The organism is Oscillibacter sp. MSJ-31 (assembly GCF_018918025.1).
In the GTDB taxonomy this organism is placed as follows: Bacteria; Bacillota; Clostridia; order Oscillospirales; family Oscillospiraceae; genus Hominicoprocola.
Genome location: NZ_JAHLPT010000007.1, coordinates 56,320 through 105,541, shown reverse-complemented (window position 1 = coordinate 105,541; position 49,222 = coordinate 56,320). Strand labels below are relative to the sequence as shown.

Annotated in this window: 47 protein-coding genes and 1 tRNA gene (1 of these 48 cut by a window edge); 30 read left to right on the top strand and 18 right to left on the bottom strand. The window is 41.8% G+C overall.

What is annotated here, in order from left to right; translation table 11 throughout:
- Positions 1-54: 54 nt before the first annotated feature.
- The 3 genes from KQI17_RS07200 to KQI17_RS07190 are packed head-to-tail and all read left to right on the top strand — an operon-like array spanning position 55 to position 2,593.
- Positions 55-1,011 (top strand): viral replication protein, encoded by a 957-nt coding sequence (locus KQI17_RS07200; RefSeq protein ID WP_216495515.1) that lies wholly within the window; start codon positions 55-57, stop codon positions 1,009-1,011.
- Positions 995-2,323 carry an FtsK/SpoIIIE domain-containing protein gene (locus KQI17_RS07195; protein ID WP_216495514.1) on the top strand — a complete coding sequence of 443 codons (1,329 nt, stop codon included), beginning with the start codon at positions 995-997 and terminating at the stop codon, positions 2,321-2,323. The genes KQI17_RS07200 and KQI17_RS07195 overlap by 17 nt, the downstream gene beginning before the upstream one ends.
- A gap of 27 nt (positions 2,324-2,350) precedes the next feature.
- The gene (locus KQI17_RS07190) at positions 2,351-2,593 is read left to right on the top strand and encodes a helix-turn-helix domain-containing protein (protein ID WP_256445975.1); all 243 of its coding nucleotides are present in this window, start codon (positions 2,351-2,353) and stop codon (positions 2,591-2,593) included.
- A gap of 139 nt (positions 2,594-2,732) precedes the next feature.
- On the opposite strand, the gene KQI17_RS07185 is transcribed toward KQI17_RS07190, so the two are convergent.
- A tRNA-Gly gene (locus KQI17_RS07185) sits at positions 2,733-2,806 on the bottom strand.
- Positions 2,807-2,834: 28 nt separating this feature from the next.
- On the opposite strand from KQI17_RS07185, the gene KQI17_RS07180 reads away from it, so the two are divergent.
- Both KQI17_RS07180 and KQI17_RS07175 read left to right on the top strand, forming a co-directional pair.
- A complete protein-coding gene (locus KQI17_RS07180) occupies positions 2,835-3,065 on the top strand; it encodes a hypothetical protein (protein WP_216495512.1) in 231 nt (76 codons plus the stop codon).
- A gap of 79 nt (positions 3,066-3,144) precedes the next feature.
- A complete protein-coding gene (locus KQI17_RS07175; RefSeq protein WP_216495511.1) occupies positions 3,145-4,500 on the top strand; it encodes a tyrosine-type recombinase/integrase in 1,356 nt (451 codons plus the stop codon).
- Positions 4,501-4,545: 45 nt separating this feature from the next.
- Here the strand turns inward: KQI17_RS07175 and KQI17_RS07170 are convergent, their stop codons facing one another.
- Positions 4,546-5,229 (bottom strand): DUF4116 domain-containing protein, encoded by a 684-nt coding sequence (locus KQI17_RS07170; RefSeq protein WP_216495510.1) that lies wholly within the window; start codon positions 5,227-5,229, stop codon positions 4,546-4,548.
- A gap of 194 nt (positions 5,230-5,423) precedes the next feature.
- Here KQI17_RS07170 and KQI17_RS07165 point away from each other — a divergent pair, with 194 nt between their 5' ends.
- The 7 genes from KQI17_RS07165 (at position 5,424) to KQI17_RS07135 (ending at position 13,472) form a co-directional block, all read left to right on the top strand.
- Positions 5,424-6,647 (top strand): DUF3801 domain-containing protein, encoded by a 1,224-nt coding sequence (locus tag KQI17_RS07165; RefSeq protein WP_216495509.1) that lies wholly within the window; start codon positions 5,424-5,426, stop codon positions 6,645-6,647.
- A 120-nt stretch (positions 6,648-6,767) separates the two neighbouring features.
- Entirely contained in the window at positions 6,768-8,711 is a 1,944-nt protein-coding gene (locus KQI17_RS07160; RefSeq protein WP_253285723.1) for a VirD4-like conjugal transfer protein, CD1115 family, read from the top strand.
- Between the two features lie 158 nt (positions 8,712-8,869).
- On the top strand, positions 8,870-9,214 hold the full coding sequence (locus KQI17_RS07155; protein WP_216495508.1) for a hypothetical protein: 345 nt from the start codon (positions 8,870-8,872) through the stop codon (positions 9,212-9,214).
- A gap of 66 nt (positions 9,215-9,280) precedes the next feature.
- Positions 9,281-10,093 (top strand): hypothetical protein, encoded by an 813-nt coding sequence (locus KQI17_RS07150; RefSeq protein WP_216495507.1) that lies wholly within the window; start codon positions 9,281-9,283, stop codon positions 10,091-10,093.
- A 19-nt stretch (positions 10,094-10,112) separates the two neighbouring features.
- Positions 10,113-10,613, top strand: coding sequence for a PrgI family protein (locus KQI17_RS07145; RefSeq protein ID WP_216495506.1), 501 nt, complete (start codon positions 10,113-10,115; stop codon positions 10,611-10,613).
- A 16-nt stretch (positions 10,614-10,629) separates the two neighbouring features.
- Positions 10,630-13,191, top strand: coding sequence for a VirB4-like conjugal transfer ATPase, CD1110 family (locus KQI17_RS07140; RefSeq protein ID WP_216495505.1), 2,562 nt, complete (start codon positions 10,630-10,632; stop codon positions 13,189-13,191).
- A 2-nt stretch (positions 13,192-13,193) separates the two neighbouring features.
- Complete coding sequence (locus KQI17_RS07135; RefSeq protein WP_216495504.1) at positions 13,194-13,472, top strand: hypothetical protein; 279 nt, start codon at positions 13,194-13,196, stop codon at positions 13,470-13,472.
- An 81-nt stretch (positions 13,473-13,553) separates the two neighbouring features.
- Here KQI17_RS07135 and KQI17_RS07130 read toward each other — a convergent pair whose 3' ends face one another.
- Both KQI17_RS07130 and KQI17_RS07125 read right to left on the bottom strand, forming a co-directional pair.
- Complete coding sequence (locus KQI17_RS07130) at positions 13,554-14,792, bottom strand: hypothetical protein (RefSeq protein ID WP_216495503.1); 1,239 nt, start codon at positions 14,790-14,792, stop codon at positions 13,554-13,556.
- Between the two features lie 20 nt (positions 14,793-14,812).
- Positions 14,813-15,301, bottom strand: a complete 489-nt coding sequence (locus KQI17_RS07125) for a hypothetical protein (RefSeq protein WP_216495502.1) — start codon at positions 15,299-15,301, stop codon at positions 14,813-14,815.
- 176 nt (positions 15,302-15,477) lie between these two features.
- On the opposite strand from KQI17_RS07125, the gene KQI17_RS07120 reads away from it, so the two are divergent.
- From KQI17_RS07120 to KQI17_RS07105, 4 genes are all read left to right on the top strand, one after another.
- Positions 15,478-16,161 carry a signal peptidase I gene (locus KQI17_RS07120; protein ID WP_216495501.1) on the top strand — a complete coding sequence of 228 codons (684 nt, stop codon included), beginning with the start codon at positions 15,478-15,480 and terminating at the stop codon, positions 16,159-16,161.
- 62 nt (positions 16,162-16,223) lie between these two features.
- On the top strand, positions 16,224-19,982 hold the full coding sequence (locus KQI17_RS07115; protein ID WP_216495500.1) for an NlpC/P60 family protein: 3,759 nt from the start codon (positions 16,224-16,226) through the stop codon (positions 19,980-19,982).
- Positions 19,983-19,984: 2 nt separating this feature from the next.
- Positions 19,985-20,884 carry a hypothetical protein gene (locus KQI17_RS07110; protein ID WP_216495499.1) on the top strand — a complete coding sequence of 300 codons (900 nt, stop codon included), beginning with the start codon at positions 19,985-19,987 and terminating at the stop codon, positions 20,882-20,884.
- A 376-nt stretch (positions 20,885-21,260) separates the two neighbouring features.
- Positions 21,261-21,452, top strand: a complete 192-nt coding sequence (locus KQI17_RS07105) for a hypothetical protein (RefSeq protein WP_216495498.1) — start codon at positions 21,261-21,263, stop codon at positions 21,450-21,452.
- On the opposite strand, the gene KQI17_RS07100 is transcribed toward KQI17_RS07105, so the two are convergent.
- From KQI17_RS07100 to KQI17_RS07060, 9 genes are all read right to left on the bottom strand, one after another.
- Positions 21,447-22,124, bottom strand: coding sequence for a DUF4116 domain-containing protein (locus KQI17_RS07100; protein ID WP_216495497.1), 678 nt, complete (start codon positions 22,122-22,124; stop codon positions 21,447-21,449). The genes KQI17_RS07105 and KQI17_RS07100 overlap by 6 nt on opposite strands.
- An 86-nt stretch (positions 22,125-22,210) precedes the next feature.
- A complete protein-coding gene (locus tag KQI17_RS07095; RefSeq protein WP_216495496.1) occupies positions 22,211-23,956 on the bottom strand; it encodes an LPD1 domain-containing protein in 1,746 nt (581 codons plus the stop codon).
- A gap of 36 nt (positions 23,957-23,992) precedes the next feature.
- Positions 23,993-24,316 carry a DUF4116 domain-containing protein gene (locus KQI17_RS07090; protein ID WP_216495495.1) on the bottom strand — a complete coding sequence of 108 codons (324 nt, stop codon included), beginning with the start codon at positions 24,314-24,316 and terminating at the stop codon, positions 23,993-23,995.
- Between the two features lie 294 nt (positions 24,317-24,610).
- Positions 24,611-25,090: a DUF4116 domain-containing protein gene (locus tag KQI17_RS07085; RefSeq protein ID WP_216495494.1), complete on the bottom strand. Its 480-nt coding sequence runs from the start codon at positions 25,088-25,090 to the stop codon at positions 24,611-24,613.
- Positions 25,091-25,160: 70 nt separating this feature from the next.
- Entirely contained in the window at positions 25,161-25,892 is a 732-nt protein-coding gene (locus tag KQI17_RS07080; RefSeq protein WP_216495493.1) for a DUF4116 domain-containing protein, read from the bottom strand.
- Positions 25,889-26,527, bottom strand: coding sequence for a DUF4116 domain-containing protein (locus KQI17_RS07075; RefSeq protein WP_216495492.1), 639 nt, complete (start codon positions 26,525-26,527; stop codon positions 25,889-25,891). The genes KQI17_RS07080 and KQI17_RS07075 overlap by 4 nt, the downstream gene beginning before the upstream one ends.
- Positions 26,528-26,688: 161 nt before the next feature.
- Positions 26,689-27,999, bottom strand: a complete 1,311-nt coding sequence (locus tag KQI17_RS07070) for a DUF4116 domain-containing protein (RefSeq protein ID WP_216495491.1) — start codon at positions 27,997-27,999, stop codon at positions 26,689-26,691.
- Positions 28,000-28,124: 125 nt separating this feature from the next.
- The gene (locus tag KQI17_RS07065; protein ID WP_216495490.1) at positions 28,125-28,862 is read right to left on the bottom strand and encodes a M73 family metallopeptidase; all 738 of its coding nucleotides are present in this window, start codon (positions 28,860-28,862) and stop codon (positions 28,125-28,127) included.
- Positions 28,863-28,987: 125 nt separating this feature from the next.
- On the bottom strand, positions 28,988-29,230 hold the full coding sequence (locus KQI17_RS07060; RefSeq protein ID WP_216495489.1) for a hypothetical protein: 243 nt from the start codon (positions 29,228-29,230) through the stop codon (positions 28,988-28,990).
- A gap of 167 nt (positions 29,231-29,397) precedes the next feature.
- Between KQI17_RS07060 and KQI17_RS07055 the strand changes: the two genes are divergently transcribed.
- Positions 29,398-30,387, top strand: a complete 990-nt coding sequence (locus KQI17_RS07055; protein WP_216495488.1) for a hypothetical protein — start codon at positions 29,398-29,400, stop codon at positions 30,385-30,387.
- Positions 30,388-30,664: 277 nt separating this feature from the next.
- On the top strand, positions 30,665-32,266 hold the full coding sequence (locus tag KQI17_RS07050) for a hypothetical protein (protein WP_216495487.1): 1,602 nt from the start codon (positions 30,665-30,667) through the stop codon (positions 32,264-32,266).
- Positions 32,267-32,292: 26 nt separating this feature from the next.
- Here the strand turns inward: KQI17_RS07050 and KQI17_RS07045 are convergent, their stop codons facing one another.
- On the bottom strand, positions 32,293-33,054 hold the full coding sequence (locus KQI17_RS07045) for a hypothetical protein (protein ID WP_216495486.1): 762 nt from the start codon (positions 33,052-33,054) through the stop codon (positions 32,293-32,295).
- A complete protein-coding gene (locus KQI17_RS07040; protein ID WP_216495485.1) occupies positions 33,038-33,763 on the bottom strand; it encodes a site-specific DNA-methyltransferase in 726 nt (241 codons plus the stop codon). The genes KQI17_RS07045 and KQI17_RS07040 overlap by 17 nt, the downstream gene beginning before the upstream one ends.
- Positions 33,764-34,276: 513 nt before the next feature.
- Here KQI17_RS07040 and KQI17_RS07035 point away from each other — a divergent pair.
- The 3 genes from KQI17_RS07035 to KQI17_RS07025 all read left to right on the top strand — a co-directional run bounded on the left by KQI17_RS07035 (position 34,277) and on the right by KQI17_RS07025 (position 36,069).
- Positions 34,277-34,492, top strand: a complete 216-nt coding sequence (locus KQI17_RS07035; RefSeq protein WP_216495484.1) for a hypothetical protein — start codon at positions 34,277-34,279, stop codon at positions 34,490-34,492.
- A gap of 903 nt (positions 34,493-35,395) precedes the next feature.
- The gene (locus KQI17_RS07030; RefSeq protein WP_216495483.1) at positions 35,396-35,746 is read left to right on the top strand and encodes a hypothetical protein; all 351 of its coding nucleotides are present in this window, start codon (positions 35,396-35,398) and stop codon (positions 35,744-35,746) included.
- Between the two features lie 20 nt (positions 35,747-35,766).
- Positions 35,767-36,069 (top strand): hypothetical protein, encoded by a 303-nt coding sequence (locus tag KQI17_RS07025; protein ID WP_216495482.1) that lies wholly within the window; start codon positions 35,767-35,769, stop codon positions 36,067-36,069.
- Positions 36,070-36,111: 42 nt separating this feature from the next.
- Here the strand turns inward: KQI17_RS07025 and KQI17_RS07020 are convergent, their stop codons facing one another.
- Entirely contained in the window at positions 36,112-36,990 is an 879-nt protein-coding gene (locus KQI17_RS07020; RefSeq protein ID WP_216495481.1) for a DUF4116 domain-containing protein, read from the bottom strand.
- Between the two features lie 750 nt (positions 36,991-37,740).
- Between KQI17_RS07020 and KQI17_RS07015 the strand changes: the two genes are divergently transcribed.
- The 6 genes from KQI17_RS07015 to KQI17_RS06990 all read left to right on the top strand — a co-directional run bounded on the left by KQI17_RS07015 (position 37,741) and on the right by KQI17_RS06990 (position 46,173).
- Positions 37,741-38,631, top strand: coding sequence for a CPBP family intramembrane glutamic endopeptidase (locus tag KQI17_RS07015; RefSeq protein WP_216495480.1), 891 nt, complete (start codon positions 37,741-37,743; stop codon positions 38,629-38,631).
- Positions 38,632-38,714: 83 nt separating this feature from the next.
- On the top strand, positions 38,715-41,282 hold the full coding sequence (locus KQI17_RS07010; RefSeq protein ID WP_216495479.1) for a leucine-rich repeat domain-containing protein: 2,568 nt from the start codon (positions 38,715-38,717) through the stop codon (positions 41,280-41,282).
- A gap of 114 nt (positions 41,283-41,396) precedes the next feature.
- Entirely contained in the window at positions 41,397-41,933 is a 537-nt protein-coding gene (locus KQI17_RS07005; RefSeq protein ID WP_216495478.1) for a hypothetical protein, read from the top strand.
- A 104-nt stretch (positions 41,934-42,037) separates the two neighbouring features.
- On the top strand, positions 42,038-42,226 hold the full coding sequence (locus tag KQI17_RS07000) for a hypothetical protein (protein WP_216495477.1): 189 nt from the start codon (positions 42,038-42,040) through the stop codon (positions 42,224-42,226).
- 219 nt (positions 42,227-42,445) lie between these two features.
- Complete coding sequence (locus KQI17_RS06995; RefSeq protein ID WP_216495476.1) at positions 42,446-44,953, top strand: DNA cytosine methyltransferase; 2,508 nt, start codon at positions 42,446-42,448, stop codon at positions 44,951-44,953.
- Positions 44,950-46,173, top strand: coding sequence for a restriction endonuclease (locus KQI17_RS06990; RefSeq protein ID WP_216495475.1), 1,224 nt, complete (start codon positions 44,950-44,952; stop codon positions 46,171-46,173). The genes KQI17_RS06995 and KQI17_RS06990 overlap by 4 nt, the downstream gene beginning before the upstream one ends.
- Before the next feature lie 34 nt (positions 46,174-46,207).
- Here the strand turns inward: KQI17_RS06990 and KQI17_RS06985 are convergent, their stop codons facing one another.
- Both KQI17_RS06985 and KQI17_RS06980 read right to left on the bottom strand, forming a co-directional pair.
- Entirely contained in the window at positions 46,208-46,807 is a 600-nt protein-coding gene (locus KQI17_RS06985; protein ID WP_216495474.1) for a DUF4116 domain-containing protein, read from the bottom strand.
- Positions 46,808-46,813: 6 nt separating this feature from the next.
- On the bottom strand, positions 46,814-47,470 hold the full coding sequence (locus KQI17_RS06980) for a hypothetical protein (RefSeq protein WP_216495473.1): 657 nt from the start codon (positions 47,468-47,470) through the stop codon (positions 46,814-46,816).
- 619 nt (positions 47,471-48,089) lie between these two features.
- On the opposite strand from KQI17_RS06980, the gene KQI17_RS06975 reads away from it, so the two are divergent.
- The 3 genes from KQI17_RS06975 to KQI17_RS06965 all read left to right on the top strand — a co-directional run.
- On the top strand, positions 48,090-48,314 hold the full coding sequence (locus KQI17_RS06975) for a hypothetical protein (protein WP_216495472.1): 225 nt from the start codon (positions 48,090-48,092) through the stop codon (positions 48,312-48,314).
- Positions 48,315-48,714: 400 nt separating this feature from the next.
- The gene (locus tag KQI17_RS06970) at positions 48,715-49,029 is read left to right on the top strand and encodes a hypothetical protein (protein ID WP_216495471.1); all 315 of its coding nucleotides are present in this window, start codon (positions 48,715-48,717) and stop codon (positions 49,027-49,029) included.
- A gap of 5 nt (positions 49,030-49,034) precedes the next feature.
- Positions 49,035-49,222, top strand: partial view of a hypothetical protein gene (locus tag KQI17_RS06965; RefSeq protein WP_216495470.1) — the beginning only. Its footprint extends 196 nt past the window's final position; the window shows 188 of its 384 coding nt (coding positions 1-188); the start codon lies at positions 49,035-49,037; the stop codon falls past the right edge of the window.

Genomic DNA, 49,222 nt, shown 5'->3' with positions numbered 1-49,222 from the left:
TAAGTATTACCGTGGGGCAGCAAGGTAGCGGTAGCAAAGAAAGGAGACCATGACATGGCTGCACAAGACCCACAAAGCCGCAGATGGTCGTTGACCATCAACAATCCAAAAGACTGCGGTCTTGACCATGATACGATCATCGAAAGGCTGCATCTGTTTCATCCAAGGTATTTTTGCCTCGCAGACGAGATCGGTGAGAGCGGAACCTATCATACGCATATCTATCTGTTTTCCCATTCCCCGATTCGATTCAGCACCGTAAAGAACCGTTTTCCACCTGCTCACATTGAAAAGAGCATGAAAGGCTCCGTGGCAAATAGGGATTACATTACCAAAAGCGGGAAATGGGCTGACACGAAAAAGGCGGGAACTTCTGTGGAGGGGACTTTCTTTGAGTTTGGTGACATTCCCACAGAAGCCGAGGAGGACTCTCCCTCTATGTATGCCCTCATGGGCTGTGTGGAGCAGGGCATGACCAATGCCGAAATTATCCGGCAAAAGCCGTCCTATGCATTTCGAATCAAAGGCATTGACGAGATGCGGGACACCTTGCAGGCAGAGCGGTATATGCATGAAAACCGTGCTGTTCAGGTTTTTTACCTCTATGGTGACAGCGGAACCGGAAAGACGCGCAGCATTTTCGCATCCCATAAGCCGGAGGACATCTGCCGCATTACCGATTATGGCGGCAAGAACGGCACAAAATTCGATGCCTACCACGGACAGCCCGTGTTGGTGTTTGAAGAATTTCACAGTCAGATCCCAATTGCCGCCATGCTCAATTATTTGGACATTTACCCCTTGCAGCTCCCGGCCCGATACCACGACCGTACAGCCTGCTATACCACCGTCTACATCACTTCCAATATCTCTTTGGACGAACAGTATACGGAAGTTCAGCGCTCTGAGCTGGAGACGTGGCGGGCCTTCCTGAGGCGTATCGGCTGCGTGAAGGAGTTTCGCAAGGGGAAACCACCAAGGGAGGTGCCGCTCCATGACAAGAGAAGATAAAAAGAACATCGAGCGCCGCACCTATTGGCATGACATCTTCCGTCAGCTTCGCGGTATCCCTGATTTTCCGGTCAAGCTTTTCTTCCTTGCGCTTTACCTTGTTGGCGCTGGGTATGTTGCCACAAAGCAGGTTACATTGCGTGAACAGGTGAAGCACATCGAGTTAATTTCTCCCATTCTTAAGGCTGCAATGGAACACGCTGTAACAGCCTATTTGTTTGTTGGAGGTATGGCGTTGCTGGCGCTCCTGCTCTATCCATTTGGCAGACGGGCGGCAAAAGACCAGCTTCAATGTATCGGCCTCATAAACCACGCGGGGATGCCGCCCGATTTGCTCCGCAAGCGCCGCGATAAGGATAATCCTCGCGTCACGGTATGGGAGTTCCGCAATCAGAGCATCCCGCTGCAAGAGTGGGACAAGAAACGCCTTGCCATTGAAACCGCATTGGGAATCATCATTGTCAAGCTAACCTACGCCAAGGGCAAGAGCCGTGTGCTGGTGTATGCTGTTCCTGCCGGTGACGATTTGCCGGAAGTCCTGAAATGGAAAGACAGTTATCTTTCCCCTAAGAGCTTTGTGCTGGTGCTGGGGGAAAGCTATACCGGCCCTGTGACGGTCAACCTCGCGCACATTCCGCATATCCTCTTGGGCGGCTCCACGGGCAGCGGAAAAAGCGTCCTGCTGAAACTACTGCTTATGCAGGCGCTCCATAAGGGCGCAGAGGTCTACATTACCGATTTCAAGGGCGGCGTGGATTTTCCCAAGGTCTGGCACGAGAAATGCCGGATGTGCTTCACGGAGGAAAATTTGCGCTATACCCTCGATCAACTTGTAGCGGTGCTGGAACACCGCAAGAGCGCGTTCAAGGCGCTGGGCTGTCCAAACATCGACGCCTACAACGAAACCGCAGAGCAACCCATTCAGAGGCTTGTATTCGCCTGTGACGAGGTGGCGGAGATGTTGGACAAGACCGGAGCCGACAACGAGCGGAAGAAGCTACTGGCGCAAATTGAAAGCAGGCTGTCCACCATCGCGCGGCAGGGGCGGGCGTTTGGTATCCACCTTATTCTTGCCACGCAGAGACCGGATGCAACGATCATCCCCGGCCAGATACGCAACAACATGGATTTCCGTGTTTGCGGCAGGGCGGACAGCGTACTTTCGCAAATTATTCTCGACAACACCAGCGCCGCCGAACAGATACCCAAGGATGCGCGTGGCCGTTTCATCACCGGAGATGGCACGGTATTTCAAGGCTATCTGTTCGACGAGAATGCTATGTTCGAGGATGAGGGCAAAGGAATTCTATAGCGTTGGAGCGTTATTGAGGTGTTGCACATGGTAAATTCCTCGATAAAGTTGCCTCCCTCATCCGAATATGGCGCATTTCTGACGGTCAGCGATATGGCGGAGCTGCTCAAGGTTTCTCGCTTTGTGATCGACCGTATGCTGAAAACGGGGCGGCTTCCCGCCGCCAAGCTGGGTGGTCAATATCGTGTCCGCACGGAAGATTTTTTCAAATGGTGGGAGAACGAAGTCAAACAGGAGCAAAAAAATATTTTGAGGGACTGCTTGAGGTAACAGGCAGTCCCTTTCCCTTATACATGAATGTCACGCTATCCGCCTCCCATAGCGTGACATTTTCAAACTCGGCAAGCGAACAAAATCTATCAAAAAAGAAAAAATAGTTGCAAAATCAAATGATTTTGCAACTAATCATTGGAGCGGATGACGGGAATCGAACCCGCGTCGCCAGCTTGGGAAGCTGGGGCCCTGCCATTAGACGACATCCGCATATAAAATTCATAGAGTGACATTTAGCGTGACAATTTTGAAAATTCTATTTTCAAAAACTGCAAAACCATTGAAAACAAAGGGTTTCTTTGCAAATGCATCATTTGTTTGGGAAGAATACGAATTATTTTTTGACTACTTCCCAAAACTGCCCTATAACCTTGGAAAAACCCTTATATATCAGGCATTCCAGCCGTTTCCCTATTTATTCTTTGATGCCAAATCAAACCCGTTTTGGTCCTATCATGCCGAATTATAACATATACACACCATATACAACGCTTGACTAAAGATATGGCGTTATGCTATTCTTGTGTCAAAGGAAAGGGTGAAAAAATATGTCAGGAACGAAGCGTGAAAAAGGCACCGGGCAAATCACATTCCTGAAGAGCAGGAATAGTTGGCGTATTACCTGGCTTGGCGATGATTATACCATAAACGGTCATAGAAAGCAATACACAAAGACATTCAGAAAGAAAACCGATGCCGAGAAATACCTGAAGACCCTGAACGGCGAGAACCGAGAAATCGAACGAGAAAAGTTCATCTCGCAGGACTGGTATTTCAACGACTTTATTCCAATCTATCTTGAAGAGAAAAAGGAAGAGAAATTAAAGGTCCGTTCCTATGTCAGTTGCGAAACGAATATCAATAGACTGAAACCCTATATGGCGGGGGTCAGATTGCGGGACATCGACAATGAGTTTGTCAAGTCTGTAATCAGAGACATGGAAAAGAACGGCAGGGACGGTAAAGGGTATTCTACCCAGACCCTGAAGAAGAGCATCGATGCCATAAAGGCATTGCTTAGAGTTGCCGAAGCGAAGAAATTCATATCAAGAGCACCGCTGATTATTTTTAAACACGCAGAGAAAGAAGCATATACGCCAGACAAAGCGATAGACCCAAACAACTATTTGCGACCGGCAGAGATAACCGCCTATACCGCAGAATGTAAAAGAACCAGGGTCATCACAAATAAATATCTGCCTAATTTTGGCTGTGTATTTCCAGAGCATTATATCGGGTATCGCCTGTTGTTTCTTCTTCATACCGGTTTAAGACTCGGTGAGGCCTTGGCCCTCGAAGTCAAGGACTACGATGAGAACTCTAAAACTATCAGAATCGATAAAGACATCGTAGAGCATAAGAAAGAGAAGATAGTTCAGACCCCGAAGACAAAATCAAGCGTCAGAATACTTGTTCTGAATAAACAGGCATTAGACGATATTCGACATCTTTTGGATGAGCACCAGGAACAGACGCGGAAAATAGAAGAGCGAAGAGCGAAAGCACTGAAAGAGGCCGAAGATATTTATTCGGCTGCCGAACTTGGAGCAGCGAAAAAACGCATCAATCGAGAATATGATGCCTACATTGACGGGCATAAATATCTGTGTTCTTCTCAACGCTTCCCCTACGGCATCGCATCTGGAAACGGAACATTACAAGCACATAAGAAGATACTGAAAGCAATCGGTGTAAATAGGTCAGTATCTATCCACGGCCTGAGACATACCTATGCTACACAATACTATCTAAATCACTGTAATGACCCAGATTTCGACCTTGCTGAATTTTCAAGAATGCTGGGCCACGCATCAATACGAACTACAATGGAAATCTACACGCATCTCAATATGGAAGAGAAAAAGAACCAGACGAGAAATGAAAACGACCTAAAAGATTTTTGAATAATGGCAAAAAGAAAGACCAGGTAAAAATTTCCTGGTCTTTTCTCATTTCTCAAGGTCCTTATCATCCCTGGACTGTGTATTCAATTTGCTATTGTGTTCCTGAGAAGCCTTTTCTGCCTTACTAAGCACGGAAGAAAGAGAAGGCTTTTTCTCTTCTATCAGCTTTTTAGCAGAATCTATAAGCTGTTTCGTTTCCTCATCAATGTTAATAAAAGGATAAGTAATGTCTGAGTTAGCCTTATAGGCATCTATGATGAAATCATAATCGTGTTTCAAACGGTCGGAGGCATAACAGATATTATACTTATTACGCCATATCGCATCCAGCATAACATCCCTATTATCTTTCAGCCTGTCAGAAACATCAAAAATAGATGTGGCATCCTGGTTTATTGCTGCCAAGGCTACACCCAAATCGTCTTTCAGACGGTCAGAAGCGTATTTCAGGGCAGGGCCGTAGTCCATGACAGCCGCCAGAACTACATCCTTGTCATCTTTGAATCTGTCAGGAACATACCGAAGAGCCAGCCCATTTTTTTTGACCGCTCTAATTATAAAGTTCTTATCGTTCCTTAATTTGTCAGAGGCATATGCTAAGGCTTTGTCATCTTGCTTAACTGCTGCCATTACAACTTCTTTATCATCGCGGTATTCTTCTGGAATACCAGCAGGCTCAAGGCCATTTTTTATTTCTTCGATTAATTTTTGTTTTTCAGTGTTTTTCATATAAAACCCCCATAATTTATTTTTTTTGATATTACCAAAGACGATATAACTTTTAGATTTATTATATTTTATTCACCTTTCAGATTTATTATAACTTATCAAGTTTTTAAAAATGGTCTGTTTGGTGGATGACGGTTATATTTTTTTGGTTTTACAAGTATATTAAAGTAAAATAATTATCGGAGGTGTTTTATATGCCAGTTGATGTTGGCGGCGAGACAACTAACACATTAAAGCGAATGGCGGGTAAGGTCGGAAGAGGCGTAATGGAAGCGTCGAAGAGTATCATCGACGCACTTATTCAGCAGATGAGAGAGGCCCAGAGGGAAAAGGACGAAAAGAAGTATCGGGAAAAGTCGGGCCTTATGGAATTGGAAGAAATGAAAAAGAGGGACAAGAGACTATCGCAGTTCACTGTTCCTGATGAGGACATTGAGCATCTGAAAGTCCTTATGAAGCAGCAGGGCGTTAGATACTACATTTTCGACATTCAGAATGATGATGGAAAGATAGTATATTTCCCTGAGAGCCAGAGAGAATTAGTAAAACAAGCGATATCCATACAGTCAGCAGAACGCGGACTGATGAATGAGGTAAGCAGTCAGGCATTCCTACAGGCCCATAAAGGTGAAGAGTTCAGTGTTATCGGGAACCTGGACGAAGTAGATTTGGAACTTCTGCGGCATCATGCGAGAAAGACCGATGTTGTCTTTGCGACCGTAGGGCACGATGAGAAATACAAAATATTGACTGATACCAGGAATAGAGAAAAGCTGGAGCGTATTTTGAATGAGTATGTGGGCAAGGAAAGCGTGGTCAGCGAAATACGGGAACAGGTAAGGGCGAGGATAGATGAGCAGAAGAAAATACGGGCATCGATAGATGACCCAGACAGAGAGGTATATATTCTATCCGCATCCAATCCTACGGTATATCTTCATTTAAGCCCCGAAGAGTTTGAGTATTGTAAGGGCGGAAATCAGGTATGTTCGGTAGACAGGACAGAGTTCGAGTTCAGGGATATGGCCCTTACTAAATTGGAAGCCATTACGGAACCAGTCCTGATGACCAAGGAAGAATACGATGTCTTCCTGGAAAAGTTCAACGCAGCAAAAGTCAAGGAACCAATACCAGAGAACGAGACCGTCGAAGAGAAGACAACAAGAATAGAGAAAGACAGAGAGAAAGTCAATGCGTATCAGACCATCATCGACGAAAAGGTTAGATTGTTCCCCAAAGATATAAATATGGATAAGGTCCATTCCCCAGAGGCCCCATCCAAGCAGTATTCTACACGCGAGATGAATACGAGCAGGGTATCTACACTTGAGGGCATCATAAAGAGAGCAGAGAAGAAAGCAGAACAAGAGAACGCCAAATCGGCAGAGAAAAGCAAAAGCAGAGACTTTGAGAAATAATTATATAGCACCTGGAAAACTCCAGGTGCTATTTTTTATGATTTTTTCTAAGAAATCGTTATATTTTGCCCCTTAAATTAATATTTTATATAAATACTAATTATAGGAGGTAAATTTATAATGAAAAAAATGTCCGCAAAACCCGCGATGATTATGGGCTTCATAGCATATCTTTGTGGCCTGTTTTATGCTGGGCATATGTCGAAATTTAAGGATATGCTGCTTTTTGAGGCTATAGAGGCAACAAACAAGCATATCCAGACAAACCCATTGGACTTTGTATACTTTGATTCATTTCCGTTTCTCATTATTACAATAATATACGGATTGTGGATAGTCTATTATCTGACAGAATTCGACAAAAGAAAAATGGAAAGGCCCAGAGTAGAGCACGGTTCAGCAAAGTGGATGACCGACTTCGACGGGTACAGCAAGAAATTCTCTTCACCGTTTGGAAAGACACAAAGCGACGGAAAAGATAATATGATATTATCTCAAAATATCAAATTATCAATGGACACAAGAAAGACATTCCTGAACGATAATGTTATTATTATTGGTGGTTCGGGAACAGGAAAAACGAGATATTTTCTCAAGCCAAATCTCTTACAGGCCAACGCATCATATGTCATCACTGACCCTTCGGGCGAAATCTTGGCTTCTTGCGGGAAGTTCCTGGAGAAAGAGGGGTATGAGGTCAAAGTATTCAATACGGTAGAAATGGAAAACTCAATGTGTTATAACCCGTTCAACTATATAAGAGATGAGACGGGCGTTATCACGATGATAACCACGCTGCTGAAGAATACCACGCCCCCCAAGGCATCGCAAGGGGACCCATTCTGGGAAAAGTCAGAAACCGCATTATTACAGGCAATATGCTATTTTCTCTACTATGAGGTTCCGAAAGAAGACCAGAACTTCGGAAATGTAATGACGCTGTTGAGGGCAGCCGAGGTAAAAGAAGACAACGACGATTACAAGTCCCCGCTTGATATGGTCTTTGAGGAATTGAAAGAGAGAGACCCAGAGCATATAGCCGTAAGGTCTTATGCCATTTTCAAACAGGCAGCGGGAAAAACAGCAAAATCGATTCTTATATCAGCGTCGGTAAGGCTTCAGCACTTCAACCTTAAAGCAGTTCAAAGGCTGACCAATACAGATACTATCGATATGGCAACCATAGGCGATAAGAAAACAGTCCTGTTCTGTATTACCCCTATTGCCGACACATCATTCAACTATCTTGTTGCTATGCTCTATACTCAATTATTCGAGACGCTTTACTTCCACGCAGAGACGGAGTGTAAGGGGAAAAGGTTGCCGTGCCATACACGGTTCTTGCTGGATGAGTTCCCGAACATCGGAACTATACCTGATTTTGACCAGAAACTTGCTACTATGCGTAAGTATGAGATATCCGCGAGCATTATTTGTCAGTCCCCTTCACAGCTAAAGAAGATGTATAAGGACGAATACGAAACTCTGTTAGATAACTGTTCTTCGATGATATTCCTTGGTGGGCAGGGTCAGGAAGTTTTGAAGTTCATATCCGAGAAGTTAGGCAAAGAAACCATCGCAGCCGAGGGCACATCAAGGAGCAGAGGAAAGAACGGAAGCACTTCAAGAAGCAGAAATCTTATAGCGAGAGAGTTAATGGCCCCAAATGAAGTGGGAAAGATGGACAATCGAGATTGTATTGTATTCATTAAAGGTCTTGACCCCATCTTCGATAAGAAGTATGACTATCCGAAGCATCCGAATTACAAATATACCGGAGACGCAGACGACAATCTTCTCTTTGACATCCATTCAATTCATACCCCCGAATTACCCAATACAACATCCATAGCGAAGCAGAATGAGGAAGAGTTCAAGACGCTTGAAGCCGAAGTGGCAAATGCCAACGAAGAGAGATTCCGCAATGCTGAAATCAGAGAAACTACGACACTTGGAAAACATACTTATGAGATAACGGATGCCCAGGAAGCATTTGAAGAAGACCCCGAAACCATTGAAAGTATTGAGTTTGAAGATTGCTTCGACCCCGATTATTCTCATTGACCCTGATACCAGGGTCTTTATTTTTTTTGAAAATTTTTTAAAAAATGGTTATATTTTGCCCGTTAGATTAATAGTATATAGTGTAGTGTAAAGGTAAGAAAAAATCTTTTTATATTTGAGGGGAATATCAAAAATAAATTTATTGGAGGTATTCTCAAATGAAAAAGTTTATCAACAAAGTTAGTTCTTTAGCAACCAAAGCGTGTGTATGTCTTACTACCTTGGTCGCATCGGTCGTTAGTATGGTATGCCCTGCATATGCCGTAACTATCAATTCCAACCCGCCTGATTTTGATACAGCAGCAGGAACATTACTCGATAACATCTTTAGTATTATTAATGTAATCGGCATTGCTGCTATCATTTTTGGTATATTCTCTTTAGCTATGTCTTTTATGCAGGAGCAGCCAGAAAGACGGACCCAAGGAATTAGTTGTATCGCTGCTGGAGCATTGATTGTAGCAACTAAAATCTTTCTAACCAAAATGGGTTATATTTCCTGACACTACAACTTTCGGGGAGGGAGGAAACTCCCTCCCCTATTTTATTAAACCGGAGGTGTTATCCGTATGAAAGAAACAATCGAAAATATGATTGACTACATAGCGGGAGCAGATTTTTTCGGAAGCATAGGACAAATATTACTTCAAGGACCGGCAGATTATCCTGAAGCGTGGGCCTTTGTTAAATCAATATTTCAGAATGTTGCCCTGCCCCTTGGGTTTATTCTCTTTTTGATTTATTTTCTCATCGCACTTGTAGATAAAAACACGACAGATACATTAAACATCGAGCAAATTTTCAAAATGCTTCTTAAATTTCTTGTTGCCCTGTTCCTTGTTCAAAACTCTTTGAATATCGTGGAAACACTGATGAGTTGGGGAACGCTTATGGTCAATAAAGTAAATTCCGCAGGGCTATCCGCAGGAACCATGAGCGGAATAGCCGATGACCTGAAAGCGTTGGCAGCGGAAGAAACTGGAAACTACGGGCTTATGAAAAGCCTGGGCTTCATTATAAAACTCATTCTTCCTTGGGCAATTACCTGGATAATCAACATCATAATAAAGGTCCAATGCTATGTTCGTCTTTTTGAAATGATGATTATGGCTTGCGGTGCCCCGATAGCCACAGCGGACATATTCCTTGAGGGAACATCTGGCGGAGCAATCAGGTATTTAAAGAGAATGCTTGCCGTTGCCTTACAAGGCGGAATTATGCTGATGATAGCGATGCTGTTCTCGAGCATAGCCGGTGCTGGAATTATGAGCGGTGCGGGGTTCTCAGAATATGTTGGTTCCTATCTTGTATTCGGTGTTGCCGCTTGTCTGCTGATAGGAAAATCTAATCAGATAGCAAGAGATTGGGTCGGAGTGTCTTAATTCAGGAGGTGTATTGATTATGTTAGAAATACCTATTCCAAAGGAAGTCAGAAAATATAAAACGAAGCTGATAGGAAATATGACTACCAGGCAGACCGTATGTTTTGTCATAGCGGCGATAATCGCACTTTTGGTATTTAATCTGCTGCCAAGCCCGAAAGTCATAACCCCAGAGCCAGAGGCAAATCAGGAAATCGTAGTTGATATGGAAACTGGCGAGGAAATCATCAACCAGGAAAACAGCGTCGATGAAACACCCGCAGAAGTTGAGACAACACTTGGCGTAAGCACTGATACGAAGATGACCATAACATTCTTTCTTGTGTTGCCTGTCATCCTGGCGGGATGGTTAGAACCCTATGGTATGCCGTTTGAGCAATTTATAAAAGCCGCGTTCTTTTATAACTTCCTTGCCCCAACGAAGAGAAAATACAAAATTAAGAATTATTTTGAAGAGTTAGTAAATTCAGAGCCAGAGAAACCAATCAAATACAAGAAGTCCAAAGAGGGCTTCAAATAATCAGGAGGTATGTCATATGTTTGGAAAAAACAAAAAGACTGAAAAAGATATAATACTTGACCAACGCACAAACGAAGTATATGAGGTTGAAGTATCCGAGAAAGAATTAAAAGAGAGGAAGAAAAGGGAAAAGCAGGAACAAAAGCAGAGGGCCAAAGAGGAAAAAGCAAGACTGAAGAAAATTAAGAAAGCCCCCAAAAAGATGAAAGTTCCCAAGACTGTCCAGGACACCATACCCTATATATCTGTATATCCGCAGGAGGGAATCATAGAGACGAAGCAGGGCGAGTTCACCCGTTCCTATCTCTTACAGGATATGAACTATGCCACGGCAAAGAGAGAAGACCAGGAGGTAATGCTTTCAAGATATGCGGACCTTCTCAATTCGTTCGATTCAAGCATTAAGTATCAAATAACCATAAATAACAGAAACTTGCCTGAAAACTATTTCGACAGCGAACTGAAACTTCAAAAGGCAAATGACGGGCTGGACGATTTAAGGGACGAGTTTAATGAGATGCTTCAAAGCAATCTTGACAAAGGCGTAAACAATATCAAGAGGGACAAGTATCTTACCATTTCTGTAAAAGCGGGTTCCCTACAGGAAGCCAGAAACCAGTTTACCCGTCTGGATACGATGATAAAGGAAAATGTGAAAAAGATAGGCGGTTCCCAGGCAATATCCCAGAGTTCTCACGACCGTCTTTGTACCCTTCACGATATCTTCAACCAGGGAAATGCCGAGTTCGGTTCAAAAGCGGCCTGGTGGGAAGAGGAAAAGGACTTTGATTTCAAGGCTATGCGTAAGGCAGGACTTACGACCAAAGATATGATTGGTCCTATGTCCTTTGAATTTAAAAAGGACTATTTCGTTATGGGCGATACATACGCAAGGGCACTGTTCCTTACGAACTTCCCGTCCTACATCAAAGACAGCATTCTTACTGACATTACAGCGGTTCCTATCAATATGCTTACAAGCGTGAATTATGAGACCATTCCCCAGATAAAAGCAATAAAGATGCTTAAAAACCAGATGGTATCCATCAATTCCAATGTCATAGATAGGCAGAAGAAAGCAAGTCGGGCGGGTTATTCCCCCGAGACGATATCTTACGAACTAAAAGCAGCCCAGGCCGATGCTGAAGAGTTGCTTACAGATATAAGCAGAAGAAACCAGAATATGATACTTGCCACTATCGTAGTAGTCCATATGGCAAACTCTCTGGAGGAACTTAACCAGGGAACGAAGAGGCTGAAGGATGTGGCGGCAAGGCATATGTGCCAGTTCAAAAAACTGAATTGGCAGCAGGAACTTGGTCTTACATCCGCATTGCCCCTGGCAAGAAACGAACTGTATATCAAGAGGACCCTTACGACTGAAAGTGCCGCGATATTCGTTCCGTTCTCGTCCCAGGAACTTTGTCAGAAATATGGAATGTATTATGGCGTAAATGCCGTTAGCGGAAACATTATCAACTACAACAGACAGGACGGAAAGAACGGAAACGGGTTTATACTTGGGACCCCTGGTTCCGGTAAGTCCTTTGCGGGTAAGAGAGAAATGGTAAATGTTCTTCTGTCCAGGCCGAATGATGATGTTATAGTAATTGACCCTGAACGCGAATATGGTCCTATGGCAGAGGCGTTCCACGGCGAAGTAATAAAGATATCTTCCACTTCCCCATATCACATCAACCCAATGGATATGGATATGGACTATGGTATGGATGACAAGGGGACCCAGATAGACCCCATTCCAGCAAAGAGCGAATTCATCCTTTCCATTTGTGAGGTAGTTCTTGGCGGTGGACAATACATATCACCAACACTTAAATCTATCGTAGATAGATGCGTTAGAACGATATATGCCCCCTATGTTCTGGACCCAGAGCATACCAAGGTCCCCACATTGAGAGAGTTTAAAGATTTGCTTGCCGTCCAGCCAGACCCCGAAGCAAAGCAGTTAGCGACCGCCCTGGAACTCTATACGACTGGTTCCCTTGCCGCATTTGCCTATGAAACGAATGTGAATACGGATAACCACTTCATCGTCTATGACATTAACGAAGTAGGAAATTCTATTAAGACGCTTGCTATGCTTATTGTTCTGGATAGTATCTGGAACCGTATCATCGTCAATAGAAAGAAAGGCCGTAGAACCTGGGTCTACATAGACGAGATTTATCTTCTCTTCACTAACGACCTTTCCGCAGAGTTCCTGAAGAACCTGTTCAAGAGAGCGAGAAAATGGGGTGCTATTCCGACCGGTATTACTCAGAATGTTGAAGATATTCTTCGTTCTGAAATAGCCAGAACCATGATATCTAACTGCGAATTCGTCCAAATGCTTAACCAAGCAGAATTGGACAAGGCCCAACTCTCTGCCCTTTTGAATATATCTGATACTCAGCAGGGCTATATTACAAACGCTAACCCTGGCGAAGGGTTGATATATACAGGAAGCAGCATTATTCCATTTAAAGATGAGTTCCCGCAGAACACTAAACTCTATGAAATGATGAACTCTAAACCGAAAGACAAAACGAGAGAAAAACAACTTGAAGGAGGTAATTGATTATGGCAGCACACGCAGAAATGAAGAAACTTACAAGAGCGATGAGGGGCACGATAAGAGAAATCGTATTCAGAAAACTGGAAGACAACGAGCCAGTTAATGAGAACGATATTATGTCCGAAGTCTGTATGGGCCTTGGGAATAAGTTCTCTGGCGGGGCATTGGACTATCAGTTGGAAAGAATGGGAATAAAGACCACCAATGATGTCCGTCTGGCGGTCCAAGCGTATATGTGGTATTACTTCGATAAGGACCTGAATACCTATAACAAAATGAATTGAAATAAAAAGAGTATGGTTTTATGTCATACTCTTTCTTCATTATAGGAAAAGAAGCGGTCCCTATATGAGGGCCGCTTCCTTTCATCTCTCTGGTTCTTCTTTACTTTTAGATTTATCTAATCTGGAGCCATTGGCTTCCAGTTGTTTTTCCTTTGCCCTTTCCAGAGCGTGTTGTAATGAAATTCTATCATTGTCATCTATACAATGATAACCCTGCCACTTATCAACGACGATTCTCTTAAATATTCTTTTTACCATAACTTCATCATCTTTCTTCACCACCACGGGAACTTCATTAAGACGATGATTTCCAAACTGGCTTTCATTATCTATTCTGTATTGAATGTCGTTCGACTTTGCCAGCAAAGAGAAATTCAGAAAATCATTGACTGGAACCGATAGGCACATAACATCGTTATCCTGGGTCAATGTCTGTTCGGCATATGATAGGCGGATGCTGTTCAGCATCTCAGCGATAATAGGCTCATCGCAGCTTCTGAATGTCAGTGTCCTGAACTCAAAGTGGTTGATTTCGTCTGCCCACGGGTCTTTGCCGCCATTTATCTGTCCGTGGTCTATGACATCCTTACCAGAGACATTGTAGATGATATCAGGATAGTCTTTTAATCTCTTTCTCAGTTCTTTGTATTCGTGTTCCTGGATATCTTCGACTATCAGTTTTGTTCTGTCCGAAGCCAGATGCTTCAAGCTGACTTTCTGATTGTTATTAAAGATAAATCTGATGATGTTGCTTAGTTTTGACTTTTCGGTATTGTATCTCTCACTTCTGACAAAATTACGCCATGCGGAAGAAATGGGTCCTGAATGCTTCTCATTCTCAAAATACTTATCCAGGCGTTTTCTGTATATCTGTTTGGCATCTTCATCAAAATCGGGTCTGATGATATAGGCATTTGCTTCAGCGATTGCCCCCACTTCTTCTATTCCAAGTCTTACGGGAACCTTGACATCGTGAGAGCGATACAGCGTATTTATCGCTTCCGCATTCTTACAATACCAGAGCATATTTTCCAACACTTCTAACTGATTAGCACCGTCGATACGGCAGGCCCAGGCATCAGGATAGAAGAGAGATGGGGAACGCTGTTCTCTGTTGATAAGTCCCACGGGGTCTCTGCTGACGATGCTGGGGTCGTTCCCTACCAGAATATACATTCCGCTGTCTTCGTGGTCTTCATTGGCCCTGTATTCTGTTATGTAGCCATACAGGCCATAAGATTCCGCGATATACGCCACTGTTTCGACATATTCTTCTGGGCTTAAATTCTCTTCCAGATTGAAAAGGTCCAGATTGGTCATCGTCAATCACCCCCGAAAGATTAGTTGTTGTTTTCCTGTTCTCTGTATAACTGGCAATCTTCTTCGTCAAATACGAGCCTTATTACCGTTGCTTCCTGCCCTACCTGTTCAGGCTGGAGGGTATGGAAGATAGGGTTGGAGCAGAGAGCATATACCTTACCTTCCGTTTCTACAGGAACAATAGATGTGATGAGCACGGGAACGGCGGTATCATTCTCATCTATACTGTTCGCACTATCACAGAAGCGTTCAAGGAAGTTCCAGGCGGTCGTAAGTTCGGGGTTAAAGCGGGAACCGAAGCATAAATCGACCTGGAGGTATCCAGCGTGTTTGAAGAGTTTTATGGTAGGCGTTTCGGGAACATACTCATCCACCGTTTCAGGGTCCTTACCGTCAGTGTGCCAGTTTTCCCAATTCAGACCCATTACGCTTTTTGCCATCTTCTGTTCATCCGTGCCGGATGCCAGAGTTATAAAGCCCTTAAAGGACAGATTTTCTAAATCATACATAGTGATAACCCCCTATAATTAATAGTTTTTCTATATTACATTATATTAGGTTCCCACTTTTATTATAACATTTTTTTGAAAAAATTTCAAAAAACGGTTATATTTTAGCGATGAAATTAATATCTTATATTAAGGTTGAAAACTTAAAAACAAACTTTTACAGGAGGGTTTCACAAATGAAAATCTTTAAGAAAATTACAAATGTTGTGTCCTGGATACTACTTATCGCCCTTGGGCTTATGACGATATACACTTTTGCGGCAGCATTCCAGGCGAGGCAGAACAAACAGGACTTTTACTTATTCGATTATAGACCTGGCATCATCCTTACTGGTTCAATGGAACCTACCATCCGAGAGGGCGGAATGACGATAAGCAAAAAGGTCTACAATATTGATGAACTACAGAAAAACGATATTATCACATTCCATATCTGGGATGAGGACAACAGAGAATATGTAAAAATCACACACAGAATAGTTCAAATCACAGATGACGGAAAGGTATATACGAAAGGCGATAACAACCAGGTCGTTGATAACTACTATTCCACGATGGACAACATCGAAAGTAAGACCGTGAAGATTTGGAACTGGTTCGCAAGGGTTCATCATCTCTGGTGGTTCGGTGGTATTCCTGGCAAGATTGCTGTTCTTTGTCCCCTGGTATTCCTTATCTGCTGCAGTTTCCTTATTGACTTGAAGAGAAAGGAAGCGGAAGAGAGGAAGCAGCTAAAAGAGATGGAAGAGTTCAAGGACAATGTAATGGAACTGGCAATGAATGAGAAAGACACTGAAAAGACCGAAAACCCGTCTTCGACCGAGGCCAAGCCCAATGATAAAGGCCCTGCCGATGAGTAAGGACTTTGGGAGGACGAAAATCGTCCTCCCTTTTATTTTTTTTTATGTGAGGTGTAAGCATTATGAATGACGATAGATTCGATGATATAGAAGAGTTGGAAAATGATGAGATAGAAAACGAAGACCTGGAAAATGAGGAAATAGAGCAGGAAGAACCTATCTCTGATGAATTACAGGAATTCCTTGACGAACTGGAAGAAGACGAACTGGAGGCAATGGAAGATGTCGAGGAAGAGAAAAAGAAGAAAGCCAAAAAGAAGAAAAAGAAAAAGGCTCAGGAAGAACCCGAACCTTATAAGCGGGAAGATACCAGGGCATCGGAACCCCAGAGACGCGATGAGCCGAAGCAGCAGGAATACAAAGCACCAGCAGAGCAAAGCAGACCCGCAGAAACACCGAAAAACGAATATGATGACTACAATCTACGCAAGACCCAGGAAAGAGTTGAACAGGCAAGGCGTGATGATGAGGCAAGACGCAGGGCGGAACAGTTAGAAAGAGCCGAAAGAGCAAGAGAGCGGATGAATGAGGACTACGCAAGAAGGCGTAGGGATGAGCAGAGGATACACGAGGAATGGACAGCAAAACAAGAGAGAAGAGCAAATGTAAGTGAGAAATTTGCCCAGGACCACAGAACCAGCGAGACCCCCATTCATCCAAGCAGCACATCCAGGTCAAATGAGCCGGTCCGCACATCTTCAAGTAATCAATATGAGGCTACCAGGCCAAGTGATACATCAAGACCAAGCACCTATAGACCGGAAGCATATAAGCCCAGCGATATATCCAACCCCAGCAGATATAAACCAAGTGAAACACCAAAGAGCAGCACCCCAAGGACTGAAACGCCCAGCACGGTAAGGAAGCCATACGAGACAAGCAGACCTACACAGAGCACACCGAGAACGGACAGGCCAGCAACGCCGTATGGGACCAGTAAGCAAGGGCATTCTGACAGGCCAACATACCGGCCCACAGAGAATAGAAGCGGGGCAAAGAACGATTACAGGCCGAATATAAAGGCCATTACAGACAACAGAAAAGAGCAGACATATAGACCGGCGGTAAAGCGGGATGAGCCAGGAACGCAGAGCACATTCAGACAAAGCAGAAAATACCCTGATGTTCCGAACCGTCCAGCCCCCAAAATGATACCCCATTCCAACATACCTACCGCCACACCTGGAAACAGAAATGTGAAAGTGGTCAGTTATGCGGCAGCGGGTTCAACCGTAGCCACCATAACAGCGGTCGGAAAGACCAGGGTAGAGAAATATGACCGAGCAGGACAGCATATTATTCAGCCCACAAGAGCAAAGACATCCGCTTCACCGTCTACCCAGCCAGGAAGCATATCTATAAGGTTCCCTGTAAAAGTAGATGACAGCGGAAAGATAATCGGCAAGTCTGGTGCGGTCAATTCCACAGAAAAGACCAGGGCCAGAGTAAACGATGTTCTTAATCGTGTAGAGAGAAGAAAGAACGGGGACATTCCGAAAGCACCGGAAGCATCTGGAACTACCGTAGTAAATAACACTTTCCACATTGACAGGATGAGCAAAAGGGAAATCAAGAAAGAGATACGAAATGGAAATAAAACCCAATTAAACAAACATTCCATCAAATTACAGTATGCGAAAGAGTTCAATTATTCCATTGGTTCAGGGGCCATAAAGGTATCGGAAGGTATCGGCAAGGGCCTGTATACCGTCATTTCAGCAGAGAGCACAGGCGTATTCAGAAGCATATCATCAGTGAAGTATGCGGGAAAAGAGGCATTGGGGGCCGCAAGAAGTGTAATCGAGTTGAGGCAGAGGGTCCGCATAGCAAGAGGCCATTTACAGAACCTTGGAATTCGCACGATGAATGTAGGCCGGTTTGTTATTGGTAAGGACATCAAGGCCATAAACAAAGTCGGGAAATATAATTTCAGAGGCAGTTTTCTTCACTCAATGGGTTCGTTCGGTTCCTGGGTATCCAACAAAACAGCAAATGACGGAGATACTGGAGGCGAGACACTATCAGCCATAGTCAATAATGCCCAGAACCCATATGCCAGACGGGCTATAAAGATGTCTGGAAGATTTGCCGAAGCAGGGGCCAATAAACTTGGAAGAGGAACGATAAAAGCGGCAAAATGGGTAGGCGACAAAACAGGGGCCACCAAAGCCGCCAAGGCAGGAATAGAGACCATTAAGAATACAGAGACGGTATCCAAATTCATCAATAGGGCCGATACAGCATACAAGTTCGTCAATGGCGGGGCATACAACAAGGTCAAGGGCAAGGTGATAGAGAAAGCCCCGAAGCAGTTAAAAACAGCGGTAAGCGGTTTGAAAACGGCGGGAAAGAAGGTATCTGGTGTAGTCAATAGGGTAAAGAACAGCAGACTGGCACAGGGAATAAAAAAGGTTGGGCATATAATGTCGGCCCCAGTAAGATTTGTGAAGAGGGTATCTGTAATAGTCAGTGCGGCAGCGGCAAAGCTAAAAAGGGTCTTGATTATGGGCCTGGGCGGGTTCATCTCAATTATTCTCATTGTGTCAATGATATCAACGATGTTCTCTTCCGTCCTGTCCGTTCTTCAAATGGACAAAGAGGATGTTCAGAAGTATGTAGAGTATGTCCAGGGCTTACAGGATGATTTGATAGCCGAGGTAGAGGCCGTGGCAGCGGATGAGAAATACGACAATGTGTATTACAAATTCCCACATAAGCAGAGTTATAACAATATCAAGGAACTTCTATGTATGACAGCAGTTCGGTTCGACCAGAACTGGCCCACCTGGATACACTTCTTCCAGTCGGCAGATGTGAAGAATTATATAGAGACCATATTCGAGAAGTCCCACACCATTACATACGATGAGAGCGATTATTACTACTGTGATGATTGGCAGACCTGTAATAGACAAACTACATTCTCTTGCGATGAACCAGGCCACCGTATCGATAACAGCGGACGCGGGGGATGTAAGTATTATTGGGATGAGGACTGTTCCACGGATGCCGAAGGTAAAGAGCATTGCCATTCATATAAGGTCTGGTATTGCGATGGGGACCACCTTGAATGTTCAGGAACCCATATGGATGTAGATATTACAATCGATACTCTTGGATGGGATGACATCTTCGCAATAGACCCGCCTGACCCTGAAAATGGATGGGCTGGATGGACAGATGACAACATTGCCTGGGCCAAAAACCTTTATGACCAGGACTGGTATGAGTTGTATGAGGTTATTCTGTCTGACGGTAATTTCTCTTCCATTCCTATGCTTGAGGAAGAGCAGGAAGCAATAATGGAAAAGATACTGGAGCAGTATCCAGACCTTTCCGTTGAGAGACAGACCCTTATCGCTAATGCCTTACAGCTTGCCGGTAGAGTTCCGTATTTCTGGGGCGGAGGACATCATCAGGGCCTATCCCCCGAGATAGATACCGCGTGGGGAACCGAACTTCGACAGATAACGGCAGACGGTTATGATAAGCAGCCGAAAGGCAGCTATCAGACATACGGGCTTGACTGTTCCGGTTTTGCCAGATGGGTAATGCTTACCACATTCGGAAAAGATTGTTTCTGGGCAGGGTCCGAGGGACAAAGGAAGATGTCTATGGCAATCAGCAAGGACCAACTCTTACCTGGCGATTTTGCCAATACAGGCAATGACGGACACATTGGTATGTATCTATACACGGAGGGCGGAAAGATGTATTTCATCCACTGTTCCCCGTCTGTTAATGGGGTAAATGTAAATGCCCCTGGTTATTTCACAAAATACTTCAGGCCGAAAGAACTGGCCTATTTAGGAGGTAATTGACAATGAAAAAAACAATATCACTTATATTAAGTTTGATTATTGCCTGTCTTCTCTCTTCAGCGGCTTTTGCCGCTGAAGGTGAGGCGTGGCTAAATCTCACGGTGGATACGACCGTAAATACCCCAGAGGGCTATGACAATTACAATTTCTATGTAATCGTTCTGAACCAGGACACTGGTTCCTATGAAGAGGTCAATATCAACTACGACAACAATTTCTATTCGAGAACGAAACTGCCGTATGGGAATTATCTTCTGGCATCTGGCGGGGTCCGCAATGATGCTAAATCTGTATTCAGTCTGGCTTGTGGGCAGGAGTTCACCATAGACGAGACAACGCCGGTAGTTGCCTATACGCTCTACTTTGAGAACTTCGATGTCATCCACGGCAAATACCTGTATGGGGACAACAGTATGGAAGGCAGCTTGATGATTAAGACAGAGAACTACGACAAAAGCAAGGATGTTCAGATTATGCTTACGAGGGACAGAGAGAACTATTCCTACACCCTGGACAGTTCCAACGGCTTTACAATTACGGAACCCTTGGCGAGAGGGGTATATACATATGAGCAGAATTCCGCAGGGCTTACCCCGAATGTAGAAAAGATAGTTATTAATGGCGGCGAGACATCCGTTCTCATCCTCTCTGGGAATAATGAGACCAAGGAAACCATAGATACACCAACCACACCGGACGAACCAGCAGCACCGGATGAGCCGAATATAGATGAACCTGTTATCGACGAGGAACCGAGCGTAGATACGCCGGTAGATGAGACCCAGACCGCACCCGCAGCAGAAAAGAGTCATACTGGAATGATTATCGGGGGCATCGCGGCAGTTGTGTTGATTAGTGCTCTTGGGGCCGCTGTGATTTACAAAAAGAAAATCGAAGAGTAAAACGGACGGGCGTTATAATTTTTATAGACGGTGTGTAGTATATAATGTGGCTGAAAGAATTGTGAAACCCTTTTCGGCTCACCTCCTTCAAGGTCGTCGATTTATAACGGCGACCTGCTTTTTTTTGAAAAAATTTTCAAAAAACAGTTATATTTTTTGGGCCTTGAGCATAGTATATAATATAGCACGACAGCAAAGTAAAAACTTCTTTTTCATAATTTATCCATCCAGCCTTATTAAGAAGACCAGAAATGGTCTTCTTAATATTTTTTGAGAAAATTTCAAAAAACGGTTATATTTTCTGGATGTAATGCGTAGTATATAATATAGGATGAAACATTCCTATCAAGGAAGGAAAGCGAACTGGAACAAGAATATGAACGGGATACAGAAAGCAGAACACCGTTATCCTCTGGTATTCCAAGACCGGCTTATGCCCGTCTTTGCCAAAAATAATAATTGCCTTGAACATAAGGAATTGCGAAATCATATTTACAAACCAGGCGATGACGGTTATATGGACATTGAAAAAGACAGACGGAAATTCCGTCTGTCTTTCTTTTTATAAGCCTATCATTGCCCGTATGTCTTCATCTTTCTTCAATCTTTCAGAGATGAAGCACCACGCTTCTCTATTCTGTTCCAGGGCCTTGAGGGCAACATCCTTGTCATCTTTCATATTATCAGGAAGATTGGCGAGATAAGCCCAGCACAATTCAACACCAGCCAGAGCCACATCTTTATCGCTTTTCAGTTCATCGGAAAGATAGTCGAAAACCCAGAACGCTTCTCTTACGGCTTCCTGGGCAGCAGAGAAGTCATAGCGATGATTGACCAGGGACATTTCGGGTCTTGGACGCCTGGACTGGATGATAGAACCGATAGCCATAAGCACCAGTTCCTTATCACCCCTGAGCCTTTCGGAAGCGTGGATAATAGCATAGCCATTGGATGTGATAGCTGCCCTGACCACCTTATAATCATCTTTCAGGCGGTCTGAAGCGTATTTTAGGGCCTTGCCGTTATTCTTGACCGCTGCCATTACCACATCGTTGTCATCCCGCAGGAACGACGAGAAATGCCTTAAACCATATCCGCCTTTGATGAATTCGCGGTCGCTTGTATCTTCTTCGTGAGCAGGGCCAGGTGATAGAAAAAAATCTATTGCCGCGTGCTTATCATCCCGTATGTCCTTGAAGTATGGCAAGCTGTAATTGGAAAGGTATCTGGCAAAAGTCATAGACAAGTCCCCCTTTTCATCTTCACCCATTATATAGAAACGCAAATCAAAATACAAGCAAAAATAAAACGGGCGGAAATCGCCCGTTATCTTTCAAACCCATCTATTTTCAGTTGTTCGTTTTCTCTCACCTGTTTCCCTGCTTTCTCTACTGCCCTATTCAATATATCTTTCAAATTCTCTTTTTCGGGTTTTCTTTCGTGTAATATCTCTTTCTCTTTCAGCTCTTCAATAAACTTATCAAACAGGCCGTTCAGTCTTTTTCTCTCTTCCCCCTGGGGAATAGCGGCTATACCGTCAAACTTGGCAGCTTCAGCGGACCCATTCAGGTAATCGCACCGAATACCCGCTTCACTACATTTATCGTGTAAATAGCAAGCGAACGCACGGGCAAACATCTCTATATCACTATGCCAATAGCCCTTGTCCTGCTTAGAAAACATTTTGTCGAATTTTGTCGAATTTTCGTAGAAGTCGGACTTGATTGGCATACAGTGAAGTCCGTTCTTATCTGTGATGTAATATGATACATAGGAACCGTATTCTTTCATCTCAAAGTCCTTATATTTCATAGCCCCGATGATTTCATTCTGGATGGTCAGAAGTTTTCTACTTTGAGATAGGTCCGCTTCACCCCTGATTTTATTTACCAGGTCATCTAAGGCGTGTCCATATTCGTGCCCCAGGGAACCAGCCCCTTTCATCTTCGTAAGATTGATGACCTCACGCATCGGTTCGTAGTGAGCAGCAGCAGCACCCTTGCCACGAGCACCGAACGCTATGGATAGTCTACCGCCAAATGATATATCTTCATCAGGGACTTTCAGGACTTCCGCTATCGTCTTAAACGCTTCATAGCCGAAATTCATAGATGCCTGACGGTCAGCATCATTCATCCAATTTCCAAACTCACCGCCATAGAATTTGAACTCATTTAAATAGTCCTGGCCTGTAATGTCTCTGCTGTCATCCCTGTATCCACGGCCTGAAAACTCTATTCTTGCCAACTGCGGAGCAGAGAACGCTTTCTTCCTGTCTTTCTTTTCTGTCGGCACTTCTATAGAATTTGCGGCCCTGTATAATTCGGTAGCCTTTGCCTTTGCTTCATCGTATGTCGCTATGTTTTTAAACATAATATTGTGCCTATCACTATCGGCAAATACCAGGTATGTTCCTTTTTTGAACTCATTCTCTTTTAAATCGTTCGGGTAATAGTATTGCTTCCCGCCTGGGACCTTTACTTCAAGACGCAGTTTAGACGGGTCGGAACGGTCCCACGCTTCATATCTTACATTCTCATCCATACAGACAACGGCATATCGCCTTACCGCTTTTTCTTCATCGCTGAATAGGAACTCTTTCTTGCTGATATTCCATTTCACCCTGGATAAACCGTCCTGGGACGCATACCATAGTTTCTTATAATATGATACATTTGAATTGCTTAACCCCGCTTCAAGTATCGTATTTTTTACGGCCCCATCGAAGAACTTTTTCCCAATCTCATCCACGGACTTAATAGACATAGCAGCATCCCGTATTCCAGATACGAGTTTAATATATTTCTCTATGTCCTTGTCCATTAATGGTTTAGGGGGCAGGGAGTCTCTTAACTCTTTGATGTAATACAGGACTTCCCTGGGCATCCCCGCATCATACATCGCCTGGTAGTCAGGTTTCTTCCAGATGTTGTCTTTCTTGACATACTTCGCCTTTTCCGCATCATTCATTTCTTCCAAGTCAGATAACGACAGTCCTCTTGCCGCCCATTCATCTTTTCTTGCCCCGCCTATTTTCTTGCCGAAATCTTCTAATGTATTGCTGTTTCTCATTCAAAACACCACCTTATATAAAAATAAATAAGACGGTCATTCCGTCTTCTTTTTAACTATAAATCGAATAGCAGGATGGGCATAAGAGAGAAGCGGCGGTCTTTGTTTAACTGCTTCAGTCATCACATCCACATCGCCGTAAAACCGTATATCCGCATAGTGTATAGCATACGGGTCCTGCTTAACGGCTTCCAGAACGATTCTCTTATCGCCTTTTAATCTATCGCTTGCGTATTTCAGGGCACAGCCAAATTGCCTGACCGCTTCCAATACGACATCTTCATTGTCCTGGTATAGTCCAACATTTCTAAGTTCTTTTCCGTTCTCTCTGACCGCCATCCTTGCTTCGCAGACGGTCATATTTAATTCCCCCTTATTTTTGTCGTTTGTTTTCTTCCTGGACCTGTTTAATCAATGCTCTTACTTTCTCATCTTCGGGACAGGAACATTCTCTGTATAAAGTAGCTATCTTACTATTAGCATAATACGCGGACCTGACAAATCTTATATCCTGTTTCAGTTTGTCAGGGACAGATTTAAATACTCTGTAATTCGTGCTTATCGCTTCCAGCAGGGACTTTCTACCTTTCATTTGAAACACCCCCTTCTTTTACTATAACGCATAATTCTGATGAAACCGAAATCGAAAGAGTCTTACCTTTCATAACCCTTATCATCCTTGCCGCTTAACTTCACCGAAAGATTATGGACTTCGGCCCTCTTGGTATATGTATCAAGAAATTCATTTATTGACATTCCTTTCTTAAAGCCAGGGACTCCAGGTTCCTTGCGATGTTCGCCAAAGGGTTTTAGACCGCTTCCAACAGCAATCTTATCATCGTGCGTAGCAACCCTGCCGAGAGTTTCCTTTTGTATTCTCTGGGACGCATAGACTATCGTGTTTGGGTCCTTGCTATACGCCTTATGAGCGAGTTCGGCATCATCCCTTAAATTGAAATCGGCAAGACTGAAATTATATGGGTTCCTGTCTATTGCCATAGAGATGAATTCTTTATTGCCTTTCAGTTCCGATGAAATATTGAACGGGTATATCTTCCCCGCTTCCAGGTCATCAAGCAGCCGATTCCATTCGGCTTTATAGTTAATTATTTTGTTCCAGTCCTGTTCGTTCATATTAAAGACCTCCAGTATTGATTAATTAATCTATATTACATACTACGGTTTTCAGCGTTTGAATATCACATTATTGTGTTTGACGGGCATCCTTTCGCATTTGCCTGAACCGTGCGTCATCTTCGTCGTTCTTAGGAACTGTCCGTTCACTTTCTGCTTGTTTGATAAGTTCGTATTCGTCTGTATTGACCAGTTCATAGAATGGGACAACACCTTCTTCGACCATTCGATTGAAGACATCGCGTTTAAGGAAAGTCCTTTCACGAGAGCGAAGAGTAAAAGCATCCACTATTTCTGGGTTTGTAAGATACGCCTTTTTCATAAACTCATAATCGTGTTTTAGTTCAAAGTCGGCATAGCCAATGGCGTTCGGGTTTGTTTTGATAGCCAGAAGAATTAGCTGCTTGTTGTGCCGATGTTCAGCACAGCAGTCTTCTTCAAGAACTTCTATTGCCGTTCCGTCATTCTTTACCGCTTCCATCATTATAGATGTGTCTGCTTTCAGCCAATCGGAAGCATATTTAATAGCCCGTCCATCCTGCCTGACAGCCATGAGCACCACAAGCCTATTGCTACGCATAGTTTCTGAAGCATATTGAAGAGCAAGCCCCTTATTCTTGACAGCAGTAAGGACTACCGAAAGAGTATCCTTGACTTTCGGACCAGCATACCGAAGAGCGAGGCCGTTTTGTTCGACCGCCGCCATTGCGATATCTACATTATTGGCATAGGACCCAGCACATTCGATACTGTGCCAGTCCTTTTTTACACGCTCGAGGAATTCATCGTATTTATCATTCATACACAAACACCCCCATTTTTAATTTCAAGGTTTTCGAGTTCAGCATATTCGGGAAGAGAGAACCCGAACGGAAGATTGGCTTCTGTCTCTTCGTCATTCCCAAACACTTCATCCCAGCTTTTGCCCAGAGGAATATACTCATCTTTCTTATACCGGTTTTCAAGGATGGTCTTCTTCCACTTACAATAGGATGGAATGTGTCTTATCACAGCAGGGTTTAAACTGACCGCTATTTCTACATCATCTCTGTTTTTAAGGAAGTTATCAGAGGCATATTCCAGGGCATAGGGGAAAGTGATACAAGACATCCATATCATCTGGTCATCGTTAGAATACTGCCCCAGGCAGCGAATGACCGCACCGTTCCTTTTTACCGCTTCCATTACAATTTCCCTATCAGACAATATCTCAGGACCGGCATACTGTATGGCATACGGGTTCTGATAGATAGCAGTAAAGACGATATTTCTGACCCTACGCAATCTATTAGAAGCATATTTAAGGGACATTCCATTATTTTTGACAGCAGCCATTACCACTTCGGCATCATCTCTATATACTTCGTCCATTGTTCCAAGTTTCAGTCCATTTTTACTGACCGCTTTTACAGCATCATTTTTCTGTTTGAGTTCCATTACAGACACCCCCGATTGAGTTATTTATTAATTACTTTATATTATATTTTATTAATGGAAATCAAAAAATATAACTGTTTTTCTGAAAAAAATAGCAAAAAAAAGAGAGGGACAATCGTCCCTCTCTTTTGGTAGTTATTTGGCTATAGAAAATGTTAATATTACTGTTTTAGAACTTCTTTCAGGCGGTCGGAAGCGTATTCCAGAGCGTGTCCATCTCTTTTCATTGCTTCGGTGATAATATCTTCATCATCTTTCAGACGGTCAGAAATTGAATTCAAAAAATAACAATCGCAAAAATTCATTCGTTTAACCGCTTCCATTACCATATCGAAATCATCTCTCAGACGGTCGGAGGCATATTGAATACTGGGTGGGTTTTTCTTAATCAAATCGTAAATAAAATAATCATCGTCTGCGAGTTTTTTCCCGATGCATCGAGCCAATTCTGTATCCTTATCGATAGCTGCCATTACCACTTCTTTATCATTTCTCAATTTGGCAGAAGCATACTGGAAGGCATCAGCTTCTTCTCTAATAGCTGCCAACATGAATTCCTTGTCGTTTTTCAATCTGCTGGAAGCATCCCTTAAAGCGGTAAGGTCAGTCTTCATCGCTTCCAATACGATATCTTCATCATCGTAATATTTTTTTGGCATATCCCAGAGATTTTCGTGATTGGTTTCAACCAGTCCAAAAGCAAAATCTCTATCTTTAAGAAGTTCTTTCACATATTCATTAGAGAAAAATATCTTGCCTGGAAACGATTCGGAAATTTTCAGGAAGAAATCCTTATTGCCCCTAAACTTAGCAGGAATGAGGTCTATCATTCTATCATTAAAACCAGTTGCCTTGACCATAAAATCTTCGTCTTCCAGCAAAGACGCATCTATGCCATCTGGCACAAAATAAGGAACAATATCAAGGACAACATCTTTGTCTTTTAATAATTCGGGAGACATAAAAGATACAATTTTCTTTGCTATTGGGGTCCTGTCAGATATCTTTTCCCAATAACAGTTAGCACCACGGCGAGGAGTATTGAGCAAAAGTTTAACAAATGTGGCATCTCTTTTCAACTCATCGGAAGCGTATTCAAAAGCAGCCCCACCACTACTTTTTACAAGCCTTCTTATTAAGGACTTACTGTTGCGGTATTTTTTATCTACATAGGATAATGCTTCATAATTGTAATAAACTGCTTTTTCAATAAACTTTTTGTCATCCTGAAATTTGGAGTTGATACTGCCAGGTTCGGCAATTCTTTCAGGGTTATATTTTATTACATCAAGAGCCAAGCGTTCATCATCAAAGACTTTTTTTGCGAGGTCGGCATAATTTTCCCCTTCAAAAAATAAACGAAAGCCAAGATAGACGCTATAGGAACCAACATCACCATACTCAATATCGAAATCTTTTTTTGCTTTCCCCAAATAATCTCTCAAAAACCCTTTAAATTCATTTTTGTTCATATTTGCCAACCCTTTCTGTAAAATAGGTGGTATGCGTAGTTATTATAACCGACATTCCAGCGGAATACAAGGCATAAAAAGAAGAGGCCATTTCTGGTCTCTTCTTTCTTTAACTATGTTCCAAATTACTTGGCAGGAACGGCCTGGATGTCATTGCCAGCAAAGGTGTAGGATTCCTGAGCAACGATGTCCCAACCAGCCTGGGTATTACGATGCTGTTTGGCTTCGGCAAGGACATCAACAGTCAGAGTAGCACCCTGGAAGGCATTGCCGGAGGTTCCACGGAAGACGATAACATAATCGCCCTCGCTGGAAGTCTTAGCGGTAGTAGCATCAGTGCCGACATCCAACTCAGCGTCGGTGTAATCACCAAGGACGGACTTACCATCAAGGGTAATACCATCAATCTTATAGGTGATTTTCTTACCGTCAGCGGACAACTCACGATTAGCGGTTCCAGAACCAAGGGGCTTAGCACCAGCGTTGGCAACACAGCCCTTGTTCTCATCACAGGTAATGTCGTTTTTGGCATAAACCTCAAACTCGGCCTGGTCTTCAACTTCGGTCATAGCAACGCTGGAGGTAAGGATGATAGTCTCACGGACATCAACAGACTTGTTGCCTTCGTTGGAAACGGTGAAAGCAGCAGTTCTCTTATCACCAGGGTTCAGGATGTTCTTACCATCCTCATCGACCAAAGCGACATTGGAAGTAAGAGCGATATCTACAGTACCAGCCTTACCTTCTACCTGAGCGGTCTCACGGTCAGTAAAGTAAGCGAAAGAACTGAAGATAGCCGTACAGGCCATTGCGAGAACGAGGACGATAGCCAGTGTTCCCTTCTTGTTAGAATTCTTGGACATACTAAAATCAACTCCTATATAAAAATATTCAGATAGTCCTTTTCGGGACTTCTTAATATATACTACTGTTGAAGACGCAAAAATATAACTATTTTTTGAAAAATTTTTTGAAAAAATGTTTGAGCCTATTTTACATCGATAATACAGAAAGGCGAATTATATTCAATTCCTTCCGTTTCTAATGCCGCCTTCCATATAAGGCCATCAATGGCATCGTGGAATACCTGAAAAGCGATACGGGGGTTGGCCCAATACGCTTTCCTTATGAACCTGTAATCGTATTTCAGACTGTCCGCAACGGACATAAGATTGCTGGCATCGTCCTGTATCATCTTCAATGCCCTTTTCTCATCCTTTATGGGTCTCATCCCTATCACCTCACTTTTTAGGTAATTATTTCCTTGGTCCTATTTAACACTATGCCATAATAATAATTTTTATAACCGAAATCGGAAAAATTTTCTCTTTTTCAGTTATTTTTTATCGAGAAAAACAGTAAAATATATAGAACACTAATAAACAGGAGGTGTGTCAGATGATAGAAAAAGAAGATATCCTTGCCCTGAAGAACAGAGAAGATATGAAAAGATATCTGTCTATCGTTGGGCAGTTCTATAATTTCAGCCCTGAAAACTGCCTGTTAATAAAGAGGCAGAACCCCAGAGCCACACAATTATTGGAAGAAAAAGCGTGGGAAAAGCATTTCAACCGAAGACCCAGAAACGACGAGAAACCAATAACCCTGATAATACCGGCAAAAGAGGATGACGAACTTAAATACAGGGAAATACATTGCTTTGACATCGAACAGACAGACGGACAGCCCCTATACCTGATGAGGTCAGGGGAACGGAATATCCCCACTGTCCTGTTTTCAGCTATTCGGGAAATTTGCGAATACAGCATCATAAGAGCAGGAGCCGACGAAGACGAATTGATTAAATACGGCGAAACAGGGTATTTTAACGAATGGAAAAATGCCATTGTCATCAAGAAAGGCCTTTCGATAGACAGGGAAAACATCATACTGTTAAGGGAACTTATCCGTTCCAGAGATAACTATTCAGAGTTCGAGACCCAGGCCATTACTTACGCAGCAGCGGAAAAATTGGGACTGAACAGCAGCCTTGTATCTCTTACGAGTCTGGTCAGCATTAAAGATGAGAATGAGATGAGGAATACCATAGGTGCTATTCAAGCAGGAATATATACTCTCTTCCTGGACCTGCTGCCAGCCCTGTATTCCAAGGCGGCAAGGCATACTGATGAAGAGGATGCCGAATACGCGGTCCCATTTGGCATAGAGGAAGTGGAATTACTGAACTACTTCTTTAAGAAGCCAGACAAAGAATACTTTTTAAATGTATTGAAAGACCTACAGAATAATACAGAGGAATTGGGCATATCAAAGACTATCGACGGACTGATAGAGAGAATAATGTCTATGGGCCAAGACGAGATAAAGAGACTGTATCAGGAAAGAATAGGCTATAAACTAATGGAAAATATGATTAGGAACAGATGAGGCAGGGCTTTTGGCCCTGCCATTTTAATAAATTTTATTGAAAATTTGCTTTATAATATCCATTTAGTAGTTGATGAAGGTATTATTCAAAATATGGGTAGAAATAAGTAAATCAAGGTTGTATTTAGTGCTTAATAGGTGTATTTGGCTCTTGCAGGGGTTAAATATGCCTATTTTTTATGCTTACCTTCACCTGCAAAGGCTTAGAGTCCGTTTAATGGGACAGGTCATATTCTATAATAAAAGTACAAAAGAAAAGTACAAAGGAGAATAGAATATGGCAAAAAAAATTACTACTTCTGATTTACAGAAGAAACTTAATTCTCTTTCTTTAAGTGAAATATTGACTATGCTGAATGCCTATTCTGTGGCTACTGGCATTGATATAGACTCTGCTAAAAATAAACTCATCACTGATGACCTCCAGAACAGATTGATTGCTAATGGTATCAATTCCTGCTGTCCTGCTTGTGGTAGTATCTCCGTTGTCGGTTATGGCAGTAATGGCAATATCAAACGTTTCAAGTGTAAAGACTGTGGCAAAACCTTTACTCTCTTTACTGGCACTATCTTAGAGAAGACTAAATACCATTGGGATATTTGGGTTAAGGTCGTTGAATTGACTCTTAATAACATCCCTATGGAACATATACAGGAAATTCTAGTTAAAGACTTCGGCTTGACTGGTCTTAACTACAAGACTGTATTCCTGTGGAGACATAAAATCATTCATTCTCTGGCTAAGATTCCTATGCCTAAACTTAGTGGTATCGTTCAGATTGATGAAACCTTCTTCCGTGAAAGTCAAAAGGGCAGTCGAAACCTAACTTCTACCATTAAGAGTGAAGACAGAAAACCTCGTTATGGTAGAAGACCTTCCAAATATGGTGTTATGGGTAATGAATTTGCTAATGTGGTCGTGGCTACTGATTTGAAGGGCTATTGTGTATTTCATGTTGTTGGGCTTGGTAAATTGACCGTAGAAACCTTTACTGACCTGTTTGATAGTTATCTTGATAACCCTTCCTATATTTGTAGTGATGGTAATACCGTCTATAAAGACTACTGCTCCGTTAAAGATATTCCCCTGTATGTGAAGCCGTCTAACTACTTAACCACTATTCAAAAGGCTGGTTATGAAACTCCTGACTGGTCTAATCCTGCTACTGCTAAGATTACCGAAGAAAACAACACCAAAATCCTTACTAAACTGTATAATGAACGTCTTATTGATTATATTGTCAATCGTGAAGACCTTACCTATAAGGAATTCTTTGGTATCAAGAATGCTAATAGTCTGTCTCTGGCAAGGGTCAATCAGTTCCATAGTGAGTTAAAACGTTATATTGAGTATAACAGCAAGAGTGTATCAACTAAGTATCTGGCTGATTATGTTGGATTCTACACTTTCATTAGAAACTGGAAGGTTAATAATGGTCATTATCCTAGTAGCCGTAAAGATGCTGAGGCTATTCTTATTGACATTTTGAAGGGCAAGACTACTTACACCACTACTGACATTAAAGGGGCTGTTATAGCCTTTCCTATGGCTTCTGACAAGTATATGGCTATGCTTAAAGCTAAGACTGCTGAAATGAGAAAGCTGACTGGCAATCCTTATTTCAAGTATGACGAAGAAGACCGTGTTATCAGCTTTGAGAAGAAGGAGTACCTTTTGAACCTTCCTAACTACAAATTGGAAAAGTTGTGTAGCAAGTATAAGATTCCTCATAAGTGGGCTAGGTATAGCAAGGTTAGTGAGTTATTGAAACAACCTACTATTGGTGATGATATTCTTCTTCTGATTAGTGAAGACAGGCACTATAGCATTAGTGAAGAAGACCTACAAGCAATCAACGACAGGGGTTATGCCTGTTAAAACCGAAAGAGAGCCAAGAGTATTCGTTACTCCTGGCTCTCTATATTTTCACTGTCTGTATCTTCTTTGATAAAGTCTTTTGAGATTGTCTTATTAAACTCTTTTGGGTCATACCAATAACAGCCTTTACAGATAAGGTCATCCTCATCACCATATATCCAACCTTCCTTATATCCTAATCTTTTAGCATCGTATCTTTTCTTGTTTTGAATACAATTCTTGCAATGCTGTCGTTTAGCATCATTAACTGATTTATGTAGTGGCTGGAAATCATCTAATCTTTGAGTTTTTGTATCTGCAACTCTTTCATCATCATATCTGCCGTTTTTGTGGTCTACTTCAATTTGTGTGGATGTATCTAAAACGGCACACCTTCGTTTTCTTATAGTATCATAGATGTCCTTATTGATACTTCTTGCTCCTTTAAGACTATTTTCAAAGCCAACTAATTGGATACTGTATGCTTTGTTGCCTTTCCTTTTTCTGTCTATAACATATTTTTTGCCGATTGGCCCTTCGTGTGACCTTGCCCATTGATTTCCGTTAGTTGGTCTAAAATGTACATTGATTTTACACAAATCGTCCATAAGAACAACAGGAGAAATTCCTTCGTCTTCATTCTCCCAGCCAATAGTATCTATATATGCTAAAAACAATAATGCTAATGTTGAATTTTCAAGTTTATCTTTTTGATGTGATGTCTTTATAAATTCAAAAACATCAGAAGCTTTTTCTTTTTGTAGCATTTGCTCAATCTTTTTACTTAATTCTTCACTTGTCATCTCCATCCTTCATCACCCCTATATCTATAAGTCTTTTTATTGATTTGTCGTAGTATTCTTTGGATAATTCACATCCCTTGAAGTTTCTTTCTTGGTTTGAAGCAGCAACAGCAGTTGTTCCACTTCCAGAGAAACAATCAAGAACGACATCATCTTTCTTAGAATGTTTAAGTATCAACTCTTCGATTAGTGCCAAAGGTTTTTGTGTAGGATGAAATCTGCCCTTGTCGTGACAGATAGGGTATCTATAAACCCCATTATCGTATTCTGAGTTAAAAATAGGTTTTCCACCCTTAACACCAACTACTGCTATCTCTCTAGAATTAGTAAGATAGTTAGTTTTGCTATTTAGTGGCACTGGATTTGTCTTAATCCATTCAATAAAACGTATTTGCTTAAATTTTGCCTGTTCAAAATACTCTTTAAGAGTGGTCAATTTCCAAAGGTCATAGAAACAAATCATTGTTCCACCTTTTTTGAGAACTCGATAGCATTCTTTGATTACTATATCTAGTCCAGTAAATCCATTATCCCAATCTCCAAAATCCATGCTCACCCTAAATCTATCCGTATCTTTACCAGTAGCTTCACCCGATTGGAAGTTTGTTTCACGGCTTACCTCGTATGGTGGGTCAATCAACACCAAATCAACAGAGTTGGATTCTAGTAGTTTTAAGTATTCAAAACAGTCCATATGTCTTAAATCAATTTGCATCTGTATAACCTCCTAAACATTCTTCTAAATGTTATAAATAGAAGGTTTGAGTTATAAATTTTGAGTGCTTTAGACACCGAAAAACAGAAAGGGGCAGTCCTCAACAAAAAGGACTGTCCCTGATTACTTGTATATTAGATTAACTCAAATCCCTCACTGATATTATACCGTTCAAGGTGTTGCTTTGATTATGACTTTGGTGGGTGGTCTGCCGTTTGCAGTACTCTATACCTATCTCTATAGAAGAAGTTTTATCAAAAAATACTTAACCCAAATACAAAAGACCTGTCGTGATGACAGGTCTTTGCTTAATTTTAAGGGGAAAAATGGAGATTTTCTCGGTCAAGGTTTTAGCCTATTTTGAAGGTTTGAAAGGATAAAGCCTTAGATACCAAGGTATTCGGGCATCAACTGATTATTGGATATTATAAAATTTGCTGATTTTTGGTTATAATTTTTTAATTATCATCATAGTATATATTATAAATCTACATATAGGAGGTATGATTAACAATGATTAATCGTATGAAAATTGCCCTTTCAGGTGAGCAAGGCGGTCCTTCCGTCGAAACAATTATCGGTATTGCCGTTGCTATCATAATGGGCGTTGCCCTTATCGCTTTCGGGAAAATGGTGGTGAATAAGACGAACCAGGCCAGCAACACAATCAATACCCTTGAGACCGCAGGAAGCCTTTCGAGCAATACTGTCGCACCGGCCACGCCGTAATCTGACAAGAGCATAGAAGAAGAGGACTTCGGTTCTCTTCTTTTTTGTGTCTTTTTTGGGGTAGAACAAGTTTTTTGAAAATTGATGGAATATTTTTTAAAATTTCGCATACATTAATAAATTATTATTTTATATATTAATGATAGCTTAAACCCCTTATATACTAATGTATGTTTAGGGGTATTTCTATTAAGGATAGTGTGAGTGTAGAATATACCTTATAGTCTAAAGGTATGTATAGGGTATATTTTCTATTTAGGGAATTGATTTTTTGAAAAATTTTCAGCATAGAAATTAGCACAAAAAATATGATACTCTCATTTATTTGAGACTGATTTTAATTTTCGACAGGATAAGCCAATTTTCGATAGACGCACAGGAGCACCCTGGCGGGTGCGAGTCGAATGGAATTAAAATATACGAACAAGATAAAATTGAACGCAAAAGATGAATGGAAACATTAATACGCGAAACGAATCATTTACCGAAAACGAAGAAAAAGCACACGCACAGAAGATGAATAGCATTAAGCAGAAAGACGAACAGTAAAAATTGAATGGAAATAGGAAAAATGAATGTCATTGAACGCAAAAAACGAACAGAATGGAATTAGACGCAAAAGAGGATGAATGGAATAGAAATGTTGCGAAACGAGTCAGTCTGGCAAGATGAAGCGAAATGGGATGGATGGATGGACTGGACTGGATGGGATGAGCGGAATGGAAGAGAATGCTGCGAAATGGGTTGGTTCGGTGAGGACCGGTAGAGCAAAAAAATATACAAAAAAGTTATATTTTTTACTGAAAAACAGTTATATTTCAGTGATTAGAAAAGTAAAATATAGTAGAGATACACGAAAGGGGTAATGAGAAAAATACTTTTTATATTTGGGGGATAAAACAAATGAAAAACTTATACAAAATTTATGATGCCTACGACGAAAACAATCTGTGCCTTGATTACCTGGAGGATGAGGAAGCAGCGAAAGTTGATACCGCAAAACTTGTATCCGATGATGAGGTAGATGACATACAACACTACTGCGACTATGCCGCAAAGGAACAGTATAGCGGCTACGGCGACGATGACGAAGATGACGAATACCGCGATTTCTACATCGACGATGGGACCAGGCAGGACAGACAATCATTTATCGAATTACTGACCAGGTTCTACAGGAACCTTGGCTACCCGAGAATAAATGCCTACATAACCGAAGATGCCTTCGATTTTCTTGTTGGCTGCTATGCGTAAAGCAAAGGGGGTGAAAACGAATGCTGAAAAACATTATCCTGATACTTGTAGCAATAGCCCCTATATTTGTTGCTACCGTCTTTGATTTTAAACCAGAACTGTTAGACGGGAAGAGTGATACTTTCTGCCGCTGGCTTATAACAATACTGAGAGCGTGGTTCTTCCCCTGCTATCTGGTCATAGGCATAGCACGGGGGGACTTTATCGGTGCCGCACCAATATTCCTGCTTATATGGATAGCAACAACGGCACTCTGGATATATAGTGCCTGGATAGACGGAAAACGCTTCGTTGAGAAGAGAAATCAAAAAGGGGAAAAATAAATACAAAATAATAAGACCAGGTAGAAATTACCTGGTCTTCTCTTATTTCTCAAGGTCCTTATCATCCCTGGACTGTGTATTTAATTTGCTATTGTGTTCCTGGGAAGCCTTTTCTGCCTTGCCAAGCACGGAAGAAAGAGAGGGCTTCTTCTCTTCTGTTAGTTCTCTATGTATTTTGGTAATGCTTTCCTTTACGAATGTAGAAGAGAAATCGTATTGCCTGTTAAATATATTGGGGTTTGCCATATATGCTTCTTTGATAAAATCATAATCGTTTTTCAGACGGTCTGAAGCAAATTCTAAGTTATAGCAGTTTTGCTTAACTGCTGCCAGAACTATTTCTTTGTCATCTTTTAAACGGTCAGAGGCATATTCAAGCCAGAAATTTCTATCACAATATGCTGCCGCTCTGACCACATCTTCATTATCTTTTAGACGGTCAGAAACATACTCAAAAATACTTTTGCGGTTTTTGAGTAATTCACACACAAAGTCCTTATCGTCCCTTAATTTGTCGCTGGCATACTCAAAAGCCTCTGAACCCTGAAAGTTCGGATTATCGATAGCTGCCATTACCACTTCTTTATCGTCTTTCGGTCTATCGCTTGCCCACTTCAAAGTCTCTGGCATATTAGGATTGTCGCACCCAAACTCTTTACGACCAACCGCTTCCATTACCACATCCTTATCATCTCTCAATGCCTTGCTGGCCCAATGAAGATTTTTGGGGCTATATTCAAGACTTTTCATCACAAGCCCTTTGTCGTTTTTAAGGACAGTATCAAGGTCTCTGACAGAATATAGCCCTGTGCGAAGGCAACTCTCTAATGTCTGCCTATCAAACATTTGAGTTTTTACCCCATTTTTATCTGAATATATGGCCTTATATGAATTTTCATTTTCTTTAATTATTTTCATCATATTAAAACACCTCACATAAAAAAATATTTATTTTGGTTTATATTATATATTACTGCTATAATTTAATTATTATAACAAAAAAGCGTTTGACCAGGGGTATTGAAGTATGACGGTATTCTTTCAGCCAACGAATAGTGTGGCAAATAGAGTCGAACCCAAAAAGGAAGATATGAACCCATTCCGCATTCGATTCATCCACTAAAAAAATATTTTCAAAAATTTTTTGAAAAAACGGTTATATTTTTTGTCCAAGCGGCATAGTATATAATGTGTTTGGCGATAGCAAGCCAGCCACCCCCTCCATAAAATATAAAAAGGCGAAAGGACCACCTGGCAAATTCGGGTGGTCTTTTCGTATATTTTTTTGCCCCATTTATATATTAATTAATTATGAACTTTTTAAAAAATCAGGCCAAAACAAGTTATATTTTTATATTTTAATTAATATATTATATTAGAAGAGATGAGAAACGGAAAACCGTTTATCTTCCAATATTCTATGTGTGAGGTGAAAACCTATGGCAGAGTTGATGATGATGCTTACATATGTTCAGAATGTGCTTTCGCAGAAATGGAATGAGATTTGGTGTTCTATCGCAAGCACACTACCTGGCGATTATACCTATGAAATTTACTTTATGGTCATTCCGCTTATTGTGTGTATAACACTGTTCTATCTTATTTCAAAAGGGCTTTACCGCTTGTTCGGTATAGATGAAAGTCCCCGAAGATACAGGAGGTATTATTAAGATGAAGAAGTTTTTAAAGACTTATACGAAGGCAACACTTTGGTTGGGTGTGTTCCTGTTCGTTGAGTTCCTTTCCCTTATTGGTGTGATTTGGTTCAGTATTTATCACATCCCTGGCTTTGCGTCCTATTTTCTGTCTGTGCTTGAACCCATAATGGACTATGCCAATGCCGGTCAGTATATTGACTACGCTTCCGAATTGGGAAGAGGGTATATGTCTATGATGAGCAGCTTATCACAGTATGCCCTTGTGGTATCTCTTGTGCCTATGCTTCTTATTCTTCTCTGTTCCGCGTTCATAACAAAGAGAAAGAACGGGTCAAAGATGCCCATTCAAAATACATCCTATACCCTGGAAATTATCGCATTCGGGCTGTTCCTGAACATGACGATTTCATTCCTGATGAATATACTGATGCCTATTCTTCCTGAAGCGTGGGTATCGTCCCTGTCAAGTTCCACGGGAATAGCGACCAGCGGAAATCTATGGTTTGCGGTTCTGTCTTGCGGCATAGCGGGTCCTATCATCGAAGAAATTTGCTTCCGTTATGGACTGATGAGGACATTCAAAACCGTGTATCCCAGAGGTGCTATCTACATCCAGGCCATATTGTTCGGTCTGGCCCACGGGAATATCATCCAGGGCGTATATACCTTTATTCTTGGTATGGCCTTTGGTTATGTGTATGAGAAGAGCAATTACAATCTGATGAATTCCATTCTTCTACACTGTGTCATCAATACATCTTCGGTATTAATTGCGGGTCTGGGTATGAGTGAGTATCTGGTTCTCTGTTCTCTGGCATTTAGTTTTATGGCTATTCATTATGTATGGCTGAAGAGGTTCCCTGCCTACAAAAAACAATGTGAAATTATAATTGCCGAACAATAATTTTTTCGTGAAATACGGTTATAATTTGAGTAAAACAACAGTATATTTTAATATAAATCTTTATAAGGAGGAATGATTTTCGTATGAATAAGTCAAAAATCAAAAGACCTATTTCTATCGTCCTTATTCTTGCGATGATTGCGTCTCTGATGTATTCCACCTTTTCTATGTTGGCATTCTTCACCGACAGGGAAGAGATACAGACCAGCGGCGACGCAGGAACCGTGATGATAGGACTAAGCAAAAACGGCATCAAATTAACGGATGCCCAAGGCAAAGACATTATGAACCCAGGCGATAAGAGAGACATTACCTACACGATTTCTTCTCTTGGAAACAAGAGCATCGATGTAAGAGAGACCATTGTTCTTACCGTCTACGACAAAGATGGACAACCCCTTAATCTGTCTGACACACAATCAGAGTTTGAGATTTACGACGCAGCAGATGTGGAAGAGGTAGAGGGCCAGGGCTGGATGCCGAAAGCGGACAAGCAGCCTTTGGACATCAAGAGTCTGAAAGACAATGTTATTACCTATGTTCGTCCTGATTTTGTTCTCTCTGGAGGCGGAGACGGTGAAAGAGAGATAGAAACAGACGAGAGCGGCGAGATACCTACCACGAAGGACAGGGCCTATGCCCTTATCTTCAAGGCAGCATCGGGCAATAAGTTCCAACTTGCGATGTTGAAAATGGATGTTATTGTCGAAGCGAAGCAGCATAGGAATACGGCTGGCGGCTGGGACTTGATGGTTAAGACATCTACTGAATTGAGCAATGGCAATACCATTGACACTGTTCTTTCCAAAAATGAAGGCAGTAAAGGTCCTGACTACACGATATCTAACGGTGAAAAGGAAATGGACAAGGGAACCGCTGACGATATCTTTGAGTGGACCGAGAACGAGGATGGGACCATTACCATTAGCGGTCTGACTGGAACTGGAGTATTACAGGACAAAATAGATATTCCTTCCAAGATAGACGGTAAGGATGTATCTAATGTTGATTTGGACAAAATCAAGGACCAGAACCCCAAAGCTGATATTGACATTCCAAAAGATACCGTTGATAAGATACTTAACAATGGGAAAGCTGACAAAACCTTGAGCAATATCGTCAACGAGAAACTTACAAACGAGGTTTGGGAATATACCCTTACTTCAAACACCGAGTCTGGTGAGCAGTTTATCACTTTGAACGGACTTACCGAGTATGGCAAGAACCTTTCGAGCATCACGACCCCTGCTTCTATCGACGGTGTTCCCGTAAAATTTTATACGGCAACTAATCGCGTGGTCGCCGATAATGTAAGAAAAATAACTATTACCAAAAATATTGAAAAGGTCGGCGAATCGTCATTTGCATCAGCCTTCTTCCCTAATCTTAATGAAGTTGAAATGCGGACCGGAGACGATGTGGTATTTAATGGCTACTACGGTCCGTTCACCGAATATAAAGGCACTACCATTAAATACACGAATTCAAGCCTTACAAAGCTTCCCGCAAAAGCATTTTATGGTGCTACAAAGATGACTACCTATTCCTACCCGGAGACCGTTAAAGAGATTGGAGACTATGCATTCGCAAATTGCGTTTCTCTTACAAGCATTGATTTGACGGGTATTGAAAGTATTGGTGCTTCAGCATTTGAAAGCTGCAGAGGCCTTACAGCAATTACGATTCCTGATACTGTGAAGAGTATTGGTGCTTCAGCATTTGAAAGCTGCACTGGTATAACCGACACAATAATTGTCCCTGAAAGCGTTAAGAGCATCGGACAATATGTATTCTCCGGAATTACAGCACCCGTTGAAATGCGGACCGGAGACGATGTGGTATTTAATGGCTACTACGGTCCGTTCACCGAATATAAAGGCACTACCATTAAATACACGAATTCAAGCCTTACAAAGCTTCCCGCAAAAGCATTTTATGGTGCCACCAAGATGACTACCTATTCTTATCCGAGAACCGTTAAAGAGATTGGAGACTATGCATTCGCTGGCTGCAAATTGACATCGCTTGTAATACTTGAAAATGTCGAAAAGCTGGGTTCGAATATAATAGATAGTTCTACAATAGATACAGTCCAGGTTCAAAGCAAAAATATTACACTTACAAATAATACCTGGCTGAGAGCAAATAAGCTTACAACTCTTGACTATTCCAACCCTGAATTGACGAGTGTTCCCGCATACGCATTTGCCAATCTTACGAACATTGAAAGCATTACCATTGATGACAGATTTACAGAAATCGGCAACTATGCATTCTCTGGTGCAACCAGGTTGAACAAAATTGATGGAGCCGCGAATATTAAAGTAATCGGAGCCAATGCCTTCTATGGCTGCAGCGGCTTCACCGGCGAGTTTGTTATTCCCGAGAAGACGGAGATTATAAAGGAATCCGCATTCTCCAGAATGTCAAATATAACAAAGATAGTGCTTCCCGAGACCGTCAAGGAAATCGGAGACAGAGCATTCAGCTGGATGAATTCTCTGACCGAAATCAACATTCCCAACGGAGTGGAGACCGTCGGCAACACCATACTGCAGGGTTCCAAAGTGGCGACCATACACTATTCCGGTTCTCTTGACCTGACAGTGAAGAACCTTGGTGCTCCTACATCCGCTCAGATAGTCGATTGATAAACAGAAACAGAGGAAGGAAAATCTTCCTCTGTTTTTTCTAAAAAATGGTTATAAGTTGGAAATAAAAACAGTATATTTAAGTATAAAACTTTTTTGGAGGTGATTTATTTAATGAAAATGTTTCAAAGATTTTCATTGATGATTTTGTCTTTGTTTCTGGTATTGACAATGACAATATCTCTTACCAATTCTTTCGGGTATATGGTGGATAGGGATGAGGCGGAAACGGTAGTTCTAATGGTGAATGATGAGTTCCCCGTTGCTGAAGAGGAATTACAACTGCTGGCCCCTGAACAAATCATTGACCCAGACCAGATATATGGCATCGACCAGGATACCAATATTGTAGAGCCGACTGGCGAGGACGCAGCAGAAGACAAGACGAAGCAGGATGAGTCCCTGCCGACCGATGAGGCAGCAGAACCAGAGGAACCGAGCAAGACAGAAGATACGGAACCAGTTGAGAACGAGCAGAGAGAACCAGCAGAGGCCCCAACCAATGATGAGGATGAGGCAGCGGAAGGGGACGAGTCAGAAATAGCAGAAGATGAGACGCAGGATGCCACGGTATCATCAAGCGAGACTGTAGAGGTAGGGCACGAAGAGAATCCCGAAATTTCAGCGACTATCTCAGAGCCAGGAGAATAAGAAAATAGACCGTTCTATTCGGAACGGTCTATTTTTATGGTTATATTTTTGGCAAAAAATCAATATTATATAGTATCCAATAATTACAGCAGGAGGTATGCCAGATGAACACGCTTGGAATTAAAATCGGCTTGCTTTACATTATCGGCATTATCCTGGTAATGTTAGGCATAACCTTGTTATACATAGCGAGGTATGTGGAAGAGAAGGCAAAGAACCGCCTTACAAGGAAGATAGGGTATATATCTATATGCGTAGGACTCGCATTTCTTCTTATTCCCGTTCCAGCATAGAGCATAAAACAGTTATATTGTTATAGTGTAATGTGTAGGATATAATATCCATTCCATTTTTTCTTGCCTTTTAATTCTTGCCATTTTTGGAAATTGGGCCATCGGGTATTTGCCTGGTGGCCCAATTCTTTATATGCCCAGAAAAAGTCTTTGCTTTCCGGTCCTGCGGATAGTATAATAGTTCTGATACAGTATTTTGACGAAAGTGGGCTATGGCGTATGAAAACCTATATTAGTCTTTTCAGTAGTGCCGGTGTTGGATGCTATGGCTTCAAACAGTCGGGCTATGAGTGTATTGCCACTAATGAATTCATAGAAAGACGGCTGAATGTCCAGAAGTTCAACCATAAATGTAAATATGAGAGCGGCTATATTTGCGGGGACATCACCGCTGATGAGGTGAAGAATAAACTATACCGTGAAATAGCGATGTGGGAGAAGCAGGAGCACATCAAAGAGGTCGATGTTGTTATTGCCACGCCGCCCTGCCAGGGGATGAGTGTAGCCAATCATAAGAAGACCACGGATGAGATAATTCGTAATTCTCTTGTTATTCAGTCCATCGAAATAATCAACCGCATCCATCCCAAGTTCTTTATCTTTGAGAATGTTCCTGCCTTTATGAATACCATTTGTTCTGACATCGACGGGGTGGATAAACCGATATCAGAAGCCATTGAAAACAACCTTGGCAGCGACTATATCTATATATCAAAAGTCATTAACTTTAAGAATTTCGGGGCCTGTTCCAGCAGAAGCAGGACGATTGTTATAGGCGTGAGGAACGACCTGGAGGACGAAGTTTCCCCATTTGAACTCTTCCCGTCCCCCGTGAAAGAGCGGACCTTAAGAGAGGTCATAGGCGGTTTGCGACCGCTGAAAACCTTTGGCGAGATATCCCCCGATGACATCTACCATTCTTTCAGGGAATACCCAGAGCATATGCGTTCCTGGATACACGACCTGAAAGAGGGCCAGTCCGCGTTTGAGAACGAGGACGATGAGAAGAAGCCGCATCAGGTCAAGGACGGGAAAATTGTAATCAATCTTCAAAAGAACGGGGACAAATACAGAAGACAGTATTGGGACAAGGTAGGCCCTTGTGTCCATACCCGCAATGACCAGTTAGCATCTCAAAATACGGTCCATCCAGCAGATGACAGAGTATTCAGTATCAGAGAACTAATGCTGATGATGACCTTGCCCTATGATTTTAAGTGGTCCGAATATGACCTTGCTTACCTGAACTCTCTTTCTCTGAAAGAAAAGAAAGCGTATTTGAAGAAAGAAGAGATAAAAATACGGCAATCTCTTGGGGAAGCTGTCCCCACGGCGATTTTCAAGCAGATAGCGGACAATATAGGCAAGGTTCTGGACTGTCGAATCATCAAGACCGGCGACATTGCGAAAATTGTCGAAAAGTTTCGCTTTTCCGATGTGGGCGAGCTGATTTCGTTTATTGATGAGAACCCTCTTAATTTATCTATAAGTGCCTTGAGCCGCATAGCCGAACTGTCCAATTCAAAAAGAACGGACAATGCTGCCTTTTATACTAACAAATCTCTCATCACAAAAATGATGATGGAACTTCCTGATTTCGAGCAGGATGAGATAACGGTTCTCGAGCCTTCAGCAGGAGTCGGAAATTTTATCCCACTTCTCTTGAAGAGGTATGAGGGAAAACGTCTGAAAGTAGACCTTGTGGACATTGACCCTGAAAGCAGGAGGATATTTAAGGCCCTTCAGAAGAAGTATACCTTGCCTGACGAATGCGATATCAACTACATAACCGCTGATTTTCTGTGCTATGATTTAAAGCACAGATACGACCTGGTTATAGGCAACCCCCCATTCTACAAGATGAAGCAGACGGACCCGATGCTTAAAGTCTATCGGTCTATGGTGGTAAATAAAGAGACCACGAATATCTGTTCATACTTCCTGGAAAAAGCCATTGATGTAGGCGATTATGTGAGCATCGTATTCCCCAAGTTCTTGCTGAATACGCCAGAGTTTCAAATCAGCAGACACATTCTAAAAGAGCGGTGTATGCCCTGTATCATCGACTTCGGAGAAAATGGCTTTAAGGGTGTGCTGATTGAGACTATCGCCCTTTTCGTAGATAACAGGAAGAAACCCGAAAAGACCACCGTTATAAGCACGACGGAAAACAAGACCCTGACACAGAAGCAAAGATACATCACGGATGAAAAATACCCTTATTGGCTGATATACAGAGACAAGGAATTCGATGCCGTAGCGAAGAAATTGAATTTCGATGTATTCTCTGTGTTCAGAGACCGGCAGATAACCAATTCAATGCTTTCGGATACCGGCGAGATACGGGTTCTGAAGAGCAGGAATATCAGCAACGACGGGAAGAGCATCATCGACATCCCTGGCTATGACAGCTATATAAGCAGGGACAGGATAAAAAGTTTGGGCGTATATGCCTACCTTGACCGCGATGATGTTTATATGGCCCCCAATATGTCCTATAAGCCGAGAGTGATGAGGAAGCCGCCGAATACCATTGTGAATGGTTCTGTTGCCATTCTCATTCCCAGGAAAGACCTGTCCATAACGGAAAAACAGCTGGAGTATTTTTCGAGCGATGAATATAGGCAGTTCTACAAAACGGCACGGAACTACCAAACACGGTCCTTGAACATAGATGCTTGTTCAGTATTCTTTTTCGGACTACTGAAAGAGGGGGCGGAGATATGACAGAAAACGACATTAGGGCTTTTCTATCTGAAACCAATTATGATATCAGAATAAGCGGGAACGGCAGATGGATAGACCAGAAATGTACCCCTGATGTTCTCTGGTCCGTGTCTGACTTCGTTCTATACTATTCTGAAAATGTAAGCGAGACCTTCACAGTAAAGGATGTTTGGGAAAGCGATTATGCCAAGCAGACTATCAGAGAGACCTTTTCAAAGCCCGATACGGATGATAAGTCCGCAGAAAATGAGTATGACAAAGTGTTTTCGCAGCCGCTATGTCTTTTGTGCTATGCTGGAGTTATAGAGGACAAAAGCCAGACAAAGAAGCATCTTTACAAAGTCAAGAATAAGGATGTCCTGGAGTATATCGCCAGAAATGACATCTATGCTTTAAGGTTCTTACAGGAATATATCGAAAAGGTTTTAAGGGATAGTGATTTGTTCCCCTACTTCCAGGTGTATTTCAATCTTCAGACCAGCAATTCCTTTGCGGACATGAAACAGGCCTTTATCGACTTCTATCATCAGTATACCGCTGTGAGAGGCCAGTTTGAGCCGAAGAGAATCTTTACCAAGGTCCTTAACCCCATTGCTTTCAAATACAGGAAGCACGGAACGATAGCCGGTAGAATGTCCCAGCATCCCATTAACCGTTCCGATATGATGTATAACCGAGATAACTTCAGGGACATTTACAGAGATAAGCCGAAAGGCGTTGCCAGAAAAGATTGGCTGGCAAATCATCCCGAATTCGATGTCCGCGAGGGTTATTTCGAGCAGATGATGAATGCCGCAAAGCGTTTGGTCAAGAATATCAATGATACGAACCGTGGAAGCATTTCCGAACTGACACAATTCGACAGGAACCACACGGATATGGTTCCCGCAAATCAGGCACATCACATCTTCCCGAAGAACGAGTTCCCCGACATTATGTATTATGCCGAGAACCTTATCGTCCTTACCCCGAACCAGCATTATTATTTTGCCCACCCCAACAACAATACCCAGATAGTTGATATTGCCGCCCAAAAGGTCCTATTGGTAGCCAAGACATACAGCATCAAGAAGAACCTGACGGAAGAGCGGGACCAGATTTACACTTTCAGTAATCTTCTTCTGGTCCTTTCTATTGGTTGGGATGATGAAGGAGTTCTGGACATAGAGCAGGATGACTACACAGAAGTTATCCATAGCATCAATTATCATTATGCGTAAAAGAAAGACCAGGTAAAAATTACCTGGTCTTTTCTTATTTCTCAAGGTCCTTATCATCCCTGGACTGTGTATTCAATTTGCTATTGTGTTCCTGGGAAGCCTTTTCTGCCTTACCAAGCACGGAAGAAAGGGAAGGCTTTTTCTCTTCTATCATCTTTTTAGCAGAGTCTATAAGCTGTTTCGTTTCCTCATCAAGGCGTAATTCCGCAATATCACAATATTTAACTAAATCATAATTTGCTATACACGCATCTCTGATGAAATCAGCGTCGTGCTTTAACTCATCTCCGACCAGCCTCATATTGAATGCCGAATATTCTACTGCCGCCAGGGCAACATCCCTGTCGCTTTTCAGCCTATCAGACACATACTCGAACGCATATGCGTTATAGCCATATTTTATGGCGTTTATTGCTATTTCCTTATCATCTCTTAATGCCTTGTTGGCCCAATAAAGATTTTTGCCATCACCTTTGACAGCAGCCATTACCAATTCCTTGTCCGCCCTCAAGGGCTTGTCAAGGTTTTTCAGGTTAAAGCCGTGAGATAGAGTATCTATCAATCTATCCCTGGTCCAGGTTATATAACCATATTTATAACAATTATCATCGATTTTAATTACTTTCTCATTCATTTTATATCACCTCTCAAATTCATCTTTAGATTTTTCCTGGCTGGCCCTGTTATGCTCTTCGGCTTTCTTTTCAGCACGGGCAAGGATGTCCGCCAGGGGTTCCCTTTCCTGCTTTTCTGCTGCTTTATTCTCATATTTTTCGATGAAGCCCCATACATTGTCATCTACACTTACATATTTGTCATCTTGCCCCTCTGGCAGTTCGTATTCATACATTGACCACTCAGCGAGTTCCAGGGGTTCGGCAGCTACATCTTTCTCATCTTTCATCCACTTTTCTATGCTGTCCGGTTCGATACCTTCATCGGCACATCCCTTCACATACTCATCGTATTCGTCTTTGAACTCTTCCCTTTTCTGGTCCAATTCAACATTGAACTCATCCACATAATTCTGGTAAGCGGCTTCCAATGCTTCCTGGCGTTCATCGGAAAGATTCATCCGGTAATTATCCATAGACGGGGACATTTGGTTTGGTTCCACACTGTCCACTATCTCATCCTTGATAGCCTTGAGTTTGGCTTTGTTGCTCATATCTATCGCATCAGCGGACGAATTGATATTGTTGTTGATATCGCTTGCTTCCTGTTCGGTAAGCAGTTGGTATCTGTATTCGTTTGCGAAGTTCCTGGGGAACACTCTATAGAGTTTTTTGTCATCCATATTAAAACACCTCTCATAAAATTAAAATTGTTTTATATTACATATTACTGTTATAGTTTAATTTTTATAATAAAAAAGTGTTCTATGAAACAGTTATGCCCTGCCGATATTGGCAGGGCATTTCATCTTTATGGGGGGGGGAATTACTATAGATTATATAGATTAAGTTATTACTTATTATTCTATTAATGGTAGGTATAGATTGAAAAAAAGTTGAAGAGAAAAGGTGGGTAGGGTCAGCAGCCAGGACCAGTTTAAATCATAAAAAAGTTCATAATTTTTTCATATTTTTTCAGAAAAAACAGTTATATTTTCTGAAGTTTGATTGTAGTATATAATATAAGATGAATAACAAAAGCCGCGAGAAAGTCAAAGAAAACGCGGCAAAACATCAAAATTGAAAACAAATTCTTATTTTATGGAGGTTATTAATTATGTTGAGTGTTAATTATAAATTTATTTCGGGGATTGTGGTGGCGTTGTGTGTTTTTGGACTCGGTATTAATAGATATTTTCTGTGTGAGGACACATTTAATAAGGTCCGTGGGCTACTTGAAGCCCAGGTTATGGTGGCGTATGTTATAATTAGAATTTTGCGTCTGTTTGGGGTGATGTGATTATGAAAAGAAATTATATACGATTATTGCTTCTGACACTTCTTGTCGCTGTGATGCTTGTCGGTGTAGGCTTGGTGTTTTATTCTCTCGGAGGCTACCAAATTTCCTTAGAATTTATCAAAGTGTGGGCAGCAGCGGTTTTCATTCTTCTTATAGGCTTTGATATAGCGGTTTTCATTTTTCTTATAAGCTTTGATATCTTTATTGTATGGGATAGTTGGCTTTAATTATGTGGGGTGATTTGATTATGATTATGGTGTACTTTATGTTATTTGGAGCATTCTTGTTTGGTTTAGGTTTATTGGCTTCTATTTTTGAATTTTATTTCTTTATACATGAAAGTCAAGAACGGTAAGGCCAGCGAGAACGAGAAGTTCTTTTTCGAGTTCTTTGGGATTTATACTTTGGTTGGTGTGGCGGGTATAATTCTATGTCTGTGGGTGGTGATTAATTTATGAATAGTATTATAGCAGTTATAGTATTCTCGCTTGTATTTGGTGGCTTTGGTCTTTGGATAGTTAGTAAAGAAACTGAAAACGATTCTGAGGGGTGTTTAGGGGCAATTCTTATGGTGATTAGAGCAATTATCTTAGAAATTTATATTTTGTATATGAGGTGGTTTTAATTATGAAAAGAATTAAAAGTAAAAAAAATCATGTGATATGTGATGATAATTATAAAAGAGGCTACGAAGAGGGCAAAAGGTATAAGAATCATTCTGACAAGAACCATATTCATTGGGGTTTTGAGGGTACAATTATTACCTCTCTTTGTTGGGCTATGATGATTTCCCTTATTTCATTTGTGATAATGAGTATTCCAGAATTAAGAAGCTGGTCATTATCATTAAACCCAAGATTTTCGATTTTTCTATACGGTGGTATATACATTGGTAGTTTCGTAATCTATCCGCTTTTGCTTCTTAAAATTTTTGAGAGGTGATAAAAATGGATTATACTATTGTTAAACTGCTTGATTATTCCGATGATGAAATATGCGGGGTTCGCTATACTACGATTGATACCAGAACACTACATACTTTCGATGCCCTGAAAATTCCGTATGTTGCGTATTCCGAAAAAGATATGGCAAAACTTATAGCAGAGTTCGATAACCACTGTCTTGAGGTCCTACG

What these genes read in the sequence shown, in the direction of transcription:
- KQI17_RS07200 (WP_216495515.1), top strand. Translation starts at nt 55, where the DNA reads ATGGCTGCACAAGACCCACAAAGCCGCAGATGGTCGTTGACCATCAAC.
- KQI17_RS07195 (WP_216495514.1), top strand. Translation starts at nt 995, where the DNA reads ATGACAAGAGAAGATAAAAAGAACATCGAGCGCCGCACCTATTGGCAT.
- KQI17_RS07190 (WP_256445975.1), top strand. Translation starts at nt 2,351, where the DNA reads ATGGTAAATTCCTCGATAAAGTTGCCTCCCTCATCCGAATATGGCGCA.
- KQI17_RS07175 (WP_216495511.1), top strand. Translation starts at nt 3,145, where the DNA reads ATGTCAGGAACGAAGCGTGAAAAAGGCACCGGGCAAATCACATTCCTG.
- KQI17_RS07170 (WP_216495510.1), bottom strand. Translation starts at nt 5,229, where the DNA reads ATGAAAAACACTGAAAAACAAAAATTAATCGAAGAAATAAAAAATGGC.
- KQI17_RS07165 (WP_216495509.1), top strand. Translation starts at nt 5,424, where the DNA reads ATGCCAGTTGATGTTGGCGGCGAGACAACTAACACATTAAAGCGAATG.
- KQI17_RS07160 (WP_253285723.1), top strand. Translation starts at nt 6,768, where the DNA reads ATGAAAAAAATGTCCGCAAAACCCGCGATGATTATGGGCTTCATAGCA.
- KQI17_RS07155 (WP_216495508.1), top strand. Translation starts at nt 8,870, where the DNA reads ATGAAAAAGTTTATCAACAAAGTTAGTTCTTTAGCAACCAAAGCGTGT.
- KQI17_RS07150 (WP_216495507.1), top strand. Translation starts at nt 9,281, where the DNA reads ATGAAAGAAACAATCGAAAATATGATTGACTACATAGCGGGAGCAGAT.
- KQI17_RS07145 (WP_216495506.1), top strand. Translation starts at nt 10,113, where the DNA reads ATGTTAGAAATACCTATTCCAAAGGAAGTCAGAAAATATAAAACGAAG.
- KQI17_RS07140 (WP_216495505.1), top strand. Translation starts at nt 10,630, where the DNA reads ATGTTTGGAAAAAACAAAAAGACTGAAAAAGATATAATACTTGACCAA.
- KQI17_RS07135 (WP_216495504.1), top strand. Translation starts at nt 13,194, where the DNA reads ATGGCAGCACACGCAGAAATGAAGAAACTTACAAGAGCGATGAGGGGC.
- KQI17_RS07130 (WP_216495503.1), bottom strand. Translation starts at nt 14,792, where the DNA reads ATGACCAATCTGGACCTTTTCAATCTGGAAGAGAATTTAAGCCCAGAA.
- KQI17_RS07125 (WP_216495502.1), bottom strand. Translation starts at nt 15,301, where the DNA reads ATGTATGATTTAGAAAATCTGTCCTTTAAGGGCTTTATAACTCTGGCA.
- KQI17_RS07120 (WP_216495501.1), top strand. Translation starts at nt 15,478, where the DNA reads ATGAAAATCTTTAAGAAAATTACAAATGTTGTGTCCTGGATACTACTT.
- KQI17_RS07115 (WP_216495500.1), top strand. Translation starts at nt 16,224, where the DNA reads ATGAATGACGATAGATTCGATGATATAGAAGAGTTGGAAAATGATGAG.
- KQI17_RS07110 (WP_216495499.1), top strand. Translation starts at nt 19,985, where the DNA reads ATGAAAAAAACAATATCACTTATATTAAGTTTGATTATTGCCTGTCTT.
- KQI17_RS07105 (WP_216495498.1), top strand. Translation starts at nt 21,261, where the DNA reads ATGAACGGGATACAGAAAGCAGAACACCGTTATCCTCTGGTATTCCAA.
- KQI17_RS07100 (WP_216495497.1), bottom strand. Translation starts at nt 22,124, where the DNA reads ATGACTTTTGCCAGATACCTTTCCAATTACAGCTTGCCATACTTCAAG.
- KQI17_RS07095 (WP_216495496.1), bottom strand. Translation starts at nt 23,956, where the DNA reads ATGAGAAACAGCAATACATTAGAAGATTTCGGCAAGAAAATAGGCGGG.
- KQI17_RS07090 (WP_216495495.1), bottom strand. Translation starts at nt 24,316, where the DNA reads ATGACCGTCTGCGAAGCAAGGATGGCGGTCAGAGAGAACGGAAAAGAA.
- KQI17_RS07085 (WP_216495494.1), bottom strand. Translation starts at nt 25,090, where the DNA reads ATGAACGAACAGGACTGGAACAAAATAATTAACTATAAAGCCGAATGG.
- KQI17_RS07080 (WP_216495493.1), bottom strand. Translation starts at nt 25,892, where the DNA reads ATGAATGATAAATACGATGAATTCCTCGAGCGTGTAAAAAAGGACTGG.
- KQI17_RS07075 (WP_216495492.1), bottom strand. Translation starts at nt 26,527, where the DNA reads ATGGAACTCAAACAGAAAAATGATGCTGTAAAAGCGGTCAGTAAAAAT.
- KQI17_RS07070 (WP_216495491.1), bottom strand. Translation starts at nt 27,999, where the DNA reads ATGAACAAAAATGAATTTAAAGGGTTTTTGAGAGATTATTTGGGGAAA.
- KQI17_RS07065 (WP_216495490.1), bottom strand. Translation starts at nt 28,862, where the DNA reads ATGTCCAAGAATTCTAACAAGAAGGGAACACTGGCTATCGTCCTCGTT.
- KQI17_RS07060 (WP_216495489.1), bottom strand. Translation starts at nt 29,230, where the DNA reads ATGAGACCCATAAAGGATGAGAAAAGGGCATTGAAGATGATACAGGAC.
- KQI17_RS07055 (WP_216495488.1), top strand. Translation starts at nt 29,398, where the DNA reads ATGATAGAAAAAGAAGATATCCTTGCCCTGAAGAACAGAGAAGATATG.
- KQI17_RS07050 (WP_216495487.1), top strand. Translation starts at nt 30,665, where the DNA reads ATGGCAAAAAAAATTACTACTTCTGATTTACAGAAGAAACTTAATTCT.
- KQI17_RS07045 (WP_216495486.1), bottom strand. Translation starts at nt 33,054, where the DNA reads ATGGAGATGACAAGTGAAGAATTAAGTAAAAAGATTGAGCAAATGCTA.
- KQI17_RS07040 (WP_216495485.1), bottom strand. Translation starts at nt 33,763, where the DNA reads ATGCAAATTGATTTAAGACATATGGACTGTTTTGAATACTTAAAACTA.
- KQI17_RS07035 (WP_216495484.1), top strand. Translation starts at nt 34,277, where the DNA reads ATGATTAATCGTATGAAAATTGCCCTTTCAGGTGAGCAAGGCGGTCCT.
- KQI17_RS07030 (WP_216495483.1), top strand. Translation starts at nt 35,396, where the DNA reads ATGAAAAACTTATACAAAATTTATGATGCCTACGACGAAAACAATCTG.
- KQI17_RS07025 (WP_216495482.1), top strand. Translation starts at nt 35,767, where the DNA reads ATGCTGAAAAACATTATCCTGATACTTGTAGCAATAGCCCCTATATTT.
- KQI17_RS07020 (WP_216495481.1), bottom strand. Translation starts at nt 36,990, where the DNA reads ATGATGAAAATAATTAAAGAAAATGAAAATTCATATAAGGCCATATAT.
- KQI17_RS07015 (WP_216495480.1), top strand. Translation starts at nt 37,741, where the DNA reads ATGAAGAAGTTTTTAAAGACTTATACGAAGGCAACACTTTGGTTGGGT.
- KQI17_RS07010 (WP_216495479.1), top strand. Translation starts at nt 38,715, where the DNA reads ATGAATAAGTCAAAAATCAAAAGACCTATTTCTATCGTCCTTATTCTT.
- KQI17_RS07005 (WP_216495478.1), top strand. Translation starts at nt 41,397, where the DNA reads ATGAAAATGTTTCAAAGATTTTCATTGATGATTTTGTCTTTGTTTCTG.
- KQI17_RS07000 (WP_216495477.1), top strand. Translation starts at nt 42,038, where the DNA reads ATGAACACGCTTGGAATTAAAATCGGCTTGCTTTACATTATCGGCATT.
- KQI17_RS06995 (WP_216495476.1), top strand. Translation starts at nt 42,446, where the DNA reads ATGAAAACCTATATTAGTCTTTTCAGTAGTGCCGGTGTTGGATGCTAT.
- KQI17_RS06990 (WP_216495475.1), top strand. Translation starts at nt 44,950, where the DNA reads ATGACAGAAAACGACATTAGGGCTTTTCTATCTGAAACCAATTATGAT.
- KQI17_RS06985 (WP_216495474.1), bottom strand. Translation starts at nt 46,807, where the DNA reads ATGAATGAGAAAGTAATTAAAATCGATGATAATTGTTATAAATATGGT.
- KQI17_RS06980 (WP_216495473.1), bottom strand. Translation starts at nt 47,470, where the DNA reads ATGGATGACAAAAAACTCTATAGAGTGTTCCCCAGGAACTTCGCAAAC.
- KQI17_RS06975 (WP_216495472.1), top strand. Translation starts at nt 48,090, where the DNA reads ATGAAAAGAAATTATATACGATTATTGCTTCTGACACTTCTTGTCGCT.
- KQI17_RS06970 (WP_216495471.1), top strand. Translation starts at nt 48,715, where the DNA reads ATGAAAAGAATTAAAAGTAAAAAAAATCATGTGATATGTGATGATAAT.